Genomic DNA, 55,326 nt, shown 5'->3' on the forward strand with positions numbered 1-55,326 from the left:
CGCAAGCGGCTCCATCGGCGCCTGCGCTGTGAATGGCTTTGTTGGAAAAGGCGATGCATCCAGAGTCCACCGCAGCCGGCAAATATCGCCGAGCGGCGCCTCGGCCGTTACTGCCCGCGAATGCGTTGCTCAATATTGGCCGCCGGTCCGCCTGCGCGCACGTTGCGATTGCCTGGTGGATGCGCTTGTGAGCCCGCCATGCTTTTCCACGGACCGATCGTTTCGACGATGATATTTATTCCTGCGACCGCGCTGTCGATTTGGCGCTGCACGCTTTCGACCTCGGACTTCAGGAATTCTTGCATTTTTTGAAGTTCGAAAGCCAATTTGTGAAGTTCGTCTATCGAATTTGTAGTCAACCGGGCGACGGAAGAGTTGAATCGTTCGGCGCTGATCTCCAGCGGGCCGGAGGGATTCGATTTCTCCTTGCCGGGTTGTGTCGCTACAGCCTGCTCCGACGGAGGCGTTTTCTCGTCGAGTGCGGCAGACGTTGGAGTATCCATCAGTTCCTCCCTTGGTGCCCGCGGCCCGCTGCAACAGGCGTCGTTGAGTCGTTAGGCTATTTGGTGGCGTGGCGGTGGCCGCATTTGGCTGCGCGCTGACAAGTCCGCACCCTAATTCACCAGCCGCACAACGCCTGTGTCGCTGACGTCATAGCCGCCAAGTTCGGCCGCCCGGTCGCGCAGGGTGGTCGCGCGCATGAAGTCGAACAGCGCCTGCGGCCCCTTCATGAAATAATCGCGCTGCCGCATCACGAGGTCGAAACGTTCCCACGCTAGCGGCAGGAAATCGAGCCCGGCCGATTTCGCCACGCTTCGCGTCGCGATGCCGCAATCGATGCGGCCGGCGCGGATCGCCTGGGCGATATCGGGTCCGGTCGGAAAGGCGGGCTTTGCCAGTTTCAGGTCGTCAAGCGCGATGCCGGCGCGCGCCAATAGGGCGAGCAGCAGCAATTGCGCGCCGGCGCCGGCCGGGCGTTGCGCCATGCGCGCGCGCGATGTGGCGATCGAGGCCATGTCGCTTAAGCCCAGCGGATTGCCGGGTGCTACGAGAATGCCCTGCTCGCGCCGTGCGAAGCCGAGCACGACGGCATCGTGCAAGCCCGGCATATCCGCGACCGCATCGAGATTGGCCGTTTCGTCATCGCCATCGAGCCGGTGCAGATGGATCGCCGCGACCATGACCTCGCCCTGGGTCAGCCGCCGCAGGCCTTCCTCGCTGCCTTCGGGCAGGCTGGCGAGGCCGGAATTGCTTTCGCGCAGCGCCCATTCCAGCAGCGGATCATGACTGCCGCCGACGATCGGCGGCGCCGCCGGCTGCGCAAGCGCGGCGGGCGCGATCAAGCCGGCGGACACCCAGCGGTCGAGGGCTGTGCGGGGAAACAGCCAGCGCCCCGTCACCTTGCTGCAGGGCACGGCGCGCTCCGCTACCAGCTCGTAGAGCTTGCGTTCCGAAAGCCGCAGATACTCGGCCGCTTCGTCGGTGGTGAGTAGTTCCAGCACAGGAACCCATATGCATATGAATGCAGATACTACGAAAATTGACCATATCGGCCCCATCTGCGCAAGATGTCTGCCGAATGGAATTTCCATGCCCAACGACGTAACAGCCCTTCAACTCGTGCTCGGCGGCGATCCCGCGCTGTTCGCCATCGTATGGCTGTCGCTCTATGTGAGCCTGTCCGCGGTGGCGCTGGCCGCGCTGATCGGCATTCCCCTGGGCGCCTGGATCGCGCTGACGAAGTTCCCGGGACGCCAGGGTGTCATCGTCCTGCTCAACGCACTGATGGGCCTGCCGCCGGTCGTTGTCGGCCTCGCGGTCTATCTGGCGTTGTCGCGCTCCGGGCCGCTCGGTGCGTTCGGCCTGTTGTTCACAGCGCCCGCCATGATCATCGCGCAGACCGTGCTGGTCACGCCGATCATCGCCGCCCTGACGCGCCAGACCATCGAGGATCTCTGGATCGAATACCGCGATGAACTCACCGCGATGAATCTCGGCCCGCTCGGCCGGGTCACGGCGCTGATCTGGGATGCGCGCTTCAGCCTCGTCACCGCGCTGCTCGCCGGATTCGGCCGCGCGGCGGCGGAGGTCGGCGCCATCATCATCGTCGGCGGCAATATCGAGGGCTTTACCCGCACGATGACGACGGCGATTGCGCTGGAAACCTCCAAGGGCGACCTGCCGCTCGCGGTCGGCCTCGGCCTCGTGCTGATCGCGATCGTGATCGCCGTCAACGCGCTGGCCTGGACCGCCCGCCGCGCCGGCGAACGACTGGCGGGATGACCATGCGCGCGCCTTCGAGCGAACTGCCCATTGTATTCGACGGCGTCACGGTGACGGCAGGTCCCGTCACCATCCTCGATCGTATCGCGCTCACGCTGGCGCCGGGTGCGCCCACGGTGCTGATCGGCCCGAACGGCTCGGGGAAATCCACGCTGCTGCGCGTGGCTATGGGGCTGCTGGCGCCTTCGCGCGGGCGCATCACCTGGGGCGGTCTGGAAAATGTCCCGCCACTCAAGCGCGCGATTGTGTTTCAGCGGCCGGCGATGCTCCGCCGCAGCGCCGCTGCCAATATCCGCTTCGCGCTGCGCGCCGCCGGCATGCCGCGCGCGGAGCATGCGCGCCGCACCGGCGAGCTTCTCGAACACGTCGGCCTTGGTCATCTCGCCGACCGCGCCGCGCGAAAATTATCCGGCGGCGAGCAGCAGCGGCTGGCATTGGCGCGGGCGCTGGCACGCGATCCCGCGGTGCTGTTCCTCGACGAGCCGACCGCGAGCCTCGATCCCACCGCCACCAAGGCGGTGGAAGACATCATCCGCACCGTGAGCGAACGCAACATCAAGGTCGTGATGGCGACCCATGATCTCGGTGAGGCGCGCAGGCTCGCCGGCGACGTCGTCATGCTTCATCGCGGCCGCATCGTGGAGACCGCCGCCGCCGCGTCGTTCTTCGATAGGCCGCAAACCGCTGAGGCCAAAACATTCCTCGCGGGCGAACTATTGGTTTAAGGGAAGGAAAATACCCATGAACATGCTCACGCGCCGTTTGCTGATTGCGGTGACCGCCAGCTTCGTATTCGCAGGCCACGCCGTCGCCCAGGACAAATCGATCGTGGTGGCCTCCACCACCTCGACGCAGGATTCCGGCCTGTTTGGCCACATCCTGCCGATGTTCAAGGCCAAGACCGGCATCGACGTGAAGGTGGTGGCGCAAGGCACCGGACAGGCGCTCGACACCGCGCGCCGCGGCGATGCCGACGTGGTGTTCGTCCACGCAAAGCCGGCGGAAGAGAAGTTTGTAACTGAGGGCTTTGGCGTCAAGCGCTACCCCGTGATGTACAACGACTTCGTCCTGGTCGGCCCGAAGAGCGATCCGGCCGGCATCAAGGGATCGAAGGACATCGTCGCAGCACTCGGCGCGATCAAGGCCAAGGGCGCCGACTTCATTTCGCGCGGCGACAAGTCCGGCACCCATCAGGCTGAGCTCAACCTCTGGAAGGTCGCGGGCGTCGACATCGCCAAGGACAAGGGCCCCTGGTACAAGGAGATCGGGCAGGGCATGGGGGCCGCGCTCAACACCGCGTCGGCCTCCAACGCCTATGTGCTCGCCGATCGCGGCACCTGGCTGTCGTTCAAGAACCGCGGCGATCTCGTGATCGCGCTCGAAGGCGACAAGCGCTTGTTCAACCAGTATGGCGTCATGCTGGTGAATCCGGAAAAACATCCGAGCGTCAAAAAGGATCTCGGCCAGCAGTTGATCGACTGGCTGGTGTCGTCGGAGGGCCAGAAGGCCATCGCCGACTACAAGATCAACGGCGAGCAGTTGTTCTATCCCAACGCCAGCGATTCCGGCGCGTGATGCTGGCGCGGCTTTCGGTTGCCCTTGCGGCTCTCATGATCGGTCCGGTGCAATAGCGTTGCAATCACCGGTCTGCGCGCGCGTGTCGGCCTTGATCGCAGGCGCTGCGATCTCGATTGCAGGCTCTGCAATCAATCGATAGGTCGGCACCCACGCCGTATCCCAATTCTCGAGAGTCGCGCCGCAAGCCGTGCATTCAAAACTGTCGATCTCGCGCGAAGGCGCCATCGCTTCGGTGCGATGATAGATCGCGCCACATCTGCACTGTCGCTGCTTTTCGATCATCGCAGATCTTTACGTCCGCGCGCATGATCGAACAACGCTACTCTCGTCGCAGAATCTCGTCGCAGAAGCGTTCATCTACATGAACATTCGTTCAAGCAACGAGTACGGTCTTTATGTCGCACGCCGGAACGTCACGCGCGCCGGCCGGTTAGCCCCGACACGTTTCACTGGAGTTCGATGATGAAGAAGTTAGCTATCGTGTTTGCCGTTGGTGCCGCCGCTCTGATGGGAGGTTCCGCGGCCTACGCCGCCGACAACGCGGTGAAGTCGCCATCCTCGACGGATACCACGCAATCCCGGATTGCTCCGCAATCCTCGACCGACATCAGCGCGCAATACCGCCATCGCCACTGGCATGGCCATCACCATGGTCATCGCCACTGGCACCACCGTCATTACCGGCCGCACTACGGGAGCTACAACTACTACGCCCCGCGCCGGCACGGCTACTACGGTCCCCGCTACTATGGCGGCGGACCCGGTATCACCTTCAGCTTCGGCAGCGGCGGATATCGCGGCTGGTAGTAGGACAGGCTGACGAGACAAGGAAGCCCGCGCGCGCCGCGGGCTTCTTTCGTTTCGGGCAGCTTGATGGCAATAGCTACAATTCCCGGGCCGCCCTCGATGACTTGGTCCGGCCAACGGTAGAAGATTCCGACGCGAGGCGCACAGCGGCTTGTTTCCCCCGCTTGCGCGCAGATCCCTTTGCTGCCAGCAGCACAGCGCGGGCTTTTGTCTTTCGGTATGTCGCACTGGCATGTCGGGCCACCGAACGTGCCGCAACGCGCAGTTTGCTGGCGGTCGCGTTCTTCCGTTCCTCGGCTTCGCCAGCTTCCGCCTTGCGCACCATCGCGCTGGCGGAAGGTGTCAGGTCGACATTCACGGCGGCGATCTGGTCTTGCCGCGACAGGCCACCGACGCCTTCGCACGGCGCCTTCTGTGGCAGATCGGTCGGCATGTGGACGGTACTCTCTTCGTCAGTCCATGCCTCGGCCTTGTGGCCGGTGATGATCTTGACGTAAGCGCGCGTTTCCTTAGGGAGCGGGCCGCGCCGCGAAAGCCACTTCTCGATTCTGCCGCCGCCCGCATTATACGCTGCCGCCGCAAGCCCGAGATTTCCGAACTGATCATGAAGCTTGCGAAGAAATTTTGCCGACGCAGGGATCGCCTGCAGCGGATCGAATGGGTTTCTCAACCCCATTTCGACGGCCGTTCGCGGCATAAATTGCGCGATGCCCTGCGCGCCCGCCGAACTGACTTCTTCGGACCGAAACCTGCTTTCCTGCCAGAGCAGGCGCACGAAAAATCCGATCGGGATATCGTGTTCCTCAGCCGCGGTCTTGACCGCTTCGCAGATCGGGTGCGGTGACGCGGACTCGTCGTTGACCGAGGCCGCTGCATGAGCAGCAGCGTCCGCTGCCGTTGCCGTCTCGTGTGGCGCGGCTACGACGTTTGTCGTGTCGGACCCTTGCGAAGACTCAACCGACGCGGTCACAGTTCCAGTCTGGGAATTCGATGTCGTGGCAGGTTCCGATTTCGCTTCGGCAACAACGAAAGATGGTTCCGTCCATACCGACCTGATGTTGGAACTTTCAAAATCCATCGTGATCACGAACGCAGCAATCACGGCGGCGAAAAGATATCGCATCAATTTCCATCCATGTGGTGAAGGCCCGCCGGATAGAAGTCGGATGTGGACATTTCGCGGATGAACTGCGGCAGCGCTGTGTTTTCTTGACCCGTAGTTCTACCGTGCACGTCACGAGTTCCCCGGCTCGTCCTCAAACGGTGACGCGCTGATCGAATCCGCTTTACCCGCTGCGGCAGTAACCTTCAGCTTCGGCACCGGCGGCTATCGCTGGTGAGAGAGGTTGTTGAAGGAAAGCGAAGAGCGATACGGTTTCTTTGTGTGCTCGATCGATGACGACGTGTCATTGATCGATGGCGCCAGCGGCTGGATCGGTGTACGCATGAACACGCGCCGGCAGCGTGGCGCCAATCCCTCTGTTGAAAGAACCAAAATGAGCGAGCGACTTGAAACGCTGAACAAAGCCCGTGCACGCATGGTCGAGGACAGGGACGCGCATGCGAAGGTGCTGGCCGCTCCTTTCGATCGCGACAAGGCGGAACGGGCCCGCAACAAGTTCATCGAGATTCAGATGCTGATCGACGCCCTGGACCGCGCGATAAGTGGAGAGGGAGGCGTCGCGCTAAAGAGCTGAGCCTCGGGGGCGTGGGGCGGATTGGCGCCGAAGGCGTAATCCGCCGCTCCAGCACGCGAAGGCGTGACGTGTCGATTGAGTGCACTGCCACCATAATTCCCATTGCCTGCCGGCGCCGCGTCACCTTGTCTCGGTTGGACTTGGCAAAAACGGACTTGGCATGACGCGATGACCCGTATCCTGCTTTGACAGGTTCGCGCCGACCTGATCCATTTCCCTTATCGAGCGTGACCAGGCATTCACCACCAGTGAGGGAGCCGGCTCCATGAAAGAGCGGGAACTTCGAGACCTGATTGCAGACGTCAAGACCGGCCGGTTGTCGCGGCGGGAATTTGTCCAGCGAATGATTGCCGTAGGCCTTTCGGCGCCGATGGCCGGGATGATGCTGAGCCAGTCTGGGGTTGCGATGGCCGCGACGGCGCTTCCCTACAAGCCGACCAAGGCCGGCGGCGGCGGCGTGCTGAAGCTGATGTATTGGCAGGCCGTGACCCTGCTCAATCCGCATTTCGCCGTCGGCACCAAGGACCAGGAAGGCTCCCGGATCTTTTACGAGCCGCTGGCGGGATGGGATGGCGACGGCAATTTGGTGCCGATCCTCGCGGCCGAAATTCCGAGCAAGGAGAATGACGGGCTGGCGGAGGACGGCCGCTCGGTGATCTGGAAGCTGAAACGCGGCGTCAAATGGCATGATGGCATGCCGTTCACATCAGACGATGTCGTGTTCAACTGGGAATATGCCAGAACGCCGGAGACCGCGGCGGTCTCGATCGCCAACTACAAGGACATCACGGTCGAGAAGATCGACGACTTCACCGTCCGCCTCGTTTTTGCCAAGCCGACGCCATTCTGGGCCGATGCCTTTGTCGGCAACTACGGCATGATCATCCCAAAACACCTGTTCAAGGATTACGTCGGCGCCAAATCGCGCGAGGCGCCGAACAATCTGAAGCCGGTCGGCACCGGCCCTTATATGTTCGTGGATTTCAAGCCGGGCGATATGCTCCGCGGCAAGATCAATCCCAACTACCACGTCGCCAACCGGCCGCAGTTCGACGAGGTGGAGGTCAAGGGCGGCGGCGACGCGGTGTCGGCGGCGCGCGCGGTGCTGCAGACCGGCGAATATGACTATGCCTGGAATATGCAGGTCGAAGACGAGCTCCTGTTGAAGATGGAAGCCCTCGGAAAGGGCAAGATCAGCATCACGCCGTCAGGCAATGTTGAATTCATGCAGCTCAACTCGACCGATCCCGCGGTCGAGGTCGATGGCGAGCGCGCCAGCATCAAGACCAAACATCCGCTGTTCAGCGATCCGGCCGTGCGCCAGGCCGTCAATCTGCTGATCGATCGCGCCTCGATCGAGAAATTCATCTATGGCCGCACGGCGCGGGCCACCGCGAACTTCCTCAACAACCCGGAACGCTTCCGGTCGAAAAACACCAAATTCGAATTCAACATCGAGAAGGCCAACCAGATCCTCGAGGCCGCGGGGTGGAAAAAAGCCGGCGACGGCATTCGCGCCAAAGACGGCAAGCCGCTGAAGTTCGTATTCCAGACCTCGATCAATGCGCCCAGGCAGAAGACCCAAGCCATCGTCAAGCAGGCATGCCAGAAGGCGGGCATCGACGTCGAACTGAAGTCGGTGGTGGGATCGGTGTTCTTCTCTTCCGACACCGCCAATCCCGACACCTACACGCACTTCTATTGCGATGCGCAGATGTACAACACGACAATGCCGCAGGCCGATCCGCAGTTCTTCATGAACCAGTATGTGTCGTGGCAGGTAGCGAACAAGGACAACAAGTGGCAGGGGCGCAATGTCTCGCGCTGGCAAAGCCGGGAATACGACGAGATCTACAAGCAGGTCGAACGGGAGCTCGACGCGGTGAAGCGCGCGGCGTTGTTCATCAAGCTCAACGACCTCGTCGTGTCAGACAATTACATCCAGCCCATCATCTCCCGCACCCGCGTCGCAGCCCTCGGCGGCAAGCTGACCGCGCATATCTCGGGCTGGGACAACGATCTGTGGCAGCTCGCGAGCTGGTATAGGGAAGGATGAGATACGGCGCTTGCCTTGAATGTCACGCCAGCATAGGCCTGCTCTGACCATGTTTGCTGATCACGACGCCTACATAGCTGAGGCTCCTAAAGACCTTCGCCCTCTGCTGGTTCGATTGCGCGCTGAACTTGCGCGCGCGCTGCCTGACGCCGAAGAAGTCATCGCCTATAAAATGCCAGGGTTCAGGATCGGACAATCCATCATCGCGGGTTATGCAGCGTTCAGTAAGCAATGCGGCCTCTATCTACCTCCTTCCGTCATCAAGTCGCATGCCGACGACATTGCCGCGGCCGGGCTCAAGTCTACCAAGACTGGCGTCACCTTCTCGCCGAGCCAGCCAATCCCTGACGGACTCGTTAAGAAACTCGCCCTGGCTTCTAGAAGGGATCAGAATCTCTGAGAGTCCGTTTGGGCGTTTTCAGCCCAATTGAAACAGCGAGTTGCGTCCGCTTCGCCTGCGAAGCGCCCATCGGACCGCCGCAGTAGAATCCCAAGTTGTCGGCGGCAAACGGCCGACCGGGCGAGAGCCTGCTTGGTCAGCCTGCGGCCAGGTCAACACGCGATCGAGAATTTCCCTAACCTGCTCTTTGGTCATGACGAGATGATAGCAAATTCGTCGTGCGCGCGCCGGCCGGTCTCCAGACGGAAGGTCGGCCTGCCGAGCCGAAGCTGCGCAGCAGCGAAGGCTGGTGCCCCTGGCCGGAATCGAACCAGCACTCCTTGCGGAACTCGATTTTGAGTCGAGCGCGTCTACCAGTTCCGCCACAGGGGCCTTCGGTCGCTGGGCGGAAGCCCGGTGCGGCGAAGCGGGCGGAATATAGCGGGCGGCCTGCGCGGGTCAACCCGCGCGGATGTGATTGTGGCGCGTCTCGACACTTCCGCGGCGACGGGATAGGACGGCTGTTGCCTGTTTGAGCATGAATTGTGCTCCGGAGAACGTCCGTGACATCTGAAGCCGCCCATTCCCCGTCCGCGCGCTATGCCGCCGATCCGGCGGCCGTTGCGGCGCTGGCGATTGCGGCCGTCGCGGCAGCGACGCTGGCGGGCGCCTGGTTCTTCGAGCTCGTGCTGGATATCCGGCCCTGTCCGCTCTGCCTCGAGCAGCGCTATGCCTATTATCTGGCGGTGCCGCTCGCCCTCGTGGTGGCGTTTGCCGCCTCGCGCGGGGCGCCGCGGCCGATGCTGCTGGCTGGCTTTACGGTGCTTCTGCTCGCAGCGTTCGCCAATGCCTGGCTCGGCGGCTATCACGCCGGCGTCGAGTGGCAATTCTGGCAGGGCCCGACCGATTGCTCCGGCCCGGTCGCCAATCTCGGCAGCGCCGGCACGCTACTGCAGCGGCTGGACACCGAGAAGGTGATCCGCTGCGACGAGGTGCAGTGGCGCTTCCTCGGCCTCTCGCTCGCCGGCTACAACGTGCTGATCTCGCTGGCGATGGCGGTGATGGCCATGTGGGGCATCGTGTCGGCGAAGCGGGCGTAGCTCCGCAATTCGTAGGGTGGGCAAAGGCGCGTTAGCGACGTGCCCACCATCTATCACCGATCGTTCTCTTGATGGTGGGCACGCTTCGCTTTGCCCACCCTACGAATTCGCAATGACGGCCGCCTCAATCGTCCACGTCCTCCTGCGGCCGTCCGAACAAATGCACGATGCCGGGCGTCGTGATGGACACGAACACGAAGCGCGACAGATGATGGGCGCCGACGAAAATCGGATCGATATGCAACGTGAGCGCCAGCGCCAGCATGGCGTCCATCGCGCCCGGGGCGAACGCCACGACGACGTCGGCGAAGCGCACAGTGGTGCTCAGCACGATCACCGTGACGAAAACGGCGGAGATGGCAATGGCCACCGCAAACGAGCCCAGCCCGGCATTGATGTGACTGAGCAGGGTTGACTTGCTGATCCGGGCAAAGCGCGTGCCGATCACGGCGCCGATGCCGACCAGCGCCACGCCGCGCATCCAGGGCGGCAGGCCGCCCTCGATCAGGTCGGTGCCGTGCAGCACGGAGGAGGCGATCATCGCGCCGAACATCCAGCTTGCCGGAAATTTGGCGAGCCGCAGCAGCAGCGCGACGGCAACGGCAGCGGCCGCCAGCACGGCGAGTTCGACCGGCGAGGCGATCAGGCTCGCCACCTCTACTGGCGCCGTCGACGCAATGCCGGTCAGCGCCAGCAGCAGCGGCAGCGCCGCGGTCAGGATGATCACGCGCATGGTCTGCACCACGGCGATCGCCGCGACATCGGCGCCCTTCTCGGCGGCGAGCATGGTGATTTGCGACAGCGCGCCGGGGCTTCCCGCCAGCAGCGCCGAGGTCTGGTCCCAGCCGTGGAAGCGCTGCAGATAGAAGCTCGAGCCGAAGGTCGTGCAGAATGTCGCGAGTGCCAAGAGGCCGATGGTCAGGGGATAGGCGCTCATGTGCTGGATCAGTTGCCGCGACACCAGCGAGCCCAGCGTGATGCCGAGCAGCACCAGCACGGCCTGCGTCAGGACCGGCGGCATGGTGACCGGCCGCCCCGACAGCGCGGCGAAGCCGACGGCGACCATCGCGCCGGAGATCAGCCCGCCCGGCAGGTTGATCCACAGAAACAGCAGGCCGCCGGCGGCGCCGATGACGAGCGTCTCGAGCGTGCCAAAAATTTTGGCGCGGTCGGCAACGGCGGAGGATATCGATGCAGGGATCAGGCTCACGCCGCCTTATGGCAAATCCGCCATCGAGGTACAAATGCGTCACGCGATTGCAGCAATGCAGGGCCAGCGCTGCACAAGGCCTGCACAAACGTCCCGCCGCGCCGGCTGAACGCGGGCTGAATGCGGAGGCGGATCGTTCATCTTCGCGTCACAAAAAATTTTACCGGAGAGGTCGCCCGATGCGTTGTCGCAAGCTGAGGTTGCGCTAGGATGGGAGGTGCAGATGACTACCCCACGGAGACCAAGGATGACTATTCAAGCAAAAATACTGGGCGCGATTGCGATGTCGGGTTTGGCTGCGTTTGCGACGACGTCGCAGGCGAATGCCCTGACCGCGCAGGAATGCAGCGCCAAATACCAGGCCGCGAAATCCGCCGGAACGCTCGGCAGCCAGAAGTGGAACGACTTCCGGAAAGCCCAGTGCGGCGCCGACGCTGCCGCTGCGCCGGCGGCAGCGGCCCCCGCAGGGGAGCCCAAGGAAGCCGCCAAGAAGGAATCCAAGAAGGAAGCCAAGGAAGCTGCGAAGGAAGCTGCGGCGCCTGCCGCGCCGTCCGGCCCCGCGGTCTATCCGAACGCCGTCGATCCCAAATATTCCAAGGAGACCGCCGGCAAGGCCCGCATGCACACCTGCGTGGATCAGTACAACGCCAACAAGACCACCAACGCCAATGGCGGCATGAAGTGGATCCAGAAGGGCGGCGGCTATTACAGCGAATGCTCCAAGAAGCTGAAGGGCGCCGCCTAAGCAGCAACGGAGGCGGGCGCGGCCGGATGCTTCGGCCGCGCCTACACTCCGCGGAGCAATGTCTCGGCCGATTTCGCCACCAGTTGCGCACGCTTGCGGGGGCCCCGTTCGAGAAACAGCAGGCTCTGTCCGAACACGAAGCAGTAGAACAGGAACGCCTGCGCGTCGGCTTCCTCAGCCACCAGGCCGGTGGCGCGGTAGAGATGCCCGACATTCTTCAGCCGCGCCGCATCGACGCTGGCCACCGCGTTGGCGGCAATCTCGTCCGAGCGAGCCCATTGCCGGATCGCGAGCTCAACCGCCATGCCTTCGGTATTCATCCGCTCGGAGTAAAGCGCGATCAGCGCCTTCAGCCGTTCGCGGGCCGTGGCGCCGTCGAGGCTGGTCTGTTTTTCGATCGCGGCGATGCGGCCCTCGCTCCAGTGCTGCAGCATGGCCTCGAGCAGGGCCGCACGGTCGCGGAAGCGGCGATAGAAGCCGCCTTTGGTGACGCCGAGGTTTTTTGCCAGCACCTCCACCCGCACCCCCTCGACGCCGGACCTGGCGATTTCCTCAAGGCCGGCTTCGATCCAGCTCTCGCTACGCACCTCGCCGGTTCGCGCCTCTCCGGTTCGCGCGTCTCCCTTGGCATCGCTCATGGTCCAGCCTCACCGATTCTTGATACGGTACCGTATTGCTAACCCGGGCGGGGTTTGATACGCTACCGTATCAAGATTAAAAAGTGGGAGCGAACGATGGAGACGGACGCGACCTATCGCGGCACGGTCTATCCCTGGCAATGCGATCATGTCGGGCACATGAACATCATGTGGTATGTCGGCAAGTTCGACGAGGCGAACTGGAATCTGTTCGCAAGGCTCGGCCTGACGCCGTCCTATCTGCGCGGGTCCGGTCGCGGCATGGCCGCCGTGCAGCAGAACATCACCTACAAGCGCGAGCTGCTGGCCGGCGACATCGTCGAGGTCAGGAGCCGGCTCGTGGAAATCCGCGACAAGTCGATCCGCTTCATGCACGAGATGCGCAACGCCGAATCCGGCAAGATTGCCGCGACCTGCGAATTCGTCGGCGTGCACATGGACCGGCAGGCGCGCAAGTCCGCGCCGTTCGCGCCTGCGATCCGTGACGCCGCTGAAAAGCATCTCGAACCGGAATTGGCGTGAACCGCATGCCGCGCTTCCAGCCGAAGAACCCGGATTACCGCGCGATCGCGATTCACACGTTCGAGCAGCAGCGCGCGATGAAGACGCTCGGCATTTCGATCGCGCGGCTGGAGCCGGGCGAGGTCGATCTCAAGATGGACTATTCGCTCGACCTCACCCAGCAGCATGGCTTCATCCATGCCGGGATCATCACCGCGGGGCTCGATAACGCCAGCGGCATCGCGGCCTTCACGCTGATGCCGGCGGCGACCGGGATCCTCACCGTGGAATTCAAAACCAACCTGCTCGCGCCCGCACGCGGCGAGCGGTTCGCCTTCCGCGCCACCGTCGTCAAGCCCGGCCGCACGCTGACGGTATGCGAGGCCCGCGCCTATGCAACGCATGACGGGGTCGAGACCTTGATCGCGACCATGAGCGGCACGCTGATGGCGCTGTCGGCCCGCGAGGGTGCGGCGTCGCAGGGGAGGGAGCGGGCATCGACCTGATGCGCTGATCTCTGTTGCAGTGCAGCTTTGTGCTGCAGCCATGGCGATCTGGAGAAATTCCTTCTATGGTCGCGCCGTGCAACAGAGTCTTCCAACTTGATCATCTTCACCGCGCAAGGCGTGCTGGGACTGGCGTCGGGGATGCTGGTCGGGTTCTCGCTCGGCCTCGTCGGCGGCGGCGGCTCGATCCTCGCGGTGCCGCTGATGGTCTATGTGGTCGGCGTGGCGGAGCCCCATGTCGCGATCGGCACCAGCGCGATCGCGGTGGCCGCCAATGCCGCGATCAACCTGTCCAACCATGCGCGCGGCGGCACCGTGATCTGGTCCTGCGCGCTGATCTTCGCCGCCGCCGGCATGGCCGGCGCCTTCGGCGGCTCGATCCTCGGCAAGATGGTCGATGGTCAAAAACTGCTGGCGCTGTTCGCGCTGGTGATGATCGTGATCGCGCTGTTGATGCTGAAGACGCGTTCGCGAATCGGCCTGCCTGACGTCAAGGTCTCGATGTCGAACATGCCGGCCATCGTCGGTCTTGGTCTGGCGACCGGGACGATATCGGGATTCTTCGGCATCGGCGGCGGCTTCCTGATCGTGCCGGCCCTGATGCTGGCGACCGGCATGCCGATCATGAACGCGGTCTCCTCCTCGCTGGTCGCGGTCACCGCGTTCGGCATGACCACGGCCGCCAGCTATGCCTGGTCGGGCCTGGTCTCGTGGGCACTGGCGGGACTGTTCGTGGCGGGCGGCATCGCCGGCGGATTGGCCGGCACGCGTTCGGCGCGGCACCTCGCCGAGCGCCGCGGTGCGCTCAATATCGTGTTCGCCGTGGTCATTATTGCGGTGGCGCTCTATATGCTGGCGCGTAACATATCCCCATCTCCGGCGTAGACAGGGGATGCAGCCCTTCGCGAGACCCACATGAAGCGATCGAACAATCCGGCCGGGGCCAACCCGGGATGCACACGGCGTAAGGCGCTCGGCTTGCTTGGCGGCGGTGCCGCGCTGCTCGGCGCCGGCGCGGCGGCACGACCGGCGCTCGCGCAACGCAGCGACGACGTGCTGACCGAGGCGCTGGTGCTGCGCGACCCTGATGTGCCCTCGACCGGCAATCCCGACGGCGACATCAACATCGTCGAATGGTTCGACTACAACTGCCCCTATTGCCGCAAGATCGCGCCCGAGATCCAGCAGGTGGTGCAGGACGACGGCAAGGTTCGCCTGGTGCTGAAAGACTGGCCGATCCTGGGCGAGGTCTCGAAATTCGGGGCGCGGATGGCGCTGGCGGCGAAGTATCAGGACAAGTACATGGCCGCGCATGAGGCGATGATCGGCGTCAGCTCGAAATTGACCGAACCGCGCATTCGCGAATTGCTGGCCGGTGCCGGCATCGACATGGATCGCCTCAACCGCGACGCCACGGCCAACGCCAAGGCGATCGATGCCATCCTCACCCGCAACCACGATCAGGCGGTGGCGTTCGGATTCAAGGGAACGCCGTCGTTCATCGTCGGCAAGTTCCGCGTGCCGGGCATCCTGAGCATGGCGCAATTCGAGATGGTGATCGCCGACGCGCGCAAAGCGAAGAAGAGCAATTAGCGATCAGAAAAAACGCCCAGAAAAACGCCGTCGCGAATGACGACGGCGTCAATCCTGCGCTCCTGGCGCCTGAATTATTTCGACGAAATCTTGACCCATTCCTCATGGGTGCGCGTCTTCAGCGTCTTCCAGTCGGCTGCCGCCACATCCCAGTTGACGATGGTGCGGTTGGCCTGGGCGACCTGGCCGCTCGCGACGCTCGACGTCTGCATGGAATCGTAGACATAGACGCCACCAACCAGCAGCAGCGCACCCAAAATCATTCCGACAAACGTCTGCATGGCAATCCCTCCGTTGCGGCTGATAACGCAGTGCCCGGTGGATGGTTCCGCGGCCTACGAACGCACCTTGGCAGGCGCGGGACGGGGTGCGGTTGCGGACGGGACCGCCGCCGCTGCCGTCGCCAGATTGAGCGACTTCAATTCATCCGGCTTGAACACGAAGAGCTTGTCATGCGGCGTCTCCATGGCGTGCACCCAAACCTGCAGGTTGACGCCCATGTCGCCGAGATAGCGCTGGCAGCGCGCGGAGATATTTTGCGCCACGTTCATCTCGTCGCGCGGCAGGCCGCCTGCCGAACCGATCGCCGCCACCTGATGCACGCCGATGATCGCCTTGTCGCCGACGCGGCGCTCCACGCCGCCGGCAAACACGAGCGGGCAAGATGAAGCGCAGTATTGCCCAGGCTCGATCTCAGTCGCGAAATTGCGCTCGCGGATCAGCCGGCCCATCGCCAGTGCGTCAGCCACCGACCCGCCCGGCGAGTTCAGCACCACCGTCTTGATGTAGTCGCCACGCTTGCCGACTTCCGCGGCGAATGCTTCGGAAATCCCGGGCGTGATGGTGCCGGTCGCCATTAGCTTGCCGCCGCCGACTAATTCGAACGTCATCGGCTTGGCCATCACGCCATCTGCTTGCGGCCGCGATGTCAGTCGTTTGCCGCCGTCGGGCGTGAGCGGCGCCAGGATTGACGGCACGATGTCGGGCAGGTCAAGCGAAGGCGTATCCTGCCTTACCTCGGCCGCCGGATCGGTCGTGCCGATCCATCCGTTCATGCCGGTGAGATCGGCTGCGAGCACGACGATGGTGATAGTGACGACACTGCGAAAGATCCAGCGCAGGACCGCTTCGTCGGGATTGGCCGCAAGGAAAGCATGAACGCGCTGTCGAATCGTCGCGGATGGCTGCATGGCGCGACCTACTTGGTATGCCGTGCGGACGATAGCGGCATGACGTTTTCGTCGGCGGCAGTCGCAGCTTCCGGCGCTGGCGCCTCGGCAGGAGCTTCGGCGGCGTCGACCGGCGCCACGCGCCGCGCTTCCTCGACCTCGCGGGCCATCTGCAACGCCGCAACCAGTTCGCCCGCCGTCATGCCGGAGGCGCTGAAGGCCGGCATCCCCTCGCGCCGGATCGCGGCGTGCACCACGCACAGGATCAGCACCAGCACCGCCGGCATCAGGTCGATCGAGATCGCGCCTGCCCAGCTCGGAATGAAATCGCCGGCATAGCGAAGCACGGCTTCGGCGGGCGACATGGTCTGGAACCGAACCGGTTCGACGCGCGGCAATGCCAGGATCTTCTCGGCGGCCTCGGCGAGCGAAGCTGCCTGCGCTGCGATCGAGCTCTCGACCTTGCCGACCACGGCGGTCTGCCGGTCCGCGAGGTCGGTGGTACGGCCGCCCGCGGCCGGTGCGATGAAGCCGGATGCCAGGGACGTCGCCGCACGCTTGACGGCGGGCGCCACCGAGGTTTGCTGCAGGTTGGTGATCACGCCGCTTAGCGCCAGCGACTCGGTGGCGAAAGCGTCGCTGCGCGTCGAGATCGGCCCGCGGTCGGAAATCAGCTCGCGCATCTTCGCCAGATGCTTGCCGCCCTGTTCGAACAATGCCGAGACGCGCTTGCCTGACGCCTGGACCTCCTGGCCGAGACTGTCGAGCTGCCCGGACATCTGGGTCAGGAGTTGCACGACGGTGCCGGAGCCCGCGGTGCCCGTGAGCGAACCGGCACGCTCGGCGTCGGCCAGTCTGGAAAACCGTGACGAGGCGAGTTGGATATCCGGCAACAAGCCTTGCGCCGCGATGGCGTTGCTGTTGGCGGTATCGAGGTCACGGGTGTAGTTCTGCACCGTGATGGCGAGATGCTGCTGGATGGCGGCGGCGCCCGCCAGCGCCGAGGCGTTGAGCCATGACGACATCGCCACGATCATCAGCGATCCCAGGAGCATGCAGCCGAACATCAGGGCGCGGCCGGTGCGGTCGACCACATGCGGCATGAACTGCATGAGGAATACCCAGAAAGCGTAGATGCCGACCGACACCGCAACCGAATAGATCACGGCCGCGAAGAAGACCGTGGTCGGGCTGCCGTTGAGCAGTTCGCGGACGCCGAGATAGGTGTAGACGCCGGCCGCAAGCGCCAGGATCGCGGTGGTCAGTTTCATCGTGATTTCGAGGCGCGCGACGCCCTTCGAGAGAAGCAGCGAATTGGAGGCGCGCGCCGTGGCCGCCGGAGCGGCAAGGCCGTTGGTCGTGGGCATGACGTATCCTGTCCCGGTTCAACAAACCGTTCTGATCAACGCCCCCACGTTGTTTGCTAAGTCGTTCAACTCATAGAGATAAATTCCGACGAGATTGTGTCGGCCGGCGCCATGGCGGTCAGGCTTCGCCGCCCAGCCAGCTCAGGATCTCGGCATTCATCTCGCGCGGATAGGTATGGCTGAGATCGTCGAGCTCGCGATAGGTGACCTTGGCACCCGTGGCCGACAGCGCCTGGCTGGTCTGCCGCGCCACCTGCACCGGGAACATCCAGTCGAGCCGGCCATGCACGATATGAACGGGCAGGCCGCGCAGCCGGTCGGCATCGGCCATTTCCGCTATCAGCGGGTGAAACGTCGCCGCCACCGGGGCGAGGTGGGTAAAAGGCGAAGCGCCATCGAACCCCGTCACATAGCAGAAAGTGCCGCCGTCGCTCATTCCGGTCAGCAGCATCCGCTCCGCATCGATGTTCCATCGCAAGCGCACGGATTCCAGGATGCGCATCAGGTTCGGCGTATCGGTATCGTCGCCCATCAGCGCCCAGGTGCTGCCGGTGGCGGTCGGTGCGACCACGATCGCGCCGCGGCTGCGGGCGTCGCGCAGCCAGCTCCAGAGGAAGCCGCGACCATTGCCGCTGCCGCCGTGCAGCGCCATCACCAGCGGCCAGGCGCGGTCGGGCGTGTAATATTCCGGCACATATAGCGAGAAGCCGCCGCGGCTGCCGGGCTCGTTCTGATTGTGGAAGACGCCGGTGTTTTCGTTGGCCGGCGCCGCCAGCCGCGCCGCGAGATCGGCGTCGCCGCGCAGTGCAGGATCGATAAAGAACTGGTTCACCGGCGGCAATCTTGCCGACAGCGCATACAGCGCCTCCTGCGCGCGCGGTGCGTAGCGCAGCGCACGAAACAGGCTGACGAAATCGCCATGGCCGCTTTGCACGACGCGCAAGCCTTCGAACGCAGCGAGCGCCGCATCGCTTGCTGTTTCGAGCGGAATCTTGATGTCGGCGAAATTCGCGGGCCATTGCTCGAGCCGCGGCCGAATCGCGCGCAGCGCATCGTCCGGCTTGCCGGCCGTTGCCATCACGCGGTCGAAATCCGGCGGATTGAGGTAGCGCGCGATGAAGCCCAGGGCTTCCAGCGATTGCAACAGCGGCGGCAGCACGGCCACGATGTCGTCCACCACGGCCTCACTCATTACGCATTCCCTGTTCTAGTGTAACCGCGGCGCCTTCAACAGCTTGGCGCGGTCGGTCGAACTCAGCACCACGTCGAAGGTGACGCCCTCGTGGTAGACGGTGAGCGGCACGTCGACGCCGGCGGCGCCGAGCGACCAGAGCTTGCGATAGAAGCTGGTCTGGCTGGTGATCTTGTCGCCATTCACCGCGAGGATGACGTCGCCGGTCTTGAGTTCGGCGCGCGCTGCCGGTCCCTTGCTGGCGATGCCGACCACCACGACGCGGTTGTCGATTTCGGTAGTGTACATGCCGAGCCACGGCCGCGCCGGCTTGTTGACGCGGCCGAATTTCCTGATGTCGTCGAGCGCGGGCTTTAGCAGATCGATCGGAACGATCATGTTGACGTGCTCGGCCTTGCCCTCGCGCTCGCGCTCGAGCTGCAGCGAGCCGATGCCGATCAGTTCGCCGCGGCTCGAGATCAGTCCGGTGCCGCCCCAATTGGGATGGGCGGGGTGGGTGAAGATCGCCTCATCCAGCAGATATTCCCAATAGCCGGCGAATTCCTGCTTGGCCGCGATCTGGCTTGCCACCGAGCGCGTGCGCCCGCCGGCGCCGCCGACCACCACGCGGTCGCCGACTTGCGTGGCCACGGAAGAACCGAGCGGCAGCGGCTCGAGATCGAGGTCGCCAAGCGCCTGCACCAGGCCGAAGCCGGATTCGAAATCGAAGCCGAGCGTGTGGCCTTCCACGACGCGGCCGTCACCGCGATGCAGCCACACCGCTTCGGCCTCGGTGATGAGATAGCCGATGGTCAGCACCAGCCCGTCATCGATCACGACGCCATTGCCGGCGCGTTCGGTGCCAAGCGTCTCCGCGCTGAAGGCGTCAGATGGAATGATCGAATGCAGCCCGACCACCGACGACAGGGCTTTGTCGAGGTCGAAAGCGTAGTCGCCCGGGCGCGGCTGGTTTGCGGGCGGCACTCTCCATTCGGTCAACGAGGGCATGGATGGTCTCCTGGCGAGCCGGCGCGCTTCAAGGCGAGGAGCGCGCGGGGAATTCATGACAATCTATGCTGCAAACGGCCGTCTTGAAAGTGTCCCCCAAAATGGGCCGCCATGCGACTCATAAGAGGGCAGATTCACAATGTTCCGTCGCAATCGAGGATCATTCCGCGTTCGCCCGCGCCCGGGCCGGCATGATCCGGAAATCGCGGTTGCCCTTCAGCCAGCCAGCGCGTTCGTCGCGCAGCAAGGTACGGCGGACCTTGCCGGAATCGTCGCGCAGGCCGACGCCGGTGACCTCGAAGCTTTCCGGATGCTTGTAGCGGCTGAGCCGGTCGGCCAGGAACGCGGCCATGCCATCGGCAACCGCCTGCGCATCCGTGCTGCCGTCGAGTTCGAGAATGGCGTGCACACGCTGCCCGAATTCCGGATCGGGCAGGCCTACGACGACGCAGGAGCGCACCTCGGGATGTTCCGTCACCGCGGCCTCGACTTCCGCCGGATAGATATTCGCGCCGCCGCGCAGGATCATGTCGGCGAGGCGGTCGCTGAGATAGAGATAGCCTTCCGCATCGAGCCGGCCGATATCGCCGAGCGATTCCCAGCCGTCGGCTCGGCGCTTCGGCTCGGCGCCGAGATAGTGATAGGTGGAGCCGGCGCCGTCATTGGGCAGGAAATAGATCTCGCCGGTTTCGCCAGTGGCGACCTCGTTGCCGTCTTCGCCGATGATGCGCAGGCGCGCGGTTTCGCCGATCTTGCCGACCGAGCCGCGGTGTTCGAGCCATTCAACGCCCGATATGATCGTGGCGCCCTGGGCTTCGGTGCCGCCATAGAGTTCGTAGATGCGCTCGGGCCCCAGCCACTCGATCCATTTTTCCTTCAGCCATGGCGGCATCGGCGCGGCCATATGAAACACGATCTGCAGGCTCGACAAGTCGTAGCGGTTGCGCACCTCGTCGGGCAGCGCCCAGATCCGGTGCATCATGGTGGGCACGAAATTGACCCACTGTACCCGGCTGGCCCCGATCAGGCGCAAGCATTCCTCGGCGTCGAATTTGACGAGGCCGGTGACGCGGCCGCCGTTGAACAGCGCGGTGTGCGAAACGATGAAGGGGGCGTTGTGGTAGAGCGGGCCGGGGTTGAGCAGGGAAGCGCCGAGCGGCATGCCGAGCGCCGCCGGTCCTGCGGTATCGACCACGGCGGGCTTGTGATCGAGGATCACTTTCGGCCGACCGGTCGAGCCGCCACTGGTCATCGCTTTCCAGTAGCGCGCCACCGGATTGTTCACCGGTTCGTCCGAGACACCTTCGGGGACGAAATCGGCCGGCAGTGAGTTGGGCGCGTTCCAGTCGGGTTGGCCGCCGACCACCAGCGATGGCTTGAGGATGTCGAGCACGGCGGCAGCCTCGCCGCGCGGGAGCCGCCAGGTCAGCGACGTCGGCGTAGCGCCACATTTCCACACTGCAAAAGTGGTCTCGAAAAACACATTGCTGTTGGGCAGCCCGATGGCGACGAAATCGCCAGGCTTGACGCCCTTCGCGGCGAAGGCACGCGCGCGCCGGTTGGCGTTGCGTTCGAGCTGCTCCCAGGTGATGGCATCGGCGCCGTGACTGACTGCGATGGTGTCCTTCGGTTTTCGTTCGGCATACCAGCGCGGCACGTCGGCGATAGGAATGAGCATGGGGCGTTTCCGTTGGGGGCGTTGATGTCGCTCTTGCGTTCTGACGAGGCGGGCGCCTCGAAAGTATCGTGACAGAATTAGATGGCTGGGTGAAGTGAGCGTGTGCCTTCGCATGTGGGACCGGCGCGCAATGACGACATGGCGCTACGCCGGATGGAGTGCGGGCGGCGTTACGCTCACCAGCACCAATCAACTGGTCGCAGGACTTGTCGGCACCTGGATCACGCCAAGGCAGCCGGGTGGTTCAGGTGGTGATGGCGACGATGCAGGCTTGAAGCTGTGCTGGGCGGCGTTCCGTACCGACCCAATGACAGTGACCGATAGGATCCGTCGGTTCATCGCCGCAGACACATCAGCGCTTTTCTGCTCCGTGCAGTCGCATTTCCATGACGTTTACGGACAGACGATCGACATAGTATCGCTCAGCCGCTTCGATGTACTGCTCCCCAAAGGCGGCGCCTTCGACCTGCACAATAGCTTGGGAGGCTTTCGTTTTCTCGTCGTGGCAGGCCAGCGCCGCCAGGCGTGCGACTACGGGAGCACTTTCGGAGCTCTTGGAATATCGAACGGCTGCCGCGTCGGCGCAGGCTCGCCATTTCTCGATGGCCGGCTTCCACTCTTGCGCGGGCGCGGCCGTGGAGATCAGGGATCCTAACGCAAATACCAATAGCGTGCGCATGATCGCCGCTCCCGACGTTGTGGACTGCGCTTCGCCTCTCGCGTGTCTGGTGAGTATAGCCCAACCCGGTTCGTCGGGTAGGTGCGATTTGTGCCAAACTTTGGGACCAACATCTCTCGCCGATCCGCGCGAACCGCTCGACTTCCCCACCGAAGGCCGGCTGAAACTTACGGATCGAGCTCGGTGTCCCAATAAAGATAATCCAGCCAGCTATCGTGCAGGTAGTTCGGCGGAAACAATCGCCCGTTCCGATGCAACTGATGCACCGTCGGTGCGAACGGATGTTGCCTTGGAAACATCCGCGCCTGCTGCGGCGTCAGATTGCCCTTGCGCAGATTGCACGGCGAGCAGGCTGCGACGACATTTTCCCAGGTGGTTTGGCCGCCCTTGCTGCGCGGGATGATGTGATCGAAGGTGAGGTCGTCATGCGCGTGGCAGTACTGGCAGACGAATCGGTCGCGCAGGAAGACGTTGAACCGGGTGAAGGCGGGATGCGTGCTCGGTTTGACGAACGACTTCAGCGACACCACGCTCGGAAGCTGGATCTCGAAGCTCGGACTGTGCACCGCGCGGTCGTAGTGCTCGACAATGTTGACGCGATCGAGAAACACCGCCTTGATCGCGTCCTGCCACGACCAGAGAGACAGCGGGTAGTAACTCAGCGGCCGGAAATCCGCGTTCAGCACCAGTACCGGCCAACCGCCCTGCGAGACATGTGCGTTCAAGTAACGCTCCTGACCCCCATGTTAGCTGCGAAGCAGCATGCGCCTGCATACTACAGGCAGCGTGACGGGATTGTGAAGAGCGTTCCGGGGCTTATCCAGCGAAGGGAACGAGGGTCCACCGACCGGTGCCCGGAAAAAGCCTCGGTTCCTCACTTCGGCCATGCCGGATGTTTCTCAGTCAACCCATCGTGATAGGGGGCGGGACAGGCGATCTGCGCTCTGACGAGATGCAGGCACTCGCTTTCGATGGCTTCACGCAGGAGGCCTGAGTGACGAAGGTGGCTATCGTCGTATTGGCGTCTATGGCTTTGCGGCGCTGGTGACGAGCTTCAGACCCAGACCGAACATGACGGCGCCAGCCGCTCGATCAACCCAGGATTTGTACGACAGATAAGCCCGTTGCGGGCCTGACGACGAGAAGAGAAGGGCGACCAATGCATACCAGGCGGTCTCGACGAGAAACACGGCTGCAAGCAGCGCGGCAGCAAACCCCAGCGAAAAGGACGCGGGGAGAAAAGCGGCGAACACGCTTGCATAGACGATGGCGGTCTTCGGGTTGCTTAGCTGTGTTGTGAGGCCCAGCCAGAATGCACCAACGGGCCGGCTGCCTTTGCCGCTATCGGCTGTGGCCGCGAGAGGCTGCGGCGCAGATGTGAATATGAGAAAACCGAGATAGCAAAGGTATAGACCGCCGAGGACCTTGAGCCCTGCATAGAGTGCCGGCACGGCCAGCAGCACGCTCTGCAGCCCGAGCAGAGCAGCCGCCCCGAAGATGGCTCCCCCTGCGCCCATGCCCAACGCGGTGGCAAGCGCGCGGATTCTGCTGGATGCGACAGCCACGCGGGCCACCATCACGAAGCTGGGCCCGGGGCTGATCACCCCAACGCTGAGCGCGGCGACGATGCTGGCGAGCGCTGCAAGTTCTTGCATTGTGATCCTCCGGGGTGGCTTGCACGGGCTTGAGTGTAACGGGCTGGGCTACTCGGTGTGTGGCGGGGCGTCGACCGCCCAGTTCGGATCGGCGCCGAACGGATGATCCATGAAAAACACCCAGCTGCCGTCGGGCATCCGACGGTGAACCTCCATGCCATGGTGATGCACCTCGGTCGGCTTGCCGCTTTCGTCGATGCCCTTGATCAGCCACTGCGACCGCGTCATCGCAAAATCGCCGGAGACCGTCGTGTGGTGGGTCACGACATCCATGTGCGGCTTCAATCCGACATAGGCGGCCATCGTCTGGCGGATGCCGTCCGCGCCCCGCGCAATGCTGCTGCCGCCATGGACTTCGTCGACCTGAACGATCGAGGCGTCGGGGTGGTACATCGCGGCCGCGGCATCGACGTCCTGCGCATTGAACGCGCGTGCCAGCCAGAGATTGCAAAGTTCGGGGGACGGAGCTCCCATGGCTCAACTCCCATGTTCAGGGTTGATCGATCAGCGAATTGACGCAGCCGCCTCATGCGTCGGCGCAAAGCAGTGCCGGCGTCATGATGTGTTCCCTCATCTCGCTTTTGCGTTGCTCGGACAGGTAACGTCTGGCGGCGCGGAAAGCACGTTGGAAATACGCCAGCGCGGCTTGCGAAACTGCAAGGAACTCCTAGCTCTGCAGCCATGGAGGACTGGAACGAGCCCCAACTCGTGTTGGCGGTGCATCGGGCAAGCAGCCTCACCGGTGCCGCCAAGGCGCTTGATATCGACCATTCGACCGCGTTCCGGCGTTTGAATGCGCTGGAAACGCGGCTCGGCGTTCGCCTGTTCGAACGGCTTCCCGGCGGCGCATACCAGGCGACGCCGGCGGGCGAGCGGATGGCTTCAGCGGCTGAGCGGATGGAGGATGAGGCGCTCGCCCTCGACCGCGACATTGCCGGCCGCGACCACCGTCTCTCCGGCCGCCTGCGCGTAACCTCCTCGGAGACGCTGGCGTACCGAAAGCTGACCAGCCATCTCGCAACGTTCCGGCAAACCCATCCCGGCATCGTCGTCGAACTCGTGGTCGACAATCGCGTGCTCAACCTCTCGCGCCGCGAGGCCGATATTGCGCTTCGCCCGATGCGGCCGAAGGAGGGGGATCTCTGGGGCCGCAAGCTCGCCGACGTTGCCTGGACCGTCTATGGCGTTGTTCACTATCTCGAAGAGAGCGGCGGGGCTGTTTCATCCCCGGAAGATCTCGGCCGCCGCGCGCTGATCGGATGGGAGGATACGGCTGCCGGTATCAAGGCCGCGGATTGGCTGAATCGAACGGTGCCGGGTGACGCCTTCGTTTATCGGACCAACAGCCTCGTCAATCAGTTCATCGCCGCGAAGGCTGGCATCGGTCTCGCACTTCTGCCCTGCTATCTCGGCGACGAAGATGCCGACCTCGTCCGCGCGCTGCCCGGTCCGGTGCCGGACCTGGCTGGTGAACTCTGGATCGTGACCCACGCGGACCTCAAACGTACCGCGCGGGTCCGCGCCTTCTTCGATCTCGTTGGAGAGGGCCTTGCCCGTGAGCACAATCTGTTCGACGGGCGAGTCCGATCCCGCCCTTCCGCCTAGATTTTCTCCAGCTTCTGCAGGCAACGCGTCACCGCGACCTCCGGCGGCATCGGCGTATCCGGAAAGCTGGTCTTCCAGTCGGTGACGCCGACCTCGCCGATATAGATATCTCCCTTCGAATCCATCGCGATGCCGTGCGGCGCGAGGAATTTGCCGGCCTCCAGCCCCGGGCCGTTCTCGCCGCCGAGTCGGGCGATGCGCTTGCCTTTCGAATCGACGATCGAAAGCCGAGGGCCGAGATTGGGCACCTTGCGATTGACCGCCATGCCGGGGCCGAGTTCGCCGACGATGAACGTGGGCTGCTTGCCGCCGCAGCGGCACAGCGCGCAGGGCCGGTGCAGAAAGTTCCACTGCGTCTCATACTTGCCGTTGCCGTCGAACACCTGCACGCGGTGGTTTTCGCGGTCGGCGACATAGACCCAGCCGTCGGCATCGGTAGCGATGTTGTGGACGATGTTGAACTGGCCGGGATCGGTGCCGGGCTCGCCCCAGGTCTTGAGCAGCTTTCCGTCGGGCGAATATTTGTGGACGCAGGCATTGCCGTAGCCGTCCGAGACATAGATCTCGCCCTTCGGCGACAGCGCCGTATGGGTGCAGCGATGGAACGGCTCGCCGCTCATGAACGGCGCGGGCTTGTTCGGAATGCCGATCGTCAGCAGCACCTTGCCGTCGGTCGTGCACTTGCGCACGGTATGGTCGCCGTCATCGGTGCAATAGAGATTGTCGTCGGCGTCGATGTGTAAACCGTGCGCGCGGTTGAACAGGCCTTCGCCCCAGCTCGTGATGAAATTGCCCTCGCGGTCCAGCACCACCATCGGATGGTCGCCGCGGTTGAACACGTAGATGCGGTCCTTGCTGTCGACCGCGACGGAAGCCGCGTCGGTCAGGCTCCAGCCGTCCGGCAGCTTGGCCCAGTTTTCCACCACGCGGTAACGATGCTCGCCCGAGCCGAGAATGACCGACATGCGTTTCTCCCCATTTGGTATTCTGTTGGCGGGAGTGTTGCAGAGACCTGTCCGAAGCACGAGGGGGATTTGCGCATGGCGCCGCGACGCGTAGCGCCAGCCGCAGCTTCAGATCGATGGCGGGCGGGCGGCTCGCCACGGAGTTGGATGCCTGTCGCAAGCTTCCTCCCAGCGTCCTCCCGATGGCTTCGAATATTGCGGCAAATTTAGTTGGGAAGAAAGCGGGGCGGGATAAGATCGGGCATTTCACCCGGCTGATCCAGGGAAAGCTGCCGTTTCGGGAGGGCTATGGATCGGGCGGTATCGCGGCGAAGTAAGGCAGCAGTTCCGAGGTGATCCATGCGCCACATCGCCCTTGTCCTCGCGCCGGCCATCATGCTTGCAGCGCTCGCGGCGGCTAGGGCTGCCGAGACGGCCGCGTCGCCTCCGGTCAAGATCGCCGTGTTTCCGTTCGAACTGGAGGATTTCAGCGCCGGGGCTGCCTACGTAGCTCCTGACGACATCGACCGCGAGCAATTGCGGTTTTCGACGGAGGAAGCGCGTCGGCTGATCGCGGCATCGGGGCGCTATCAACTGGTCGACGTCAGCGCCGTGAACGAAGAGGCGGCGAAGGCAGGCAAGTTGCGGGAGTGCGCGGGCTGCGACGCCAAGATCGCCGCGGGCCTTAGCGCCGATCAGTCGATGATTGGAATCGTCACCCGTATCACCCGGACGGAATACGCCGTGACTTACAGGATTCGCAATGCCCGGTCCGGGGCGCTCGTGGATGTCAAGCAGACCGACCTGCGGATGGGCGCCAATGTGGCCTGGAGCCGCGGGGCGCGGTGGCTGATCGAAAACCGTCTGCTGGAGCAGGTGAAATAGGTGCCAGAACGAAACGCACATTACGAAACGCCAAGGGAACCATTTGTGATGGAAAATTTGATGAAACTGCGCATGTTGAGCCTCGCTTTGATTGCCGCCGCTGTTGTCTGCGCCTGTTCTGTCCGGCAAGGTCGGGCGCAGGCGACAACGCTCGTGTTCGCCGTCGCCGAAATCCACTATGTCGACACCTCGGGTGAGGTGATCGATCAAAGCGCCGACCATCGCCGGCGGCTGCGCGAGTTCGAAGCCGCGTTGCGCAGCGATCTGGTAGCGAGCGGAAAGATAGCGAATGCAGCGCTTGAATGTCCGCCAAACGCCTGCTCGGTGGGCGACATCAGTGACGGTCAACTGCTGGGCAGGGCGAAGGAGGCCGGCGCCACCCATCTATTGATTGGCCGCTTTCACAAGATGAGCACGCTGATACAGCAGGCGAAATTCGACGTCATCGATGTGAAAGCGCGGAAAGTCGTGTTCGATCGCTATATCAGCTTCCGCGGCGACAACGACGCGGCCTGGCGCCGGGCGGAATCCTTCCTTGCCCGGCAAATCCTCGATCACGGCGAATGGTGAGCGGCAGCGCTGGCGTCAGCGCTGCAGCAGCCCTTCCTCGATCGCCTTGATCTGCAGCGCGAGGTGCTTTGAGCCGATGCGGCATTGCGCGAGGCCGCCGGCGATCAGCCAGAGGCCGGGCTGGCCGGTGCGGGTGTACATGTTGCGTAGTTCGTGCTCGTCGCCAAATCCCCAGATCGTGCCGACGCGTTTTTCGACAGCTTCGCCGAACAGTTTTCGCACCAGCACTTCCTGGCGCTTGTAGCCGGTCGCGAGCACGACGAGGTCGGCGGCGACCGTTTCGCCGTCCTTCATCTTCGCGCCGTCGGCGACGAACTTGTCGATGTCAGCGAACTGTTTGAGCGTGATATCGCCTTTGACGATCAGGTCGGAGCAGCCGACGTTGAAATAATAGCCGCCGCCACGGGTGAGATATTTGAACTGCCAGCCGGTATTGTCTTCGCCGAAATCGAGCTTGAAGCCGACGCGCTCCAGGCCCTCGAGCAATTCCCTGTCGAGCGCCTTGGATTTCTCCGCTGTCAATGCGTGGCTCTTCCGCGCCAGCTTGAGCGGCATCGAGGTCGCGATCAGGTCGTTGTCCTCCAGCGTGCCCTCATTGTAGGGCGCGTAGACCAGTTGCGCCGACGGCTCGATGCTGACGATCAGCGTGGACGAGCGCTGGAACAGCGTGACGTTGGCGCCGCTGGAATGCAGGTCCTGCGCGATGTCGTGGCCGCTGTTGCCGGTGCCGATCACGATCGCGGGCTTGCCCTTCCAGTTCTCGCCGTCGTCGTACTGGCTGGAATGCATCACCTTGCCGGCGAAATCCTTCAGGCCGGGAATCTCCGGCACGCTCGGAATGCCGCTGACGCCGGTCGCGAGCACGACATGGCGCGGATGCATGACGCGCTTGTTGCCATCGGCCTGGCGCAGCATGACCGTCCAGCGGCCCTCCTTCTCGTCGTAACTGCCGCCCTCGAATTCGGTCTCGGTCCAGAAGTTCAGCTCCATCGCCTCGACATAGGCTTCGAACCAGTTGGCGAGCTTGTCCTTCGGGATGTAGGTCGGCCAGTTCGGCGGGAAATGCAAATAGGGCAGGTGGTTGACCTGCACTTGGTTGTGCAGCGTCAGCGCGTGGTAGCGCTTGCGCCAGTTGTCACCGATGCGCTTCTCGCGATCGACGATCAGGGTGTCGACGTTCAATTGCTTCAGGCGCGCGGCGATGGAGAGCCCGGATTGCCCGCCGCCGATGACGAGGACGGTGGGATCGTGGTTGGCATAGCCGGCTGATTCCCTGCGCAGGTCGAGCCAGTTCGGCCCACGAAAATCGCGTGAATAGGCGTTGCCGCGGGGCCGATTGACGCCGAGTTGTTCCTCGAAACCTTTTAATTCGCCAAGTTCGGTCAACAGCGTCCACGCTTTCAACCGGTTGCCATCGTCGGCATCAGGGATCAGGCGGATGATGCCGCTGCCGCGCCCGACCTTGGTCTCGAACTTGAAAATGGCCTCGATCGCGTTGGTGCCCGCGCGCATTACCTTGCGCGGTGCCGCGCGATCGGGAGCGATGGCAAAGTCGCCCGGCCCAGCGATGCGGGCCAGCGGCGGCAGCGCCTTCAGGATCGCGTCTCTGCCGTTCAGCGTTTGAATGTTCCAGCTCAGCGCCAGCACGTCGCGCCAATAGCTGTCGGGATGGAACAGCGTCTTCAGCAAACCGTCGTCGGGTTTCGCCAGCGCTTCCTCGAACTGCGCAAGCCAAGTGTCGGCGGCTACCGAACTGTCGTCCGTCCTGTCGAGCATGCGCGTTTCCCGTCACCAGCCGTCTTTGCGGCGTTTCCCTGTCCGGCGAGCCTATACCCATCCGGGACGGCGCAGAAAGGGCGTGAGGAGATATCCGTCATGCCGTTAGAGCGACAGGATGAGCCCCTGATCCGGCGGGACGCGGCCGTTGAGGGTGTCGAGATAGCCGCGCTGCACCGCCGCCGGCCCGTGGCTCTCGCTCACCTTCATCCATTGATCCAGCTTCGGGGCGAAGCCGGACCATGCAGCGCCAAATCGCTTGTCGACGCCGCCCGGTCCCCATTCCTTGGCGCGCTTACGGATCTGGTCCGGCGCGAAGAACCAGTTCGGCCTCGCGCCTGGCAATTCCGGCTCGTCGGCCGCCGTGCTGCGATGGGTTAGCCCGACCCGGCCGGAGTATTTCATCTGCTCGCCGAAATGCCGGTGCAGTTGTTCGCGTAAGGAGCTGTTGCCCGCCATGTCGACATACGCCACGGGCTGGCCCGTCGGCATCGAGTTCACGCGGTCATAGGTCACAACGTCGTCGTAGCAGCCGAGCGATTTGACGAACTCGGTATTGCCGGCCGAAGTCAGGCCGATCACCTTGGTGCCTCTCGCGTGCACAAGATGCGCAAGGCCATAAGCCGTCTTGCTGGAGGCAGAGGAGAGCATCACGCTTTTCGCGCCATAGAATTCGTTCTCGGCGAGAAAGTCATCAACCAGGAACGACAGCATGAACAGCGGGCGCAGCAGGGCCTGATAGTCGCCCTGCTTGCCTTCGAAGGCCGGATCGCCGCTGACGCGCGCATAGACGTTGTAGACCGGCGCCACGCCTTGCCGGTGCGCCGCGCCATCGCGCAGGCCGCGCTTGGAGACGTCGGCGGCCTCGATGACGAGATGCGTCGACATCGGGAAATAGCCGAACAGGGTTTCGCCTTTGGCGACGCCGGGATGTTTTGACGCGATCACCTCGCCAAATCCCCAGACCGGAATGTTGCCGAAATCCTTGGGCGCCGGAAAGAGCTGCCAGTATTTCAGCGCATCGCCCATGACGGCATAGGTGATGTTGTTGGCGGTGAAGGCGAAGCGCGTAACCTTCACCAGCAGCGCCTCGTCAGGCAGCGCAGCTGCGTCAGGCAGTTGCGTCTCGATTACCTTGCATTGCTGCAGATCGTTGCGGGCGACGACGAAGTCGGTGGCTTGCATTGTTTCGATCCCTGCTTCTCACATGCAGCGATCATTGCGCCGACCGATGACCGTTTTGCAACAGCAATGATGTTTAAAACGGTGTTCGATTTTGATGTCGGAATGCTCCCCCCCGTCATTGCGAGCGCAGCGAAGCAATCCATCTTTCCGCGTACGAGGTGGCAATGGATTGCTTCGCTTCGCTCGCAATGACGTGGAGGGTGCGGAAGGTGAGCCGTCACGCAATCGCCCGCAGCCTACCCTCGGCATACAGATCGCGCAGCTTGCGCTTGAAGATCTTGCCGGTGGCTTCGCGCGGCATCGCGTCCATGAACTGGATGTCCTTTGGCACCTTGAAGTTGGCGAGACGTCCGCGCAAAAATTCCTGCACCGCGGCGGGTGATAGCGCCGCATTCGCTTCCAGCTCGATGCAGGCGAACAGCCGCTCGCCGAATTCGTCGTCGGGGACGCCGAACACCGCGCAGTCGCGCACGCCATCCATGCCGATCAGCGCGTTCTCGATTTCCGCCGGATAGATGTTGACGCCGCCGGAGATCACCATGTCGCGCTTGCGGTCGCACAGGAACAGGTAGCCGTCTTCGTCGAGATAGCCGACGTCGCCGACGCTGACGAGGCCGTCGCGGCCAGCCTCCGCGCGCGCCTCGGCCTTGCCGTGATAATCGAAATCCGGCACCGAAACCTGCCGCATGAAGATTTCGCCTGTTTCGTTGACGCCGCACAGTTCACCGTCCGGGCGGTAGATCTTGACGATACCGCCATCGATCGCGCGGCCGACGGTGCCGGGTTTTGCCAATGCCTCCTCGGCAGAATGCCACACCGGAATGCCTGTTTCGGTCGAGCCGAAATACTCGTTGATGACCGGTCCCCACCATTCGATCATGGCGCGCTTGACCTGCGGCGGGCAGGGGGCAGCGCCGTGCACGATGAAACGCAGCGACGACAGATCGTAGCGCCGCTTGACGTCATCCGGCAGCCGCAGCAGGCGCACGAACATCGTCGGCACCATGTGCATGTGGGTGACACGATGACGTTCGATCAGTTGCAGCATGTCCTCGGGATCGAAGCGCGGTTCGAGCACGATTGTGCAGCCGCTGCGGAACGCCAGCATGCCATAGGAATTCGGCGCCGAATGGTACATCGGGCCGTTCATCAGGATGACCTGGTCCTCGTTCGGCTTCACGCCATAGGCGATGCCGCCGACGCGCGCCGAAGCCGTGGCTTGTTCCGGCGTCATCGGCTTGCGGCGCACACCCTTGGGCAGGCCGGTGGTACCCGACGTGTAGAACATCGGTCCGCTGCCGACCGGAGCCTCCTGCAAGGGCGCATGCGTGTCGCGCCAACGGTCCCAGTCGGTCATACCGTCGGGGACTTGCGTCAGCGCGGGCGCGACATTGAACGCAGCCGCGATCTCCGGCGGTGTGGTCACCACCAGGAGTCGCACATCGGCGGGAAGACCGTCCCTGATCTGCGGCAGCAGGTCGGCATGGCAGACCAGGATTTTCGCGCCGCTGTCAGCCAGGATATAGGCGACCTCCTCGGCCTTCAGATGCCAGTTGATCGGCACCACCGGGCTGCCCAGCGCCGCCGCGCCACCCGAGACTTCGAAGAACGCAAAGTCGTTGCGCAGCATCATGCCGACGGGCGTTCCGCCACTGACGCCGAGCGCCCTGAAGCCCGCCGCCGCCCGCGCGATGCGGGCATGGATCTCGGGATAGCTGATTTGGCGTTCGCCGCCGACGATCATGACAGGCACTCCAGTTCTTACGGCTCTTGGTCTTCGATCAACTCGCCAAAGCCAACCCAGCTCTTGCCGTCGAAACGCTGCATCCTGAGTTGCTGGAACAGCAAATAGTCGTCGGAGCCGGTCGTCACCGTGATGCCCGGCAGCAGCAGCGGCAGCGAGACCTTGTTCAGCGAGGTTGCCTTCTTCAGCACGTTAGCACGGCTCAGATCGTCGCCGCACGCGCGCAGCACCTGCGCGAGCAACACCAGGCTGGTATAGCCGCTGGCGTAGGTGGTGTCGTGCGGATCGGCTGCAGGCATGTACCGCTTCATGAAGCCGAAATACTCCTTCACGTCGGCATCATCTGCCCATTGCGGATCGTTGATGTTCTTCAGATAGGCCGCGGAAACCAGTCCGGTCGCGTTCTCCAGTCCCGCCGGCTGCAGGATTGTCGCGATCGAGGTCACTGAGGTGGGCACCAGGAACAGGTCCGGCTTGAAGCCCATCTCGGCGCTGCGGCGGATCATCTGCGAGCCGAACTTGCCGATGGCGACGCCGAAGAACACGTTGGCGCCGGAAGCCTTCAGCGTGGCGAGCTGTGAATCGATCGTCGGCTGGGTGGTCTCGTAAACCGCCTCGGCCACGATCATGCTGGCCGCCTTGTCGCCTAGGCCGCGCTTGAACGCGGAGACATAGTCACGGCCGAAATCGTCGTTCTGCGACAGGATCGCGATCTTTGCGTCAGGCTTGGTGCGCAGCACGTGCTTGGCATAGATGACGCCTTCAGAATGGTATGAAGCCATCCCGCCCATCGTCCACGGGAAATGCTTCGGATCCGCCCATTTGCTGGCGCCGGTGGTGATGAAGAGATGCGGCACCTTCTTGGCGTTCAGGTAACGGTGGACGGCGCTGTTGGTCGGCGTGCCGAGTGAGCCAAAAACCAGCAGCACTTCGTCCTGCTCGACCAGCCGGCGCGTCTGCTCGACCGTCTTGGGCGGCGAATAGGCGTCGTCGAGACTGTGCAGCTTGAGCTTGCGGCCGCTGATGCCGCCTTCCGCATTCACCTTCTCGAAATAGGCCTGCGCGACCTTGCCGAGTCCCGAATAGCCCGACAGCGGACCGCTGTAGGGCATGGTCTGGCCGATCAGGATCTCGTTGGCGGTGACGCCGTTCTCGGCGCGGGCCGTGCTGCCCGCAAGCGCCAGCAGCCCGGCGCAGCACATCGCGATGGTTCTCATCATTTCACTCCCTTGTTGTTTGTTTGATTGGTTGTTGGAACCGGCGCGTCTCAGGCGCGCGCTCGGTTGAGAAAGTCGCTGCTGGCCTCGGTGAACTCGTACTTGAGGCGTTCCACCAGCTCGGCGACCGGCGGCGCGTCGGCGATCTGGCCGATGCCCTGGCCGGAGCCCCAGATGTCGCGCCATGCCTTGGCCTTGGTGTTGCCGCCGGAGCCGAAATTCATCTTCGACTTGTCGCTAAGCGGCAGATTTTCTGGATCGAGGCCCGCGGCCACGATCGAGGGCCCGAGATAATTGCCGTGCACGCCGGTGAACAGGTTGGAGTAGACGATGTCGTGCGCCGCGTGTTCGACCAGCGCGGCCTTGTAGGCCGGATCGGCATTGGCTTCGGCGGTGGCGATGAAGCGCGTGCCCATGTAGGCCGCATCAGCCCCGAGCGCGAGCGCCGACGCGATGCCCCAGCCGTCGGAGATCGCGCCCGACAGCAGGACGGTGCCCTTGAACCACTGCTTGACCTCGCGCAGCAGCGCGAACGGCGACAGCATGCCGGCATGGCCGCCGGCGCCGGCACAGACCAGAATGAGACCGTCGACGCCATGGTCGGCAGCTTTCCGCGCATGCTTGACGTTGATCACGTCGTGGAAAACCACGCCGCCATAGGAATGCGCGGCCTCGACGATTTCGATCGGCGGGCGCAGCGAGGTGATGATGATCGGCACCTTGTGCTTTACGCAGGTCTCCATGTCTTTCATCAGCCGGTCGTTGGAAGCGTGGCAGATCTGGTTGACCGCGTAGGGCGCCACCTTCTTCTCCGGATGCAGTGCCTTGTACTCGCCAAGCTCGTTCTCGATTCGGCTCAGCCACTCGTCGAGCTTCTCCACGGGGCGGGCATTCAGCGCGGGGAACGAGCCGACGATGCCGGCCTTGCACTGGGCGATCACGAGTTCCGGCCCGGAGACGATAAACAGCGGTGAGCCGACGACCGGCAGTTCGAGCGAATCGGCAAGCGAAGCGGGCAACGGCATTCGGTTCCTCCTTGTCGCGCAAGGCCGGGCCAGGCTAGGCGCGCATCCCTTGATATTGATTTGAGCGCATCAGGCCGGGTGGAGCCGCTGGCCTGCGCTTGTTACGGTCCATTATAGGGCTGGACGGCACGCTCCAGCCGTTCAATATTGAACAGGTGATCAGTCAGGAATGAACAGTGCGGCTGGCGTCGCGGGGGAGCCGATGGACTGGGACCTGTGCAAGACCTTCGTGGCGGTGGCCGAGACCCGCAGCTTCGCCGCCGCCGCGCGGCGGTTGCGCTCCAGCCATCCGACGGTCGGCCGCAAGATCGCCGAACTGGAAGGCCAGCTCGGCATACCCCTGTTCGCGCGCTCCAATGAAGGTCTTTCGCTGACCGCGCAGGGCCGCAAGTTTCGCGAGCATGTCGAGGCGATGGCGGCGGCGGCGCTGCGTGCGGAAGCTGCGGTGTCGGCGACCGGGGCGCAGGCGCGCGGCGTCGTCAAGCTGTCGATCGGCTCCACGCTCGCCTCGCACTGGCTGATGCCGAAGCTCGGTCCATTTCTGCGTGCGCATGACCATATCCAGCTTGAGATCATCACCCATCCCTATCCGGCCAGCGTGCGCCGCCGCGAGGCCGATGTCGTATTGCGCCCCGTGGACAGCGGCGAAGAGAATTTGATCGGCCGAAAGATCGGCCGCCTCGGCACCGGCTTCTACGCCTCGCGCGATTATGCCGCGCGGCGGCGGCTCCCCGAGCGGCGTGACGAATGGAAGGAACACAGCGTCATCGGCTTCGCCGACCGATTGTCGAACGAACGTCTGGCACGCTGGAGCGACGCGATCACGCGGCAGGGGTCGATGGTGATGCGATGCTCGTCGCAGGGCGACATGCTCGCCGCCGCGCGCGCGGGCCTTGGGATTTCAACGCTGTCCTGTTTTGTCGCGGCCGCCTATCCGGATCTCGTCCGCGTCGCCCCGCAGAAACTCGTCAGTGTGGCCGATCTCTGGCTTCTGGCCCATCCCGATCTCGTCGAACTTCCGGCCGTGCGTGCCGTGATCGATTTCGTCACGGCTTCCGCGCGGGAAGACCGGGTGAAGTTGCGGGGGTGAGTTTGTCGGCAAGCACGCCCTCGCGCTTTTTCAGCACCCGATAATAACTCCACCACAGATGCGCCGCCGCGCCACGCAAAGGACGCCACGGTTCCGCCAGTGGCGCCATCTGCTTGGCGTTAGGGCGGGCCTGCAGGCCAAGCCCCATCTTGACCGCCTCCTGTATGGCGATATCGCCCGCCGGCCAGGCGTCGCCATGGCCGAGGCAGAACAACAGGTAGACGTCGGCCGTCCACGGGCCGATGCCGTGCAGCGCGGTCAGGGTATGGTGGGCGGCGTCCGCGTCTTCCTCCGCCAGCACGTCGAGATTGAGCCGCTCGGCGGCGAGCTCGCGCGCGATATTCTTCAGCGTCTTGATCTTGGCGGCGGAAAGGCCCAACCGCCCGAGGCGGTCGGCGCGGGCTTTGCCGATGACGTGATGATCGAACGGGTCGAATGCGGCTGCAAGCCGCGCCCAGATCGCGCCGGCGCTCGCGGTGGACAATTGCTGGCCGCAAACGATCGCTGCCAGCCCGGCGAACCCCGGCTCGCGCTGCCGCAGCGCCGGCATGCCAGTGAGTTCGAAAATAGGCTTCAGCCGCACGTCCTGCTTGACCAGCGCGAGGACGGCGTCTTCGAGGTCGGACTGGCTGTTGAGGTGGATGGTCATTGCCCCTTAAAACCATCATGTCCCGCGAAAGAGATCAATGCCGCCACCCGTTTTCCGATTTGCACCAAGCCCGAACGGCTACCTCCATCTCGGTCACGCCTATTCGGCGCTGCTGAATTTCGACCTGGCGCGTCGCACCGGCGGCAGGTTCCTGCTGCGAATCGAGGATATCGACGCGGCAAGGTGCCGGCCGGAATTCGAGGCGGCGATCTATGAAGACCTCGCCTGGCTGGGGATATCCTGGGAAACGCCGGTGCGGCGGCAATCGGAACATTTTGCGCGCTATCGCGAGGCGGTCGAACGATTGGCAGGCTTGGGCCTGATCTATCCTAGCTTCGAGAGCCGCGCGGAAATCGTCCGTCTGGTCGCGCAACGCGAAGCCTGTGCGCCGTGGCCGCGCGACCCCGACGGGGCGCCGCTCTATCCGGGGCCTGCGAAATCGCTGTCGCCGGAGCGGCGCCGGCAGTTGATCGCGGAAGGCACGCCTTACGCGCTGCGGCTCGACATGCAGGAGGCGCTCGCGCGCACCAAGGAACTGGCGTGGCGTGAGGAGGGTATAGGTCCCGGCGGCGAGAGCGGCATCGTGAATGCGCTTCCGCAAGCCTGGGGTGATGTCATCCTGGCGCGCAAGGAGACGCCAACAAGCTATCACTTGTCCGTCGTGATCGACGACGCCTTGCAGGGGGTTACCGACGTGGTGCGGGGCAGGGACCTGTTCTGGTCGACGAGCGTGCACCTGCTGTTGCAGCAGCTGCTCGGTATCCCGCAACCGGTCTATCGGCATCACCGGCTGATCGAAGATGCGTCGGGACACAAACTCTCGAAATCGACGCAAGCCACCGCCTTGCGCGAATTGCGTGGGAAAGGTGCCACGCCTGCGGACATTCGCAGCCTCGTCGGCCTGTCCGACGACTCCCGTAATACTACTGGGGGTTGTTGAAAACGTCTCCGTGACATCGGCCGCCGTCGCGTGTCATGCTGGGTGCGGCAGAGGAAGGGGGACCATGGCGGCGAAGCGGCGCTCACGGCGCATCACACGGCCAGTAAAGAAGCGGCCAGCGAAAAAGCGCGTATCCAGCGCCGCGGCAAAAGTGCGCGGTAGCCGCAAATCCGCCGTCGCTGTCTCCGGTATGGTCGAGTCCGCGCTGGCAGCGTTCGCACACGAGGTCCGCACGCCGCTCACGGGCATTCTGGCGATCAGCAATCTGCTCGCGACTTCTGAACTCGATGAGCGCGAGCGGCGCTGGGTCGACACCATCAAGGCCGGCGCGGAACATCTGGCGAGCCTTGCGACTCTGTTCGTCGATGCGGCACGCAGCGGCGGTCCCGGGCTCGAGGTGCGGCAGGACTTCTTCGACCTGCGAACGCTCGCGCGCAATGCCGGCGATTCGTTGACCGGGCGTGCGGCGGCGAAAGGCCTGCAGTCGTCAGTTGTTATTTCTGAAGAACTGCCGGGATTTGCGATCGGCGATCCGGTCCGCCTGCGCGCCGCGGTGGAGAACCTGATCGACAATGCCGTGAAATTCACCGAACAGGGCAGTGTCGCCCTCCAGGTCACGCCCCTGCGCAGCGCGAAAGGCAGGGTTGCCGTTGCATTCGAGGTCTCCGACAGCGGGATCGGCCTCACGCTGAGCGAGATCAAACGCCTGTTCCGGCCGTTTTCGCAGGCCAATGTCTCCATTGCATCGCGCTTCGGCGGCGCCGGGCTCGGATTGTCGTCGGTCAAGCAACTGGCGCGCGCCATGGGCGGCGACGTCACCGTGACGCAACGCCATGGCGGCGGCACCATCTTTACCTTCAATGTCGTGATGTCACCGGCAAAGGACGTGGTGACGGCAGCGTCCGGCGCCAATGGCGAGATATCGATCGGCTCGCCGCGGCCGTTGCGCCTGCTCAGCGTCGAGGACAATCCGTTCGGCCGCGTCGTCCTCAACGCGATCCTGACCGAGCTTGGTCATCAGGCCGAGTTCATCGGCCAGGGCGAGGCGGCGCCCGGGCGGATCGCGCACGGCGCATTCGATGCGGTGCTGATGGACATGGTCCTGCCGGGGATCAACGGTATCGAAGCGATCACGCGCATTCGCGCGCTTCAGCCGCCGCTCGGGCGCATTCCGATCATCGGCATATCCGGCCGCAGCGAGGACGAGGCGGCATCACGCGCCGCCGGCGCCGACATCTTTCTGGTCAAGCCTGTGTCTCCGCGCGCCCTGGCGACTGCGCTGCATGAAGCGACATCCCCTTCGGCAATCGCGACTTCATGATGGCCGCATTCAGTTCGCCGCCGTAGACGAAAATCGCGGCAATGAAATACAGAAACACCAGCGCGATGATGACCGAGGCAAGCCCCGCATACATCGTCACGTAGTTGCTGGCGAAGCGCGCCAGATACTGGCCGAAAACGATGCCCGAGATCAGGGACGCCACCATCGTAAAGACGATGCCCGGAAGGATCTGCAGAAAACTTCGGCGGCCGCAGGGCAGCCAGGCATGCAGGACGAACAGCGCCACGATCATCGCCGTGATGGTGATGCCGTAGCGGGCGAAATTGAGCAGGCTTTCATTGGACTCGACAAAGAACGGAATGTGGCGGCGTGCCGTTTCCAGGATCAGCGGACCGAGCACGATCAGGAACGCCATGGCGAGCGAGGTGAAGGCGGCGACCAGCGTATAGCCGATCGATTCCAGCCGCAGCCAGTACCACGCCCGCGGCTCGACCACCGAATAGGCGCGGTTCAGCGCAACCCGCACCGCCTCGACGCCGTTGGAGGCGAAATAGACCGCCAGCACCGCGCCGACGGTCAGGATGTCGCCGCGCGTCGTGGTCAGGACGTCGTGGATTTCGCCCGACAGCGCGTCCGCGACCTGCTGCGGCCAGGTCTGCAGCAACAGTCCCACCGCTCCATCGGCAAGCTCCTTGGAGCCGAAAAAGCCGGCCAGCGACGTCAGCACGATCAGGAACGGGAACAGGGCCATCAACGTCGACAGCGCGATGTGGCTCGCGATCGCCCAGCCGTCATCAGCGAGGAACGTATAGAACGCCTCCATCACGACGAGGTAGACGTAGCGAATGAGCCTCACATCTCACCTCGATCAGAGTACGGCGATCCGGTCTCAAAGCTTGGGTTAGCATCTGATATTATTGGCTTAAAAGCCAGATCGTCGAGCGGTTGCGCAAGGGGTGTGCGAGGGATTGTGAACGTGTGGAAGTCGACGCTTCACGGTGTTATGTAGCGCCGATGGCATCCTTTCTGAGTTCGATCGTTCTCCCGATCGCGGTTGCGGCCGTGGCTATCGTGCTGCTGCTCGGCCTCGTCAACATGATGCGCGGCGGCTCGCCGAGCCGCTCGCAGAACCTGATGCGGCTTCGGGTGTTGCTGCAATTCATCGCCATCGTCATCACCATGGTCGTGGTCTGGGCGATGGGCAGATAAGGACAGAAAAGGGACGCGCCAATGGTCGTACTCAACCGCATCTATACCAAGACTGGCGATGACGGCACCACGGCGCTCGGCAGCGGCGAACGCCGTCCCAAATACGATCTGCGCATCTCGGCCTATGGCACCGTGGACGAGACCAATGCCGCCATCGGCGTGGTCCGGCTGCACCTTGGCGAGGCCCGCGAACTCGATGCGATGCTGGGACGGATCCAGAACGACCTGTTCGATCTCGGCGCCGATCTCGCGGTGCCCCAGCGCGACGGCAAGGCCGAGCGGCTGCGGATGCTCTCAAGCCAGGTCGAGCGGCTCGAACGCGATATCGACAGCCTGAACGAGCACCTCGCACCCTTGACCTCGTTCGTTCTGCCCGGCGGCACCCCCGCCGCGGCATACCTGCATCTCGCCCGTACCATATGTCGCCGGGCGGAACGGATCATGGTGGAACTCGCAGCTAACCCGGAGGAGCCTGTCAGCGAGGCCGCCATTCAGTATATGAACCGCCTGTCGGATTTCCTGTTCGTCGCCAGCCGCGCCATGAACGATAATGGGGCCGGAGACGTGTTGTGGGTGCCCGGTCAGAACCGTTAAGGTAGGCCTTGTCCGGGAGCCGATTTTTGGCGTTCGCGCGTTGACCGCCGATAGCGGGACCTTTAGGTTCCGCGCCCAAGCCGATAGCTAGCTAATAGCAAGCCAATTAAACCCAGAATTCAAGCGAAAGAGGATCGATGAAGGTTCTTGTGCCGGTAAAGCGGGTGGTCGATTACAACGTCAAGGTCCGCGTCAAGAGCGACGGAACGGGCGTCGAACTGGCCAACGTCAAGATGTCGATGAATCCGTTCGACGAAATCGCCGTCGAGGAAGCGCTGCGGCTGAAGGAAGCCGGCAAGGCGACCGAGGTGGTGGTGGTGTCGATCGGTCCGGCGCAGGCCTCGGAGACGATCCGGACCGGTCTTGCGATGGGCGCCGACCGCGGCATCCTCGTCAAGGCCGAAGGCAATGTGGAGCCGCTGGCGGTCGCGAAGATTCTGAAAGCCGTGACGGACGCGGAAAAGCCGGGGCTCGTCATTCTCGGCAAGCAGGCGATCGACGACGACTCGAACCAGACCGGCCAGATGCTGGCGGCGCTGCTCGGATGGTCGCAGGCGACCTTCGCCTCCAAGCTCGAAGTCGACGGAAGCGATTTCAACGTCACGCGCGAGGTCGACGGCGGCCTGCAGACTGTGAAACTGAAGGGGCCGGCGATCGTAACTACTGACTTGCGTCTGAATGAGCCGCGCTATGCCTCGCTGCCCAACATCATGAAGGCGAAGAAGAAGCCGATCGACGACAAGAGCGCAGCCGATTACGGCGTCGATCTCACGCCGCATCTCGAAGTGCTCAAGACGGCGGAACCTCCGGGCCGCAAGGGAGGCGTCAAGGTCAAGGACGTCGCTGAGCTGGTATCCAAACTCAAGACCGAAGCCGGGGTTCTCTGATGACGACGCTTTTGATTGCCGAACACGACAGCGCGTCGATCAAGGACGCGACCAACAAGGCGCTGACGGCTGCTGCCGCGCTCGGCGCCGACGTGCATGTGCTGGTCGCCGGCGAAAACGCCAAGGCCGCGGCCGATGCCGCTTCCAAGCTCGCCGGCGTCACGAAAGTGCTGCTCGCCGATAATGCCGCCTACGCCCACGACCTCGCCGAGCCGCTGGCTGCGCTGATCGTGTCGTTGGCCCCCGGCTACGACGCCTTCGTTGCGCCCGCGACTTCGCGCTTCAAGAACGTGATGCCGCGCGTCGCAGCGCTGCTCGACGTGATGCAGGTGTCTGAGATCATCAAGGTGGTCTCGCCGGATACTTTCGAGCGGCCGATCTATGCCGGTAACGCGATCCAGACGGTGAAGTCGAAGGACGCCAAGAAGGTCATCACCGTGCGGACCTCGACCTTTGCCGCGGCCGGTGACGGCGGCAGCGCGCCGGTGGAGAACGCTACCGCAGCGGCCGATCCCGGCCTTTCCAGCTTTGTCGGCGAGGAGGTTGCGAAGAGCGACCGTCCGGAACTGACGTCGGCAAAAATCATCGTCTCCGGCGGCCGCGCCATGCAGAGCCGCGAGAATTTTGCCAAATATATCGAGCCGCTCGCCGACAAGCTGGGTGCCGGCGTCGGCGCCTCGCGCGCCGCGGTCGATGCCGGCTATGCGCCCAACGACTGGCAGGTCGGCCAGACCGGCAAGGTGGTGGCGCCGGAACTATATGTCGCGATCGGTATCTCCGGCGCGATCCAGCATCTCGCCGGCATGAAGGATTCCAAGGTGATCGTTGCGATCAACAAGGATGAAGACGCGCCGATCTTCCAGGTTGCCGATTATGGCCTGGTCGCGGACCTCTATCAGGCGGTTCCTGAGCTGACCGAAGCGCTCGGCAAGCTCGGCAAGTAACGACGGACGGAGCGTGATCCGGAGAAGGGGAAGCCGGTCTTCCGAAAAGATCATGCTGAAACAAAAAGATAGAGCGGAATGACGATTCGAGGCAGCGTCATTCCGCTCCACCGGACGCGCGACGTCCGGAAGATATTTACCTTAAGCGGTTGCGAGCGAAGTGAATTAAGCTTCGCGTGAAGAAAACGTGCCAATGATGAGACTGAAACCTCGATTCCAATTATATCGTATCTGAGGTTCAGAGATGAACAGGCGCGATGTGCGCGCCGTTCCGATGGATGAAAAGATGGCGGTGACAATCAAGAAGGTCGGCGTGATCGGCTCGGGCCAGATGGGCAACGGGATTGCGCATGTGGCGGCGCTCGCCGGCTTCGACGTGGTGCTCAACGACGTCTCCGACGAACGGCTGAAATCGGCGATGGCGACCATCAACGGCCATTTGTCGCGCCAGGTTGCCAAGCAGACTATCACCGAGGACGCGCGTAAAAAGGCGCTCGCCCGGATTACCTCCACCGAGACGCTGGATGGTTTGGCGGACTGCGACCTCGTGATCGAGACCGCGGTCGAGAAGGAAGAGGTCAAGCGCAAGATCTTTCACGAGCTCTGCGCGGTGCTGAAACCGGAAGCGATCGTCGCTACCAACTCCTCGTCGATCTCGATCACGCGGCTCGCCGCCTCGACCGATCGTCCGGAAAAATTCATTGGCATTCATTTCATGAATCCGGTGCCGGCGATGGAACTGGTCGAGCTGATCCGCGGCATCGCCACCGACGATTCCACCTTCGAAACGGCAAAGGAATTTGTCGGCAAGGTCGGCAAGCAGATCGCGGTATCGGAGGATTTTCCGGCCTTCATCGTTAACCGCATCCTGCTGCCGATGATCAACGAGGCGATCTATACGCTCTATGAGGGCGTCGGAAACGTCGAGGCGATCGATGCCGCCATGAAGCTCGGCGCGCATCACCCGATGGGGCCTTTGGAACTCGCCGACTTCATCGGTCTCGACACCTGCCTGTCGATCATGCAGGTGCTGCACGAGGGGCTGGCGGATTCGAAGTACCGGCCATGTCCGTTGCTGGTGAAATATGTCGAGGCCGGCTGGCTCGGCCGCAAGACGCAGCGCGGTTTCTACGACTATCGCGGCGACAAGCCGGTTCCGACGCGGTAGGCGTCATCGCCAATCCCGTAGGTGGGCAAAGCGCAGCGTGCCCACCATTTCGAGCAACACTCCGGAAAGTGAACGGTGGGCACGCTTCACTTTGCCCACCCACAAATCTGAAATCTCCAGAATTCGTTAACCGGTGCCGGGGTAGGGTGCCCTCAGGTTTGAGGAGTGCTGCGTATGGATATGATGGCTATGGTTTCGAGCATGCTTGCGATGCAGGCGGCGGGTACGCAGCAGCAGATCCAGACCTCGATCATCAAACAGAACGCGGATGCCGAGAAGGCCGCGGTTCTGACGCTGCTGGGCACGCCCTCGACGGCCAATCTCGCCCCCGGCGTTGGCGGCAATCTCAATATTGCGGCTTGAAATTTACCATCCTGTAGGGTGGGCAAAGGCGCTCTTGCGCCGTGCCCCACCCTCGCACGACGCAGCCGTAGTTTGGTGGGCACGCTTCGCTTTGCCCACCCTACAAATCTGTCCTGCTAAGACCCCGCCTTCACGGGCTCCATCGCAGCCTTGATCAGCTTGATGGCGTCGTCACTGGCCCATTCGGCCGGGCCCGCCAGGTTGGCAATCTCGCAGCCCTGGCCGTCGACCAGCACCGACGTCGGCATCCCCAGCGCCTTGCCTATGCCCTTAAGGTCCTGAAAAACCTTGGCTTTTGAGTCGGCGAAATAGCCGAGCCGGGTCAGATTGGCCTCTTTGAGGAAGTTCTTCGGCTTCTCCGGATCACGGGTGTCGATATTGACGGCGACCACCTCGAAATCCTTGCCCCCGAGCTTGGCTTGCAGGCTGTCGAGCGCCGGCATTTCCTTGCGACAGGGCACGCACCAGGTGGCCCAGAGATTCACCAGCACGGTCTTGCCGCGCCATTCCGACAGCTTTCGCGGCTTGCCCTCGGCGTCCTCGAAGGCGAGGTCGGGGAGCCGCAGCGCGGTCGTCGCCATGGTCAGCGCGGCCACCTCGCCATGCGCCAGCGGCGCGATCTTGCGGGCCAGTTCGACCGCCCCGCTACAGGAGGGATCGCCGCCCGTGCCGCGCTTGAAGCCACCGAGCCCGTAAAACGCGCCCAATCCGATCACGCCCACAGCCGCCACTGCACCGATGGCGATCGGGATCCGGCGTCTGGTGGCCGGGCGGGGCGGGGACATTTCGGGCATATCGTTTGTCATCCTGTATCAGATACGGCTATGCAGGGCTCAAGATTACGGTCGAGTTACGGCCGAAACCGGCGCGGCGTTTCGCTCGGGTTCGACGATATAGATGGCAAGGCTTGAGAAGTAAGGCTTGAGAAGTCATGAGCAACAAGATGTGGGGCGGCCGGTTCACCGAGCGTCCCGATGCGATCATGGAGGAAATCAACGTCTCGATCGACGTCGATCGTCACATGTACGCCCAGGATATCGCCGCGTCCAAGGCCCACGCTGCGATGCTGGCCGCGCAAGGCATTATCACGGCGAGTGATGCGAAAAATATCGGCAGGGGTCTAGACACGATTTTGTCAGAAATCGGCAAGGGCACGTTCGACTTCAAGCGCGCGCTCGAAGACATCCATATGAACGTCGAGAGCCGGCTTTCCGAGCTGATCGGGCCCGCCGCGGGACGGCTGCACACCGCGCGTTCGCGCAACGACCAGGTCGCGACCGATTTCCGGCTCTATGTCCGCGACACGATCGACGAGACGGATGCGGCGCTGGCCGCCTTCCAGCATGCCTTGGCCAGCCGCGCGCTGGAACATGCCGCGACCGTGATGCCGGGCTTCACCCATCTGCAGACCGCGCAGCCCGTCACGTTCGGGCATCATCTGCTCGCCTATGTCGAGATGGCCGCGCGCGATCGCGGTCGTTTTGCCGATGCCCGCAAGCGCTTGAACGAATCGCCGCTCGGCGCCGCGGCGCTGGCCGGAACCTCGTTTCCGATCGATCGCACTGCTACCGCCAAGGCGCTCGGCTTCGACCGGCCCATGGGCAATTCGCTGGACGCGGTCTCGGATCGCGACTTCGTGCTGGAGACCCTGTCGGCGGCCTCGATCGCGGCCGTCCACATGTCGCGCTTTGCCGAAGAAATCGTGATCTGGACCTCGCCGCTGGTCGGCCTGGTGCGGCTCTCCGACAAGTTCACCACCGGCTCCTCGATCATGCCGCAGAAGCGTAATCCGGACGCGGCCGAACTGGTGCGCGCCAAGACCGGCCGGGTGATCGGGGCGCTCAACGGTCTCCTGATCGTGATGAAGGGCCTGCCGCTCGCCTATCAAAAGGACATGCAGGAGGACAAGCAGGGGGCGATGGAGGCGTTTTCCGCGCTCTCGCTCGCGATTCGCGCGATGACCGGCATGGTCATCGATCTTGTGCCGGACGAGGCGCGGATGAAGGCCGCCGCCGGCGAGGGCTACGCCACCGCCACCGACCTTGCCGACTGGCTGGTGCGGACGCTGAAAATGCCGTTCCGGGACGCCCACCACGTCACCGGGCGCATCGTCGGTCTCGCCTCGAAGCAGGGCGTGGCGCTGCACGAATTGCCGCTGCAGGCAATGCAGGAGGTCGAGCCAAAGATCACGGCAGATGCCCTGCGCGTGCTATCGGTGGAAGCCTCCGTCAAGAGCCGGACCAGTTATGGCGGCACCGCGCCGAAGAACGTGGTTTCGCAGGCCAAAGCCTGGCTGAAACGGCTGGAAAAAGAGCGAAAATTGGGCTGAGGGAAAAATTTCGCTGCAATTTCTTGGGTTTCCGTTGCCCATCGGCACTCGCCAGACTGCGGCAATCTTTGTATGGTGCGGCGCGCATTGGGGATTTCGTCGTGATCAGTAACTACCGCCCGTCATCGTCGGGATGGGCCATCATCCTGCTGAGCGTGACCGCGCTCGCGCTCGGGGGCTGCGGACGCAAGGCCGGGCTCGATTTGCCGCCGACCGCGGCGGCGCCGCAGGCCCAGGCCACGTCGTCGGATACCGAGGCCGAGCGCGCGGCGCAGCCCGGCGTCTTCAATTCGACCTACGGCTCCGAGTCAGGCCCCAGCGCCCCCAAGGGTGGCAAGAAGAAATTCGTTCTCGATCCGCTGCTGGACTGAGACGGGGCACGCCATGAATCACTTCGACTATCGCAACGGCGTGCTCCACGCCGAGGCCGTCAACCTGTCCGAACTCGCGGATGCCGTGGGTACGCCGTTCTATTGCTATTCGACGGCGACGCTGGAGCGCCACTACCGCGTCTTCACCGAGGCCTTCGCCGGCGAGAAGACGCTGGTCTGCTACGCCATGAAGGCGAATTCCAACCAGTCGGTGCTGCGCACGCTGGCCAAACTCGGCGCCGGGGCCGACGTGGTGTCCGGCGGCGAACTCAAGCGCGCGCTGGCGGCGGGGATTCCGCCGAGCAAGATTCTTTTCTCGGGCGTCGGCAAGACCGAGCCCGAACTGCGCGCCGCGCTGGCGGCGGACATTCTCTGCATCAACGTCGAATCCGAACCCGAACTGGAATTGCTGTCGAAGCTCGCGGTCGAGGCCGGCAAGACCGCGCGGATTTCGATACGGGTCAATCCGGACGTCGATGCCGGCACCCACGCCAAGATCGCCACCGGGAAGTCCGAGAACAAGTTCGGCATTCCGATTCTGCGAGCGCGCGAAGTCTATGCCCTTGCAGCAAAGCTGCCGGGCATCGAGGTGACCGGCACCGACATGCATATCGGCAGCCAGATCACCGACCTCTCCAAGATGGAGACCGCGTTCCGGATTCTTTCCGATTTCGTGCAGACGCTGCGCGCCGACGGCCACAGAATCGAGCATATCGATTTCGGCGGCGGGCTCGGCATCCCCTATCACGCCGACCGCGAAGCGCCGCCATTGCCGTCGGCCTACGCCGCGATGGTCAAGCGGTTGACGCATAATCTCGGCTGCACGCTGATGTTCGAGCCTGGACGGATGATCGTCGGCAACGCCGGCATCCTCGTGTCCCGCGTCATCTATGTGAAGCCGGGCGAGGCCAAGAACTTCGTCATCATCGACGCCGCGATGAACGATCTGATCCGCCCCACGCTGTACGAAGCCCACCACGACATCTTGCCGGTGCGCGAGCCGGCCCAGGGTATGCGAACGATCACGGCCGACGTCGTCGGTCCGGTCTGCGAAACCGGCGACTATCTCGCCCTCGATCGCAACCTGCCTGAGCCCAAGGCCGGCGATCTCATCGCGATCATGACCGCCGGCGCCTACGGCGCGGTGCAGTCCGGCTTCTACAATACGCGCGCGCTGGTGCCGGAAGTCCTCGTCAAGGACGACCAGTACGCCGTGGTGCGCCCGCGCATCGAGGTCGAGGAGCTGATCGCGATGGACCGGCCGGCGCCCTGGTTGTGATCCCGTAAGACGGGTGGAGCGCAGCGATACCCATCACAGCAGAGCCGATAGGTATCGCGGAGTTTATCATCGGGCCATCTAGCCTGGAACCATGTCACACTGTCGGGTTCCATACAGACATTGATTCGAATCAGATTTTATTTCGGCGCATGCTGGACACCATGTGGATGGGCATGCCCGGCATGGGACAAGGGACGACCCCAACGGTTGATGCTTAGCCCGAAGCTGGGGGCTTCCTTTTAATGTGCCGCACGGCGGTGCCGGGCACACAGATTAAACGCGCTCAAGTGCGGCGCGTTCGTATGGCAAAAATCCCAACAGAAGGGAGTTGATTCGATGATGCTCGAAACAATTCTGGCATTGTTGGGCCTCGCGACTTGCGCGCTGGTCCTCGTCTCATTCTGGGGCTCCGACCTCTTCGGAAGCCGCACGCGGAAGCGGAGTTAATAACTGGCGCGCCCGGTAAGCGTCCAGGGCGTGGGCTGCGAAGATTGCCAGGTTGAATAGTGCGAGAATCGCTGCAGAGGCGGCGATCACGGCTGCGCTTCCTGCTGGCCAATGTCGGCGAGGTGATTGCCGCGCGACTGCCAAATCAGATCGAAGATGAATTGCATTTTTGGCCATCCCACATCCGCTGTCTTGGTGACAACAACGGTACACGGCCGCTGCCCTTCCCGAAGGCCATCATAGCAGCCCAGATCGCGATACCGGAAGGGGACGGTGACGTCGGTTTCGGGGGTATTGGCGGAAATCGAACATCGCCCTGCCGTGGTCCGCTTTCCCTCAACAACGGACACCGCTGCCATCGCCTGCGAGGTACGAAAAGTACCAACAAGCGACATACCGGCAAGGAAACGTTCTGAGCGGATGTAAACCACTTCACATACCGCAAAGCGCCACCGCAGTATCCTTTGATCCGACATCGCGTCGGTTCCGCAGTCGCTTTGAAAGCTGTTCTCAACCTGGTCGTTCGAGAACTCAGATTGCAGTGAGACCCAAACGCTTATTTTTGAATGGCAGGCGTGCCTGCTGCGAACCAGCGCGCGAACCATACTGAAGGAATTGTCGTATTGCATTGCACGCGCAATAACATGCGCAAGTAGGTCGTCATGAACCAAACTGCAGGCAAGAAAAGCGGTTACCACGCCATACTGCATTGTTCTATACGGGGGGAAAGTGGCGGTGCTCTCATTGCGATCCTCTGCACCGCGTGCATCGTCCTCTTCGCGAGCGAAGCCAGTGCTCAATGTACGGCTCGAGACGTCCTGCAGAATCACTTGACGCTCAAGACAACTCCCTCAGCCAATACCCCGCCAATGCCAGTCAAATCCGCCTTCGCGGTTCCGGTATGGAGAACGATTGCAGTAGGGACGTTTGCAAATTCGTTTGCCCTCCTTAACGCGTTGGATGCAGCAGGCTGCAGCATCGGAGGCTCGGCTGAGGGAGTTCTCGCTCGACCGGCCTTTACCGTCGGCACTACGAAAACAAACGTGGAGCTTTTTGCGGTGTCGGCGGCAGAACTCGGCTTTCAGACCGGTACTGCGCGGCTGGCGGACATTTATGCGCGCGCTCAACAACTGGGTTTCGGACTTGCGGCTGCGGAGGTCGCTCCGCAACTCAGGCTCCAATTTCTTGACCAGCCGATGGGTGAATTTCTGATCGGAATGGAGCCGATCAGAACGTGGGAGGGCGAGCCTGTGATTTTGACGGTGGCTAACGGCGGAGCGGGATTAGTCCTCATCGGCCGAGATGGCAGCGCCGACGCAGAAATACCCGTGGCGTCTCGCTTCTTGTTCGTGCGGCCCAATGAAGCGGCATTGGCAAAGGCAGCCCGCGGCGTCGATGAGACCGCAGCGCTCGGCCAGCGCTAGGTTTCTGAAACCGAACGCGTCCGGGCGAACTGAGCACCGGCCGACGGCAGAAAAGGAGCAGCGATCATGGAATCAATTCCGCGTAAGCCACTCCGAGCGGCTTGTCATTGCAGCCTGGCGCTGTTGGGTCTGACGTGTCTGCTTGGCACGGCCGATGCTCGTCCGATGCTGTTGCCATCGGAGCGATTTCCCGGCCCCTGGCTGGAGGTTACGCAAGACATCAGGGACATCCTCACCCTAAACAAAGTCTCTGCCTGCAGCCAGGCAGCTGGGCGCGAGTCGTCGCGCAACCCCGGCGAATATCTCTTGTACTGCACATCGGACGAGAAGCTTTGGACAAGCTGGCGCGTACAGCCCGCGGCAGGCACCGTTCGAGGCCCGGGCAGACTCTTCCAGGATATCGCACTGCCAGCCCGATATTAAGGCTAGTCAACCGGAGCTGCCGCGCGAAAAGCGGGCTCGCCAGTTGAAAAAGGGATTTCCGAAAGGCGAGCGCCCGAAAGGCCGTGCGTCAGCGCTACTTCGCCGCGTGGCCACCTTTCGCGCCGCCGACCACGACGCCCGCTGCCTTTTCGATCGGCTTGATCGCGGCAGTGAAATCCGACTCCGCGCCCTCGTCGCGGATGATGACTTCCCACAGGCGCCCGACGGCTTCGGCGACTTCCATCGACAGTCCCAGCGATTTCATCTCCTCCAGCGCGAGCCGCACGTCCTTCACCATCAAGCCGGTGGCGAAGCCGAAATCGAAGCTGCGCGGCAGCACAGCGCGCGGAAACTTGTCGCGGCTGGCCGTATTGAGTCCCGAGCCGGCGTTGATGACGTCGATCATGACGGCCGGATCCAGTCCCGCCTTGACGCCCATCACCACGGCTTCCGACGTTGCCACCATCGCGGTTGCGGAGAGGAAGTTGTTGGCAAGTTTCATCGTCTGCGCCGAGCCGGGTTTTTCGCCGATGAAGAACACTTTTCCGATCACGTCGAGCGCGGGCTTTACCGCCTCATAGTCGGCACGCGGGCCGGAGGCCATCACCGCCAGCGTTCCCTTTTCGGCGCCGCCGACGCCGCCACTGACGGGGCTGTCGATCTGCACGATGTTCTTGGCCGCCAGCAGGCCGTGAATTTTGGCGGCCATCTGCGAGCCGACGGTGGAGAGATCGACGAAGCGCCTGACGCGCTTGCCTTCGATCACGCCGCCGGCACCGGTTGCGACGTCAAGGGAAGCCTACAGCGACGGCAGGCTTGCCAGCACGGTTTCGCAGCGGTCGGCGATGTCCTTTGGCGAGGAGGCGACTTGCGCGCCCATCGCGACGAGCTTGTCTGCCGCCTCTTTCCGCGTATCGAACACGGTGAGCTGGTGCTTTGCCTCGATCAGGCGACGCGCCATCGGGAAGCCCATCTTCCCGAGGCCGATGAATCCGAGTTCCATGGTGGTGTTTCCGCTCGCAATGACAGCTGAAATTTCGGTGGCGTTACGGCTGCGTTTCAGCCCTTGTCCAGTTCCGCGAACACTTCGCGCGCGATGCGAAAGCTGTCGACGCCAGCGGGGACGCCGGCATAGATCGCGACCTGCATGAAGATCTCGCGGATCTCGTCGCGGCTGACGCCGTTGGTCAGCGCGCCCTTGATGTGCGCCTTCAATTCGTGCGGCCGGTTCAGGATCGAGATCATGGCGAGATTGAGCATGCTGCGCGTCTTGTGCGGCAATTCCTCGCGGCCCCACACCGCGCCCCAGCAATATTCGGTGACCAGCTCCTGGAACGGCTTGTTGAAGCTGTCGGCGTTCTTCAAGGCGTTGTCGACATACGCCTCGCCCAGCACCGCCTTGCGAATTTCAAGTCCCTTGTCGTGTGTCTTCTGGTCCATGACGTTTCCTCGTATTTTTACGGTTCGGAATCGACGTTACGGGGCTAAAGCGCCGCAGTCACGCCTTCGTGTTATGCGTATTTCCGGGTGTGGGTTACTCCGGGAACAGGTGCCTCATTGCCGCCGTTGTGCTAGGCTGACTTGTCGGCAACCCGGAGAGTTTATTGAGCGGCGCCTCACCTGACCCCTCACAGCCCGCGCGCGAACCGAATGCTGTCGCGCGGCTTCAACTGACGCAGGCCCTGCGACGGGCTCAGTATGCGATCGCGTGGGAGCGCGCCTGGCCGGGCTTCGCCCGGATTTTGAGCGTCGTCGGACTGTTTCTGGTGGCGTCCTGGGCCGGATTGTGGCTGGCGCTCCCATTCCTTGCACGCGCGGTCGGCATCGGCCTGTTCGTCCTGCTGGCGCTGGCAGCGTTGTTCCCGCTCGCGCGGTTTCGCTGGCCGACCCGCGAAGAGGCGTTAAGCCGGCTCGACCGCGGCACCGGCATTCGCCACCGCCCGGCGACCGCGCTGACCGACACGCTCCAGACCAAGGACCCGATCGCGCAGGCGCTGTGGCGGGAGCAGCGCGAGCGCACGCTGGCTTCGATCAAGCGGATCCGCGCCGGGCTGCCTTCGCCGCGGCTGCCGATCCACGATCCCTGGGCGCTGCGCGCGCTGGTCATGGTGATGCTGGCGGCCGCCTATGTCGCCGCCGGCGACGAGCGCGCGCTGCGCATTGCCGTGGCGTTCGACTGGAACGGCGTGCTGGCGCCGGCCAACGTCCGGGTCGATGCCTGGGTGACCCCGCCGGTCTATACCGGCAAGCCGCCGGTCATTCTGTCCGCCGCCAGGGATGCGGCTTCGCCCGATAGCGGGGCACCGTTGCCGGTGCCGTCAGGCAGCACGCTGCTGGTGCGTTCCAGCGGCGGCACCATCGATGTCGTGGTCGGCGGCGGCGTGACCGAAATCGCGTCGGGCGAGCAGGCGCCCAAGGGCACCAACGAACGGCATTTCAAGATCACGGGCGACGGCAGCGCGCATGTCCGCGCGCCGTCCGGCCAGCCGCTGTGGCGCTTCGCGGCCACGCCCGACCGCGCGCCGATTGTTTCACTTGCCAAGGATCCGGAACGCCAGGCCCGCGGTTCGCTGCAGATGTCCTACAAGCTCGAGGACGATTACGGCGTCACCGAAGCGCGCGCGCAATTCGTCGCCCGCAACGCGGATGCGGCCAAGATCTCCGATGCCAAGAACTCCGATGCCAAGACTCCCGATGCGAAGGAAGGCAAGACCAAGGAGGCCGACAAGGCCGAGCCGCGGCCGCTGTTCGAGCCGCCGCAGTTTGCGCTGGTGCTGCCGAACGCGCGTACCCGCAATGGCGTCGGCCAGACGGTGAAGGATCTCAGCGAAGATCCCTATGCCGGCGCCGATGTGACGCTGACGCTCACGGCCAAGGACGAGGCCGGCAATGAAGGCAAGAGCGAGCCCTTCAACATGCGGCTGCCGGAGCGGCTGTTCACCAAGCCTTTGGCGCGCGCCCTGATCGAACAGCGCCGTATCCTGGCGCTCGACGCCAACCAGAATGCGCTGGTCTATACCGCGCTCGATGCGCTGATGATCGCGCCGGAACTGTTCACGCCGGAGGCCGGCCATTATCTCGGCCTCTTCAGCGTTAAGCACCAACTCGAGGCGGCGCGCACCGACGCTGCGCTGCGCGAGGTCGTCGCCAGCCTGTGGTCGCTTGCCGTCACCATCGAGGACGGCAACATCAGTGATGTCGACAAGGCGCTGCGCGCGGCGCAGGAGGCGCTCAAGCAGGCGCTGGAACGCGGCGCCACCGACGAAGAGATCAAGAAGCTCACGGATAATCTGCGCGCCGCGCTGGACAATTTCCTGCGCCAGCTTGCCGAGCAGCTGCGCAACAATCCGCAGCAATTGGCGCGTCCGCTCGATCCCAACACCAAGATGCTGAGTCAGCAGGATCTCAAGAGCATGCTCGACCGGCTGGAGCGGCTGTCGCGGTCCGGCGACAAGGATGCCGCCAAGCAGTTGTTGGAACAGCTGCAGCAGATGCTGGAAAACCTGCAGATGGCGCAGCCCGGCCAGGGCGGCGACAACGAGATGGAGCAGGCGCTGAACGAACTCGGCGACATGATCCGCAAGCAGCAGCAATTGCGCGACAAGACCCACAAGCAGGGCCAGGATTCCAGGCGCGACCGCATGCGCGGCAAGCAGGGCGACCAGAGCATGGGCGACCTGCAGCAGGACCAGCAGGGCCTGCGCGACCGGCTGAAGAAACTGCAGGAAGAACTCGCCAAGCGCGGCATGGGGCCGGGCCAGCGCGGCCAACAGGGGCAGCAGGGCCAGCAAGGTCAGCGCGGCGAACAAGGGCAGGGCCAGCAGGGTCAAGGCGGCGACCAGGGCGACGGCGAGGACGGGCTCGATCAGGCCGATAACGCGATGGGCGATGCCACCGGCCGGCTCGGCGAGGGCAATGCCGATGGGGCGGTGGACTCGCAAGGTCGCGCGCTGGACGCGCTGCGCAAGGGTGCCCAGAGTCTGGCCGAGGCCATGCAGCAGGGTGACGGCGATCAGCCGGGCGACGGCCCCGGCAATCCCAGAGGCCGCCAGCAGGGCGCGGCCAACTCGACCGATCCGCTGGGACGGCCGATGCGCAACAACGAGTTCACCGACGATTATACCGTGAAGATCCCCGGCGAGATCGACGTGCAGCGGGTGCGCCGGATCCTCGAAGAACTGCGCCGCCGTCTCGGCGATCCGTCCCGTCCGCAGATCGAACTCGATTACATCGAGCGGCTGTTGAAGGATTATTGATTTCGCCGGATGCGTAGGGTGGGCAAAGGCGCATAGCGCCGTGCCCACCATTTTTCGCGGTTGTCGAGAATGGTGGGCACGCTTCGCTTTGCCCACCCTACGGATTCGGGCTTGGCTAGGCCTTCTTCGCCGCCAGCGCGTCCGCGACCGCGGTGCGGATGTCGTGCACCGAGAACGGCTTCGTCACCACGTCGTGCACGATGGCGCTGAGGCCGGAGGCGCGTTCGCGCTGATCTGCGAAGCCCGTCATCAACAGGATCTTCAGGTTGGGAAAATCGCGCGCCGCCGTCAGCGCCAGTGCGATGCCGTCCATCACGGGCATCTGGATGTCGGTCAGCAGCAGGTCGAACGTGCCCTGTTCGCGGGTCAGGATATCGAGCGCTTCGGCGCCGTCCTCGGCGGTGACGGTCTCGTGGCCGTCCATGGCGATGGCGCGCGCCACCAGCGAGCGCATGGAATCTTCGTCATCGGCAATCAGCACGCGTGGCATGAAGTCGTCTCTCTCGCCTCAGCGGAACAGGCGGGCCTTGTTCAGGCATGGCCGGCCAGATCCCGCTTGTTGAAAAAGCGTACGTCAATATTGCGGCCTTCGGGCGGCGGCGAAGCCAGCCGCGACTTGAAGTAGGCGCGCTCGCCGGGGTTGAGCACCGGCTGCTCGAGCACCGCGTTCCAGGCGTAGACCTCCGCGCCCTGCGCGTCGCGGACGGAAAAGCGCAGCCGCGGCAATTCGACCGGCCTTTTGGTCTCGCCGATGATCGTGCCTTCGATGACCAGGACCGGCTTGCCGTCCACGGTCTCGTTGGTGATCTTGATGTCCTTGAACGCCAGCCCGCGCAGGTTCACTTCCAGCCCGACCATCTTGTAGAACGTCGCGGTTTGCGGCAGCAGCCGCACGACATC

At 63.6% G+C, this 55,326-nt stretch carries 59 protein-coding genes, 1 tRNA gene and 1 pseudogene (1 of these 61 cut by a window edge); 30 read left to right on the plus strand and 31 right to left on the minus strand.

All coding sequences use genetic code 11. The features are described from left to right. Positions 1-107: 107 nt before the first annotated feature. Both IVB22_RS10135 and IVB22_RS10140 read right to left on the minus strand, forming a co-directional pair. Positions 108-503: a hypothetical protein gene (locus tag IVB22_RS10135; RefSeq protein ID WP_247517193.1), complete on the minus strand. Its 396-nt coding sequence runs from the start codon at positions 501-503 to the stop codon at positions 108-110. A 111-nt stretch (positions 504-614) separates the two neighbouring features. Then, positions 615-1,499, minus strand: a complete 885-nt coding sequence (locus IVB22_RS10140) for a helix-turn-helix transcriptional regulator (RefSeq protein WP_247517846.1) — start codon at positions 1,497-1,499, stop codon at positions 615-617. Positions 1,500-1,590: 91 nt separating this feature from the next. On the opposite strand from IVB22_RS10140, the gene IVB22_RS10145 reads away from it, so the two are divergent. Genes IVB22_RS10145 through IVB22_RS10155 form a run of 3 tightly spaced genes read left to right on the plus strand, consistent with a single transcriptional unit; the run spans position 1,591 to position 3,858 of the window. Next, positions 1,591-2,283 (plus strand): ABC transporter permease, encoded by a 693-nt coding sequence (locus tag IVB22_RS10145; protein ID WP_247517194.1) that lies wholly within the window; start codon positions 1,591-1,593, stop codon positions 2,281-2,283. A gap of 2 nt (positions 2,284-2,285) precedes the next feature. After that, positions 2,286-3,008, plus strand: coding sequence for an ATP-binding cassette domain-containing protein (locus IVB22_RS10150; RefSeq protein ID WP_247517195.1), 723 nt, complete (start codon positions 2,286-2,288; stop codon positions 3,006-3,008). Positions 3,009-3,030: 22 nt separating this feature from the next. Further along, entirely contained in the window at positions 3,031-3,858 is an 828-nt protein-coding gene (locus IVB22_RS10155; protein ID WP_247517847.1) for a substrate-binding domain-containing protein, read from the plus strand. Between the two features lie 33 nt (positions 3,859-3,891). On the opposite strand, the gene IVB22_RS10160 is transcribed toward IVB22_RS10155, so the two are convergent. Then, complete coding sequence (locus tag IVB22_RS10160) at positions 3,892-4,143, minus strand: hypothetical protein (RefSeq protein ID WP_247517196.1); 252 nt, start codon at positions 4,141-4,143, stop codon at positions 3,892-3,894. Between the two features lie 180 nt (positions 4,144-4,323). On the opposite strand from IVB22_RS10160, the gene IVB22_RS10165 reads away from it, so the two are divergent. Further along, positions 4,324-4,668, plus strand: a complete 345-nt coding sequence (locus IVB22_RS10165; RefSeq protein WP_247517197.1) for a hypothetical protein — start codon at positions 4,324-4,326, stop codon at positions 4,666-4,668. 76 nt (positions 4,669-4,744) lie between these two features. Here the strand turns inward: IVB22_RS10165 and IVB22_RS10170 are convergent, their stop codons facing one another. Further along, positions 4,745-5,791, minus strand: a complete 1,047-nt coding sequence (locus IVB22_RS10170; protein WP_247517198.1) for a lytic transglycosylase domain-containing protein — start codon at positions 5,789-5,791, stop codon at positions 4,745-4,747. Positions 5,792-6,164: 373 nt separating this feature from the next. On the opposite strand from IVB22_RS10170, the gene IVB22_RS41565 reads away from it, so the two are divergent. The 3 genes from IVB22_RS41565 (at position 6,165) to IVB22_RS10185 (ending at position 8,821) form a co-directional block, all read left to right on the plus strand. Beyond that, positions 6,165-6,365, plus strand: coding sequence for a hypothetical protein (locus tag IVB22_RS41565; RefSeq protein ID WP_308200394.1), 201 nt, complete (start codon positions 6,165-6,167; stop codon positions 6,363-6,365). A gap of 265 nt (positions 6,366-6,630) precedes the next feature. After that, positions 6,631-8,421 carry a peptide ABC transporter substrate-binding protein gene (locus tag IVB22_RS10180; protein ID WP_247517200.1) on the plus strand — a complete coding sequence of 597 codons (1,791 nt, stop codon included), beginning with the start codon at positions 6,631-6,633 and terminating at the stop codon, positions 8,419-8,421. A gap of 19 nt (positions 8,422-8,440) precedes the next feature. Continuing rightward, positions 8,441-8,821, plus strand: coding sequence for an iron chaperone (locus IVB22_RS10185; protein WP_247517201.1), 381 nt, complete (start codon positions 8,441-8,443; stop codon positions 8,819-8,821). A gap of 287 nt (positions 8,822-9,108) precedes the next feature. Here IVB22_RS10185 and IVB22_RS10190 read toward each other — a convergent pair. Then, positions 9,109-9,193: transfer RNA gene (locus tag IVB22_RS10190), tRNA-Leu, on the minus strand. A gap of 170 nt (positions 9,194-9,363) precedes the next feature. Here IVB22_RS10190 and IVB22_RS10195 point away from each other — a divergent pair. Beyond that, the gene (locus IVB22_RS10195) at positions 9,364-9,900 is read left to right on the plus strand and encodes a disulfide bond formation protein B (protein WP_247517202.1); all 537 of its coding nucleotides are present in this window, start codon (positions 9,364-9,366) and stop codon (positions 9,898-9,900) included. Between the two features lie 124 nt (positions 9,901-10,024). Here the strand turns inward: IVB22_RS10195 and IVB22_RS10200 are convergent, their stop codons facing one another. Next, the gene (locus tag IVB22_RS10200) at positions 10,025-11,110 is read right to left on the minus strand and encodes an AbrB family transcriptional regulator (protein WP_374207501.1); all 1,086 of its coding nucleotides are present in this window, start codon (positions 11,108-11,110) and stop codon (positions 10,025-10,027) included. Between the two features lie 247 nt (positions 11,111-11,357). On the opposite strand from IVB22_RS10200, the gene IVB22_RS10205 reads away from it, so the two are divergent. Beyond that, positions 11,358-11,855, plus strand: a complete 498-nt coding sequence (locus IVB22_RS10205; RefSeq protein ID WP_247517204.1) for a hypothetical protein — start codon at positions 11,358-11,360, stop codon at positions 11,853-11,855. 41 nt (positions 11,856-11,896) lie between these two features. On the opposite strand, the gene IVB22_RS10210 is transcribed toward IVB22_RS10205, so the two are convergent. Beyond that, positions 11,897-12,493, minus strand: a complete 597-nt coding sequence (locus IVB22_RS10210) for a TetR/AcrR family transcriptional regulator (RefSeq protein WP_247517205.1) — start codon at positions 12,491-12,493, stop codon at positions 11,897-11,899. A 96-nt stretch (positions 12,494-12,589) separates the two neighbouring features. Here IVB22_RS10210 and IVB22_RS10215 point away from each other — a divergent pair, with 96 nt between their 5' ends. From IVB22_RS10215 to IVB22_RS10230, 4 genes are all read left to right on the plus strand, one after another. Then, positions 12,590-13,015 carry a thioesterase family protein gene (locus tag IVB22_RS10215; RefSeq protein WP_247517206.1) on the plus strand — a complete coding sequence of 142 codons (426 nt, stop codon included), beginning with the start codon at positions 12,590-12,592 and terminating at the stop codon, positions 13,013-13,015. Between the two features lie 5 nt (positions 13,016-13,020). Continuing rightward, complete coding sequence (locus IVB22_RS10220; RefSeq protein ID WP_247517849.1) at positions 13,021-13,500, plus strand: PaaI family thioesterase; 480 nt, start codon at positions 13,021-13,023, stop codon at positions 13,498-13,500. Positions 13,501-13,599: 99 nt separating this feature from the next. Further along, positions 13,600-14,385: a sulfite exporter TauE/SafE family protein gene (locus IVB22_RS10225; RefSeq protein ID WP_247517850.1), complete on the plus strand. Its 786-nt coding sequence runs from the start codon at positions 13,600-13,602 to the stop codon at positions 14,383-14,385. Positions 14,386-14,415: 30 nt separating this feature from the next. Further along, positions 14,416-15,093 (plus strand): DsbA family protein, encoded by a 678-nt coding sequence (locus IVB22_RS10230; protein ID WP_247517207.1) that lies wholly within the window; start codon positions 14,416-14,418, stop codon positions 15,091-15,093. 74 nt (positions 15,094-15,167) lie between these two features. Here IVB22_RS10230 and IVB22_RS10235 read toward each other — a convergent pair whose 3' ends face one another. The 10 genes from IVB22_RS10235 to IVB22_RS10280 all read right to left on the minus strand — a co-directional run bounded on the left by IVB22_RS10235 (position 15,168) and on the right by IVB22_RS10280 (position 24,294). Continuing rightward, positions 15,168-15,374 (minus strand): hypothetical protein, encoded by a 207-nt coding sequence (locus IVB22_RS10235; protein WP_214493635.1) that lies wholly within the window; start codon positions 15,372-15,374, stop codon positions 15,168-15,170. A gap of 54 nt (positions 15,375-15,428) precedes the next feature. Beyond that, complete coding sequence (locus IVB22_RS10240) at positions 15,429-16,283, minus strand: hypothetical protein (RefSeq protein WP_247517208.1); 855 nt, start codon at positions 16,281-16,283, stop codon at positions 15,429-15,431. A gap of 8 nt (positions 16,284-16,291) precedes the next feature. Then, a complete protein-coding gene (locus tag IVB22_RS10245) occupies positions 16,292-17,629 on the minus strand; it encodes a hypothetical protein (protein ID WP_247517209.1) in 1,338 nt (445 codons plus the stop codon). A gap of 118 nt (positions 17,630-17,747) precedes the next feature. Beyond that, a complete protein-coding gene (locus IVB22_RS10250; protein ID WP_247517210.1) occupies positions 17,748-18,821 on the minus strand; it encodes a phospholipase in 1,074 nt (357 codons plus the stop codon). A gap of 15 nt (positions 18,822-18,836) precedes the next feature. Continuing rightward, complete coding sequence (locus IVB22_RS10255; RefSeq protein WP_247517211.1) at positions 18,837-19,808, minus strand: S1C family serine protease; 972 nt, start codon at positions 19,806-19,808, stop codon at positions 18,837-18,839. Between the two features lie 160 nt (positions 19,809-19,968). Beyond that, positions 19,969-21,486, minus strand: coding sequence for an AMP-binding protein (locus tag IVB22_RS10260; RefSeq protein WP_247517212.1), 1,518 nt, complete (start codon positions 21,484-21,486; stop codon positions 19,969-19,971). A gap of 352 nt (positions 21,487-21,838) precedes the next feature. Further along, a complete protein-coding gene (locus tag IVB22_RS10265) occupies positions 21,839-22,165 on the minus strand; it encodes a hypothetical protein (RefSeq protein ID WP_247517213.1) in 327 nt (108 codons plus the stop codon). Between the two features lie 167 nt (positions 22,166-22,332). Continuing rightward, entirely contained in the window at positions 22,333-22,890 is a 558-nt protein-coding gene (locus tag IVB22_RS10270; RefSeq protein WP_247517214.1) for an HNH endonuclease, read from the minus strand. Between the two features lie 300 nt (positions 22,891-23,190). After that, positions 23,191-23,820, minus strand: coding sequence for a LysE family translocator (locus IVB22_RS10275; RefSeq protein WP_247517215.1), 630 nt, complete (start codon positions 23,818-23,820; stop codon positions 23,191-23,193). Positions 23,821-23,868: 48 nt separating this feature from the next. Then, positions 23,869-24,294: a nuclear transport factor 2 family protein gene (locus IVB22_RS10280; protein ID WP_247517216.1), complete on the minus strand. Its 426-nt coding sequence runs from the start codon at positions 24,292-24,294 to the stop codon at positions 23,869-23,871. A gap of 234 nt (positions 24,295-24,528) precedes the next feature. Between IVB22_RS10280 and IVB22_RS10285 the strand changes: the two genes are divergently transcribed. After that, positions 24,529-25,425, plus strand: coding sequence for a LysR family transcriptional regulator (locus IVB22_RS10285; protein WP_247517217.1), 897 nt, complete (start codon positions 24,529-24,531; stop codon positions 25,423-25,425). Here IVB22_RS10285 and IVB22_RS10290 read toward each other — a convergent pair. Continuing rightward, a complete protein-coding gene (locus IVB22_RS10290; protein WP_247517218.1) occupies positions 25,422-26,390 on the minus strand; it encodes a peptidyl-alpha-hydroxyglycine alpha-amidating lyase family protein in 969 nt (322 codons plus the stop codon). The genes IVB22_RS10285 and IVB22_RS10290 overlap by 4 nt on opposite strands. A gap of 339 nt (positions 26,391-26,729) precedes the next feature. On the opposite strand from IVB22_RS10290, the gene IVB22_RS10295 reads away from it, so the two are divergent. Next, positions 26,730-27,254 (plus strand): DUF3280 domain-containing protein, encoded by a 525-nt coding sequence (locus IVB22_RS10295; protein ID WP_247517219.1) that lies wholly within the window; start codon positions 26,730-26,732, stop codon positions 27,252-27,254. Positions 27,255-27,314: 60 nt separating this feature from the next. Then, positions 27,315-27,824, plus strand: coding sequence for a DUF2380 domain-containing protein (locus IVB22_RS10300; protein WP_247517220.1), 510 nt, complete (start codon positions 27,315-27,317; stop codon positions 27,822-27,824). A gap of 15 nt (positions 27,825-27,839) precedes the next feature. Here IVB22_RS10300 and IVB22_RS10305 read toward each other — a convergent pair whose 3' ends face one another. The 5 genes from IVB22_RS10305 to IVB22_RS10325 all read right to left on the minus strand — a co-directional run bounded on the left by IVB22_RS10305 (position 27,840) and on the right by IVB22_RS10325 (position 34,771). Then, positions 27,840-29,600: an NAD(P)/FAD-dependent oxidoreductase gene (locus tag IVB22_RS10305; protein WP_247517221.1), complete on the minus strand. Its 1,761-nt coding sequence runs from the start codon at positions 29,598-29,600 to the stop codon at positions 27,840-27,842. A gap of 105 nt (positions 29,601-29,705) precedes the next feature. Beyond that, positions 29,706-30,785: a DUF2855 family protein gene (locus IVB22_RS10310; RefSeq protein ID WP_247517222.1), complete on the minus strand. Its 1,080-nt coding sequence runs from the start codon at positions 30,783-30,785 to the stop codon at positions 29,706-29,708. A 217-nt stretch (positions 30,786-31,002) separates the two neighbouring features. Next, positions 31,003-32,529, minus strand: a complete 1,527-nt coding sequence (locus IVB22_RS10315; RefSeq protein WP_247517223.1) for an acyl-CoA synthetase — start codon at positions 32,527-32,529, stop codon at positions 31,003-31,005. 17 nt (positions 32,530-32,546) lie between these two features. Further along, on the minus strand, positions 32,547-33,749 hold the full coding sequence (locus IVB22_RS10320; protein ID WP_374207502.1) for an ABC transporter substrate-binding protein: 1,203 nt from the start codon (positions 33,747-33,749) through the stop codon (positions 32,547-32,549). Positions 33,750-33,796: 47 nt separating this feature from the next. Further along, entirely contained in the window at positions 33,797-34,771 is a 975-nt protein-coding gene (locus IVB22_RS10325) for a nitronate monooxygenase family protein (RefSeq protein ID WP_247517225.1), read from the minus strand. 202 nt (positions 34,772-34,973) lie between these two features. Between IVB22_RS10325 and IVB22_RS10330 the strand changes: the two genes are divergently transcribed. Next, complete coding sequence (locus tag IVB22_RS10330; protein ID WP_247517851.1) at positions 34,974-35,861, plus strand: LysR family transcriptional regulator; 888 nt, start codon at positions 34,974-34,976, stop codon at positions 35,859-35,861. Here the strand turns inward: IVB22_RS10330 and IVB22_RS10335 are convergent. After that, a complete protein-coding gene (locus IVB22_RS10335; RefSeq protein WP_247517226.1) occupies positions 35,818-36,510 on the minus strand; it encodes a DNA-3-methyladenine glycosylase in 693 nt (230 codons plus the stop codon). The two genes, IVB22_RS10330 and IVB22_RS10335, sit on opposite strands and share 44 nt — an antisense overlap. A 37-nt stretch (positions 36,511-36,547) precedes the next feature. Here IVB22_RS10335 and gluQRS point away from each other — a divergent pair, with 37 nt between their 5' ends. Then, positions 36,548-37,450, plus strand: coding sequence for a tRNA glutamyl-Q(34) synthetase GluQRS (gluQRS, locus tag IVB22_RS10340; protein WP_247517227.1), 903 nt, complete (start codon positions 36,548-36,550; stop codon positions 37,448-37,450). A gap of 64 nt (positions 37,451-37,514) precedes the next feature. Then, positions 37,515-38,771, plus strand: coding sequence for an ATP-binding protein (locus IVB22_RS10345; RefSeq protein ID WP_247517228.1), 1,257 nt, complete (start codon positions 37,515-37,517; stop codon positions 38,769-38,771). Here the strand turns inward: IVB22_RS10345 and IVB22_RS10350 are convergent. Continuing rightward, entirely contained in the window at positions 38,695-39,555 is an 861-nt protein-coding gene (locus IVB22_RS10350; protein ID WP_249805159.1) for a YihY/virulence factor BrkB family protein, read from the minus strand. The genes IVB22_RS10345 and IVB22_RS10350 overlap by 77 nt on opposite strands. Positions 39,556-39,746: 191 nt before the next feature. Here IVB22_RS10350 and IVB22_RS10355 point away from each other — a divergent pair, with 191 nt between their 5' ends. The 6 genes from IVB22_RS10355 (at position 39,747) to IVB22_RS10380 (ending at position 43,897) form a co-directional block, all read left to right on the plus strand. Then, on the plus strand, positions 39,747-39,941 hold the full coding sequence (locus IVB22_RS10355) for a twin transmembrane helix small protein (protein WP_247517230.1): 195 nt from the start codon (positions 39,747-39,749) through the stop codon (positions 39,939-39,941). Between the two features lie 21 nt (positions 39,942-39,962). Then, positions 39,963-40,535, plus strand: a complete 573-nt coding sequence (locus tag IVB22_RS10360; RefSeq protein ID WP_247517231.1) for a cob(I)yrinic acid a,c-diamide adenosyltransferase — start codon at positions 39,963-39,965, stop codon at positions 40,533-40,535. A 137-nt stretch (positions 40,536-40,672) separates the two neighbouring features. Beyond that, entirely contained in the window at positions 40,673-41,422 is a 750-nt protein-coding gene (locus tag IVB22_RS10365) for an electron transfer flavoprotein subunit beta/FixA family protein (protein ID WP_247517232.1), read from the plus strand. Beyond that, a complete protein-coding gene (locus tag IVB22_RS10370; RefSeq protein ID WP_247517233.1) occupies positions 41,422-42,366 on the plus strand; it encodes an electron transfer flavoprotein subunit alpha/FixB family protein in 945 nt (314 codons plus the stop codon). The genes IVB22_RS10365 and IVB22_RS10370 overlap by 1 nt, the downstream gene beginning before the upstream one ends. Before the next feature lie 286 nt (positions 42,367-42,652). Then, positions 42,653-43,534 carry a 3-hydroxybutyryl-CoA dehydrogenase gene (locus IVB22_RS10375; protein WP_247517852.1) on the plus strand — a complete coding sequence of 294 codons (882 nt, stop codon included), beginning with the start codon at positions 42,653-42,655 and terminating at the stop codon, positions 43,532-43,534. Positions 43,535-43,708: 174 nt separating this feature from the next. Then, positions 43,709-43,897, plus strand: coding sequence for a putative motility protein (locus IVB22_RS10380; RefSeq protein ID WP_247517234.1), 189 nt, complete (start codon positions 43,709-43,711; stop codon positions 43,895-43,897). A 116-nt stretch (positions 43,898-44,013) separates the two neighbouring features. On the opposite strand, the gene IVB22_RS10385 is transcribed toward IVB22_RS10380, so the two are convergent. Beyond that, the gene (locus tag IVB22_RS10385; RefSeq protein WP_374207503.1) at positions 44,014-44,691 is read right to left on the minus strand and encodes a TlpA disulfide reductase family protein; all 678 of its coding nucleotides are present in this window, start codon (positions 44,689-44,691) and stop codon (positions 44,014-44,016) included. Between the two features lie 137 nt (positions 44,692-44,828). Between IVB22_RS10385 and argH the strand changes: the two genes are divergently transcribed. The 3 genes from argH to lysA all read left to right on the plus strand — a co-directional run bounded on the left by argH (position 44,829) and on the right by lysA (position 47,876). After that, entirely contained in the window at positions 44,829-46,226 is a 1,398-nt protein-coding gene (gene argH / locus IVB22_RS10390; RefSeq protein WP_247517236.1) for an argininosuccinate lyase, read from the plus strand. A gap of 101 nt (positions 46,227-46,327) precedes the next feature. Beyond that, complete coding sequence (locus tag IVB22_RS10395) at positions 46,328-46,597, plus strand: lipoprotein (RefSeq protein ID WP_247517237.1); 270 nt, start codon at positions 46,328-46,330, stop codon at positions 46,595-46,597. Positions 46,598-46,610: 13 nt separating this feature from the next. Beyond that, a complete protein-coding gene (lysA, locus tag IVB22_RS10400) occupies positions 46,611-47,876 on the plus strand; it encodes a diaminopimelate decarboxylase (protein WP_247517238.1) in 1,266 nt (421 codons plus the stop codon). A gap of 533 nt (positions 47,877-48,409) precedes the next feature. Here the strand turns inward: lysA and IVB22_RS10405 are convergent. After that, positions 48,410-49,153 (minus strand): hypothetical protein, encoded by a 744-nt coding sequence (locus IVB22_RS10405; protein ID WP_247517892.1) that lies wholly within the window; start codon positions 49,151-49,153, stop codon positions 48,410-48,412. On the opposite strand from IVB22_RS10405, the gene IVB22_RS10410 reads away from it, so the two are divergent. Next, positions 49,154-49,747: a hypothetical protein gene (locus tag IVB22_RS10410; RefSeq protein ID WP_308200376.1), complete on the plus strand. Its 594-nt coding sequence runs from the start codon at positions 49,154-49,156 to the stop codon at positions 49,745-49,747. Positions 49,748-50,264: 517 nt separating this feature from the next. Here IVB22_RS10410 and IVB22_RS10415 read toward each other — a convergent pair. Together IVB22_RS10415 and IVB22_RS10420 are read right to left on the minus strand one after the other, a co-directional pair. Then, positions 50,265-51,173: pseudogene (locus IVB22_RS10415) on the minus strand (NAD(P)-dependent oxidoreductase). A 56-nt stretch (positions 51,174-51,229) separates the two neighbouring features. Further along, positions 51,230-51,610 (minus strand): carboxymuconolactone decarboxylase family protein, encoded by a 381-nt coding sequence (locus tag IVB22_RS10420; protein ID WP_247517239.1) that lies wholly within the window; start codon positions 51,608-51,610, stop codon positions 51,230-51,232. Between the two features lie 164 nt (positions 51,611-51,774). Here IVB22_RS10420 and IVB22_RS10425 point away from each other — a divergent pair, with 164 nt between their 5' ends. Continuing rightward, positions 51,775-54,426, plus strand: coding sequence for a TIGR02302 family protein (locus IVB22_RS10425; protein ID WP_247517240.1), 2,652 nt, complete (start codon positions 51,775-51,777; stop codon positions 54,424-54,426). 115 nt (positions 54,427-54,541) lie between these two features. On the opposite strand, the gene IVB22_RS10430 is transcribed toward IVB22_RS10425, so the two are convergent. Both IVB22_RS10430 and IVB22_RS10435 read right to left on the minus strand, forming a co-directional pair. Next, complete coding sequence (locus IVB22_RS10430) at positions 54,542-54,916, minus strand: response regulator (protein WP_247517241.1); 375 nt, start codon at positions 54,914-54,916, stop codon at positions 54,542-54,544. Between the two features lie 41 nt (positions 54,917-54,957). Continuing rightward, positions 54,958-55,326, minus strand: partial view of an MJ0042-type zinc finger domain-containing protein gene (locus tag IVB22_RS10435; RefSeq protein WP_247517242.1) — the final stretch only. It continues 504 nt past the right edge of the window; the window shows 369 of its 873 coding nt (coding positions 505-873); its start codon lies beyond the right edge, outside the window; its stop codon occupies positions 54,958-54,960.

Origin of the sequence: Bradyrhizobium sp. 190 (assembly GCF_023073415.1) — a bacterium.
GTDB lineage: Bacteria > Pseudomonadota > Alphaproteobacteria > Rhizobiales > Xanthobacteraceae > Bradyrhizobium.

Coding starts and splice junctions, on each gene's coding strand:
- IVB22_RS10230 (WP_247517207.1), top strand. CDS start 14,416: ATGAAGCGATCGAACAATCCGGCCGGGGCCAACCCGGGATGCACACGG.
- IVB22_RS10170 (WP_247517198.1), bottom strand. CDS start 5,791: ATGCGATATCTTTTCGCCGCCGTGATTGCTGCGTTCGTGATCACGATG.
- IVB22_RS10380 (WP_247517234.1), top strand. CDS start 43,709: ATGGATATGATGGCTATGGTTTCGAGCATGCTTGCGATGCAGGCGGCG.
- IVB22_RS10290 (WP_247517218.1), bottom strand. CDS start 26,390: ATGTCGGTCATTCTCGGCTCGGGCGAGCATCGTTACCGCGTGGTGGAA.
- IVB22_RS10205 (WP_247517204.1), top strand. CDS start 11,358: ATGACTATTCAAGCAAAAATACTGGGCGCGATTGCGATGTCGGGTTTG.
- IVB22_RS10245 (WP_247517209.1), bottom strand. CDS start 17,629: ATGCCCACGACCAACGGCCTTGCCGCTCCGGCGGCCACGGCGCGCGCC.
- IVB22_RS10255 (WP_247517211.1), bottom strand. CDS start 19,808: ATGCCCTCGTTGACCGAATGGAGAGTGCCGCCCGCAAACCAGCCGCGC.
- IVB22_RS10215 (WP_247517206.1), top strand. CDS start 12,590: ATGGAGACGGACGCGACCTATCGCGGCACGGTCTATCCCTGGCAATGC.
- IVB22_RS10185 (WP_247517201.1), top strand. CDS start 8,441: ATGTCACGCCAGCATAGGCCTGCTCTGACCATGTTTGCTGATCACGAC.
- IVB22_RS10135 (WP_247517193.1), bottom strand. CDS start 503: ATGGATACTCCAACGTCTGCCGCACTCGACGAGAAAACGCCTCCGTCG.
- IVB22_RS10420 (WP_247517239.1), bottom strand. CDS start 51,610: ATGGACCAGAAGACACACGACAAGGGACTTGAAATTCGCAAGGCGGTG.
- IVB22_RS10155 (WP_247517847.1), top strand. CDS start 3,031: ATGCTCACGCGCCGTTTGCTGATTGCGGTGACCGCCAGCTTCGTATTC.
- IVB22_RS10150 (WP_247517195.1), top strand. CDS start 2,286: ATGCGCGCGCCTTCGAGCGAACTGCCCATTGTATTCGACGGCGTCACG.
- IVB22_RS10355 (WP_247517230.1), top strand. CDS start 39,747: ATGGCATCCTTTCTGAGTTCGATCGTTCTCCCGATCGCGGTTGCGGCC.
- IVB22_RS10160 (WP_247517196.1), bottom strand. CDS start 4,143: ATGATCGAAAAGCAGCGACAGTGCAGATGTGGCGCGATCTATCATCGC.
- IVB22_RS10330 (WP_247517851.1), top strand. CDS start 34,974: ATGGACTGGGACCTGTGCAAGACCTTCGTGGCGGTGGCCGAGACCCGC.
- IVB22_RS10335 (WP_247517226.1), bottom strand. CDS start 36,510: ATGACCATCCACCTCAACAGCCAGTCCGACCTCGAAGACGCCGTCCTC.
- IVB22_RS41565 (WP_308200394.1), top strand. CDS start 6,165: ATGAGCGAGCGACTTGAAACGCTGAACAAAGCCCGTGCACGCATGGTC.
- IVB22_RS10325 (WP_247517225.1), bottom strand. CDS start 34,771: ATGCCGTTGCCCGCTTCGCTTGCCGATTCGCTCGAACTGCCGGTCGTC.
- IVB22_RS10310 (WP_247517222.1), bottom strand. CDS start 30,785: ATGCAAGCCACCGACTTCGTCGTCGCCCGCAACGATCTGCAGCAATGC.
- IVB22_RS10345 (WP_247517228.1), top strand. CDS start 37,515: ATGGCGGCGAAGCGGCGCTCACGGCGCATCACACGGCCAGTAAAGAAG.
- IVB22_RS10210 (WP_247517205.1), bottom strand. CDS start 12,493: ATGAGCGATGCCAAGGGAGACGCGCGAACCGGAGAGGCGCGAACCGGC.
- IVB22_RS10295 (WP_247517219.1), top strand. CDS start 26,730: ATGCGCCACATCGCCCTTGTCCTCGCGCCGGCCATCATGCTTGCAGCG.
- IVB22_RS10375 (WP_247517852.1), top strand. CDS start 42,653: ATGGCGGTGACAATCAAGAAGGTCGGCGTGATCGGCTCGGGCCAGATG.
- IVB22_RS10235 (WP_214493635.1), bottom strand. CDS start 15,374: ATGCAGACGTTTGTCGGAATGATTTTGGGTGCGCTGCTGCTGGTTGGT.
- IVB22_RS10305 (WP_247517221.1), bottom strand. CDS start 29,600: ATGCTCGACAGGACGGACGACAGTTCGGTAGCCGCCGACACTTGGCTT.
- IVB22_RS10250 (WP_247517210.1), bottom strand. CDS start 18,821: ATGAGTGAGGCCGTGGTGGACGACATCGTGGCCGTGCTGCCGCCGCTG.
- gluQRS (WP_247517227.1), top strand. CDS start 36,548: ATGCCGCCACCCGTTTTCCGATTTGCACCAAGCCCGAACGGCTACCTC.
- IVB22_RS10275 (WP_247517215.1), bottom strand. CDS start 23,820: ATGCAAGAACTTGCAGCGCTCGCCAGCATCGTCGCCGCGCTCAGCGTT.
- IVB22_RS10365 (WP_247517232.1), top strand. CDS start 40,673: ATGAAGGTTCTTGTGCCGGTAAAGCGGGTGGTCGATTACAACGTCAAG.
- lysA (WP_247517238.1), top strand. CDS start 46,611: ATGAATCACTTCGACTATCGCAACGGCGTGCTCCACGCCGAGGCCGTC.
- IVB22_RS10180 (WP_247517200.1), top strand. CDS start 6,631: ATGAAAGAGCGGGAACTTCGAGACCTGATTGCAGACGTCAAGACCGGC.
- IVB22_RS10360 (WP_247517231.1), top strand. CDS start 39,963: ATGGTCGTACTCAACCGCATCTATACCAAGACTGGCGATGACGGCACC.
- IVB22_RS10385 (WP_374207503.1), bottom strand. CDS start 44,691: ATGCCCGAAATGTCCCCGCCCCGCCCGGCCACCAGACGCCGGATCCCG.
- IVB22_RS10430 (WP_247517241.1), bottom strand. CDS start 54,916: ATGCCACGCGTGCTGATTGCCGATGACGAAGATTCCATGCGCTCGCTG.
- IVB22_RS10265 (WP_247517213.1), bottom strand. CDS start 22,165: ATGCGCACGCTATTGGTATTTGCGTTAGGATCCCTGATCTCCACGGCC.
- IVB22_RS10220 (WP_247517849.1), top strand. CDS start 13,021: ATGCCGCGCTTCCAGCCGAAGAACCCGGATTACCGCGCGATCGCGATT.
- IVB22_RS10370 (WP_247517233.1), top strand. CDS start 41,422: ATGACGACGCTTTTGATTGCCGAACACGACAGCGCGTCGATCAAGGAC.
- IVB22_RS10315 (WP_247517223.1), bottom strand. CDS start 32,529: ATGATCGTCGGCGGCGAACGCCAAATCAGCTATCCCGAGATCCATGCC.
- IVB22_RS10280 (WP_247517216.1), bottom strand. CDS start 24,294: ATGGGAGCTCCGTCCCCCGAACTTTGCAATCTCTGGCTGGCACGCGCG.
- IVB22_RS10300 (WP_247517220.1), top strand. CDS start 27,315: ATGAAACTGCGCATGTTGAGCCTCGCTTTGATTGCCGCCGCTGTTGTC.
- IVB22_RS10350 (WP_249805159.1), bottom strand. CDS start 39,555: ATGGAGGCGTTCTATACGTTCCTCGCTGATGACGGCTGGGCGATCGCG.
- IVB22_RS10320 (WP_374207502.1), bottom strand. CDS start 33,749: ATGATGAGAACCATCGCGATGTGCTGCGCCGGGCTGCTGGCGCTTGCG.
- IVB22_RS10240 (WP_247517208.1), bottom strand. CDS start 16,283: ATGCAGCCATCCGCGACGATTCGACAGCGCGTTCATGCTTTCCTTGCG.
- argH (WP_247517236.1), top strand. CDS start 44,829: ATGAGCAACAAGATGTGGGGCGGCCGGTTCACCGAGCGTCCCGATGCG.
- IVB22_RS10260 (WP_247517212.1), bottom strand. CDS start 21,486: ATGCTCATTCCTATCGCCGACGTGCCGCGCTGGTATGCCGAACGAAAA.
- IVB22_RS10145 (WP_247517194.1), top strand. CDS start 1,591: ATGCCCAACGACGTAACAGCCCTTCAACTCGTGCTCGGCGGCGATCCC.
- IVB22_RS10165 (WP_247517197.1), top strand. CDS start 4,324: ATGAAGAAGTTAGCTATCGTGTTTGCCGTTGGTGCCGCCGCTCTGATG.